Source organism: Allobaileyella intestinalis (assembly GCF_009695865.1).
GTDB lineage: Bacteria > Bacillota > Clostridia > Peptostreptococcales > Anaerovoracaceae > Allobaileyella > Allobaileyella intestinalis.
In genome coordinates this window covers 288,358-329,965 of the sequence record NZ_VUNB01000004.1, presented here as the reverse complement: position 1 = coordinate 329,965, position 41,608 = coordinate 288,358, and the positions used below count along the sequence as shown (strand labels likewise).

Sequence of the window (41,608 nt, the reverse complement as noted above, 5' to 3'; positions counted from 1 at the left end):
GGGAGACTACCACGTTGATAGGTCAGAAGTGTAAGTGAAGCGATTCATTCAGCTGACTGATACTAATAGGTCGAGAACTTGACCAGATGGTTTTCAAGAACTTGGAAGTGTTATTCAATTTTGAGGGAGCTGCTCTCTAATTTAATATGAAGGAAAATCTGGTGACAATAGCGAGGAGGGTACACCTGTTCCCATCCCGAACACAGAAGTTAAGCTCCTCAGCGCTGATGATACTTGGCGGGAAGCTGCCCGGGAAATTAGGACGTCGCCAGTTTTTTCTTAATTCTTTGTTAGTGGCCCCATGGTCAAGTGGTTAAGACATCGCCCTTTCACGGCGGTAACCCGGGTTCGAGTCCCGGTGGGGTCACCACTTTTTTTTTACAATTTAATAGGTTTGCGTGAATGGCGGAATTGGCAGACGCACTAGATTTAGGTTCTAGCGGGAGACCGTGTGGGTTCGAGTCCCACTTCGCGCACCATTATTTGTTGTCCGGATCAGAGGTTAAAACTTTTGTTCCGGAATTTTTTATTTTTGCTGAATTTTTTGTTGCTATAGCCACGCTTTGTTTTAGAATATGGATTATACTGTACTTGAAAGGAAGGCATGAATCTTCCGGAAAAAAGTATAAACTGATAGTAAATTTAGCAGATTTCAATTACTATTTTTATAACTTAATATCTATGTAATTAGAATTTCGTGAGGTGAGGAAATGAGCAAGGTACTTGATTTAAATAAAACTGTTGCTGAGTTGGTAAAGGATTATCCTGAAGTAAAGGATATAATGGCTGATCTTGGTTTCAAGGATATTACCAAGCCAGCTGCACTGGTTACTGTTGGAAAAATAATGACAATTCCTAAGGGAGCATCAATAAAGGATATAGAGCTGTCTAAAGTAATAGAGCGTTTTGAAGCAGAGGGATTTGAAGTTGTGAAGGGCGGCTCCCAGAGCAAGGCTGCACCTGTGGCAGCACATGATTCTGTAGAAACTCCTTCTGACAATCAGGGGGCTTCCAGCACAGCTGATAATAAGTCAAAAGAGGGAAGAGCAGAGCTTCTCCAGTCTTACGTAAGAAGATTAAGCGACGGAGAAGATCTTGAATCTGTCAGAAAAGACTTCGTTGCAAATTTCAAGGACGTTGATGCACTTGAAATCGCCAATGCAGAGCAGGCACTGATCAAGGGTGGAGTTCCTGTAGCCGAAGTTCAGAAACTCTGCGATGTCCATTCAGCTCTCTTCCACGGGGCTACAAAAGAAGAGAGAATTGCAGCTGCTGAAAGACAGGTAAACAAGGAAGCTGCTGCTATGCTTGAGAGACATAAGAACATGAAGAAGAATGGCGGCGTTGCTGACAGAAATGCTGCTAAGTCCAAGATGGCTGATATGGCAAAGGTAACGGGAAATCCTATAAGAACTTTTTTCCTGGAGAATGAGGCTATTGAAAAACACATTCAGCTCATTAGAGAAGCAGTTGGCTCTGGAGATAATGACAAGATTTCTGAAGAGTTCAGAAAGATGAGAGGCATATCAGCTCACTACAGCAAAAAGGGCGATCTGATTTATCCTATTTTGAAGACCAAGTATGACGTAACTGGTCCTTCTGATGTAATGTGGGGCGTCGATGATGAAATACGAGATGAAATCAGGACTGTGGCAGGAATGGGCAGTCTTAACGATGAGCTTATCGGAAGAATCAGCGATGTAATTACAAGAGCGGAAGAGATGATTTACAAGGAGAATAATATTCTTTTCCCAATCTGCGTTCAGTTCTTCAGCCATGAAGACTGGCTCAATGTTTACAGGGAAATACCGAACTACGATCCTTGCTTTATTTCAGAATATGACAAATGGGAAGATGGGGATAAGGCCCTTGAAGCAACTGAAGAGGCTGAGAGAGCTCAGGTATCTCACGACGAAGTGGTTCTTCCAGGGGGAAGCATGACTCTTGCTCAGCTGGAGGCTGTTCTGGATACTATTCCAATGGAGCTTACTTTTGTGGATGAAAACAACATCAACAGATTCTTCAATGATGGAGAAAAGCTTTTCAAGAGACCTAAGGCTGCCATCGGAAGAGAAGTGTTCAGCTGCCATCCGCCTAAGGTTGAAGCTATTGTTAGACAGATCCTTGATGATTTCAGAAATGGCCTCCGAGACTCTGTAGAGGTTTGGCATAATATGAAGGGCGAGCCGGTTCTCGTGCGCTACATTGCAGTCAGAGATAAAAAAGGCAATTACGTGGGCACTCTTGAGTGCGTACAGAAAATGGGATTTGCCAAAGAGCATTTTGAAGAGGAGTAGTTTCACATCTCCCGTATGAAACAATTTGATAGTCACTTTAAAACAGCAGTCCGTCGGATTTTTTCCGAAGGGCTACTGTTAATTTAAGGACATATTTCAATATGGCGCAAATACATTTTGAAAAAAATAGTTTTATTTATCGTCTTTATACGGCTCAGTTGTAAAATCTACAGACTGGGCTTCGTTTTTGCGCTTATTTGCGTCTGTTACCATAAATCCATTGGAAACACTTGTAATTGCGGCTACCAGAAGGGCGATTCCAATAAAGCGCATAAGCACTACCTGGGTTGCAAAATTGTATTTTAGAATTATCAGTCCCAGCACGATGTTAAGAATTCCTATTGCTATGGAAATCAGTCCTCTGCGGGGAAGAAAGGCGTTCCAGAATACACCGCAGACAATGAGAATAACTCCCTCTGCTATTACTGTTATTCCAATGATTAAAGGGATAATTGCAGAAATCGTTCCCGGCTTCATAAACAGGTATACGGAAATGGCAGCTGTTGCTATGGCACCGAGAAGATTTGCAGCAGATGAAAATTTTCCTTCATCGGATTTTTTCAGAGCTATAAATGTTACAAGCCGTGTAAAAGCAAAAACCATGAAGCCTGCTGCGATAAGTGTGCTGATTATGTTTAAAGACAGCTTCGGTTCAATAACAAATACCAGACCCAGGGTCAGGAGTATTATTGTTGTTAAAATCGAGCTGTTTCGCATGATTCTGTTCATTGAATGCCTCCAGATCAGTAATATGTGATTCATCATTTATGTATAGATTTTAACATAATATTTTGTTATTGACATCAAAATATAAATATAGTATTATTTTGACGTTCACAAAATTTTGAATATAAGAAGGCTGTGACGGAGACAGTAGCCGGAAGTAATACCCTTACAGAGAGTTCTGCATTTGCTGAGAGCAGAATGGTGAGATCCCAAGTGAAGATCACTCCTGAGCCTGACACTTAAGAGAGGCGCCTTGCTGGAGGTTGCAATCGGGGTGGTACCGCGGTTATGTTAATGATCGTCCCTGCTTTATATAGGCAGGGATTTTTTATTATTCTTATATCAGAAAGAGGAAGGTAGTATGTTTCAGAATCTATCAGAAAAATCAGTAGCTGAAACACAGAATGAACAGGTTCAGAAATGGAATCAGATGGACCTGCTGAATCTCTGTGTAAAGGCAAGAGAAGGAAGCCCGAGCTTTGTATTCTTTGAAGGACCTCCAACGGCTAACGGCAAGCCTGGTATCCACCATGTTATGGCCAGAACACTGAAGGACTCTATTAACAGATATAAAACAATGCAAGGCTACCAGGTAAAGCGTAAAGCAGGATGGGACACTCACGGACTTCCTGTTGAAATCGAGGTAGAGAAACAGCTTGGAATGAATGGTAAGCAGGATATCGAGAAATACGGCATCAAAGAGTTTAACGAAAAGTGCCGTGAATCGGTATTCAAATACACAAGTCTCTGGACTGAAATGTCTGAGAAGATGGCTTACCTGGCTGATATGGAAGATCCATATGTAACATTTAAGAATGATTACATCGAGTCAGGCTGGTGGGTTCTGAAAAAATTCTTCGATGCTGGTCTGATCTATGAAGGACATAAGGTTCAGCCTTACTGCCCGAGATGTGGAACAGGTCTGGCATCTCACGAGGTTGCACAGGGATATAAAGAGATCTCCGTTCAGACCCTTACATGCAAGTTTAAGAGAAAGGGATACGATAACGAGTATTTCCTGGCATGGACAACCACTGCTTGGACACTTCCATCAAACCTGGTTCTCACAGTTGGTCCTGACATTGACTATGTAAGAGCTAGAATGCTTGAGGGCGACGAGAAAGGCAATATTTTCTGGGTGGCAAAGGTTCTTGCAGACAAGGTTCTGGGAGAAGGCAAGTACGAGGTTATAGAGGAAAAGAAGGGCAAGGAGCTGGAGTACGAGGAATACGAAAGGTTCCTGCCATTCGTGGAAGTTCCGGAAAATGCAAAATTATTTTTCGTAACATGTGCAGATTACGTTACTGTAGAAGATGGTACCGGAATTGTACACACTGCACCTGCCTTTGGTGAAGACGACTATAATACCTGCCGCAGGTATAACGTTCCGCTGGTAGAACCTGTTGATGAAAAGGGCAGATTCACAGAGACTCCGTGGAAGGGCCGCTTCGTAATGGAAGACGAGCTGGCTGTGGATATCATCAAGTACCTTGCAAAGGAAAATAAACTTTTTGCAAAACAGAAGATGGTACACGACTATCCTCACTGCTGGAGATGCGGAACTCCTCTGGTTTACTATGCTAAGCCCGGCTGGTACATCGAGATGAGCAAGCTGAGAGATCAGCTGGTTGCCAATAACAAGACTGTAAACTGGTATCCTCCTTATATTGGAGAGGGCCGTTTCGGAAACTGGTTAGCCGATGTAAAAGACTGGAATATTTCAAGAAACAGATACTGGGGTACACCTATTCCAATCTGGAAGTGCGAGTGCGGTCATCTTGAGTGCGTAGGAAGCAGAGCAGAGCTGGCTGAAAAGGCTGTTGAAAAAGTAGATCCTGAGACCATTGAGCTTCACAGGCCATATGTGGATGATATTCACCTCACTTGTCCGGAGTGCGGAAAGCCTATGACAAGGATCCTTGAGGTTATGGACTGCTGGTTCGACTCAGGTGCAATGCCTTTTGCTCAGTGGCACTATCCATTTGAAAATAAAGATCATTTCGATGAGCTGTTCCCTGCAGACTTCATCTGTGAGGGCGTTGACCAGACAAGAGGATGGTTCTATTCTCTGATGGCCATTTCCACATTCATTACTGGAAAGGCTCCATATAAGAATGTTCTTGTAAACGACCTGATTCTTGATAAGAACGGCAAGAAAATGTCCAAGTCAAAGGGCAATACTGTTGATCCTTTCAAGATGATGGAGAAGTATGGTGCAGATGCTCTGAGATGGTACCTGGTTTCTGTTTCACCTGCATGGACACCGACAAAATTCGACGAAGAAGGTGTTAAGGACGTAGTAAGCAAGTTCTTCGGCACATTGAAGAATACCTATAATTTCTTCGTACTGTACAGCAATCTGGATGATATTGATGTGGCATCTCTTGATGTTCCGTATGCAGACAGACCGGAGCTTGACAGATGGATTATTTCCAAATACAACAAGCTGGTCAAGGAAGTTACTGAGAGCATGGATTCTTACGACCACATGAGGACCGTAAGAGCTATTACAAACTTTGTGGTAGAGGATTTGTCAAACTGGTATATTCGCAGGGCTAGACGCCGTTTCTATGCCGAGGGTATGAGTGATGACAAGAAGGCTGTTTTCGCCACTACATATGAGGTTCTTCTTGGCGTAACAAAGCTGATTGCTCCAATCGCTCCATTTATCTCAGATGAGATGTATACAAAGCTCACAGGAGAGGTAACTGTTCATATTGCCCGTTTCCCTGTAGCTGATATGAGCCTCATCGACGAAAACGTAGAGAAGAGAATGGATCTTGTAAAGACGCTTGTAAACCTGGGAAGAGGTACGAGAGAGCAGGAGAAGCTGAAGGTTCGTCAGCCTCTGGCAGAAGTAGTTGTAGACGGAAAATATGAAGAGATAATCGGAGATCTTGTTCCACTGATTACTGAGGAGCTGAATGTTAAGAAGGTTGTTTTCGAGAATGACTTGGATAAGTACATGAACTTCGCAGTAAAACCTGATTTCAGAGCTGCAGGTCCAGTTCTTGGAAAGAACGTGAAGGCCTTCGGAAAGAAGCTGGCAGAAACTGATGCCAAGGAACTGCTGTCTCAGGTGTCTGACGGAAAGACTGTTCAGATGGAGCTGAACGGTGAGACTTACGAGATCGGAAGAGAGCTTCTGGACGTAAGAATTTCAGCAAAGGAAGGATTTGTTGTAGGAATGGAGAACAATGTGTTTACCGTTCTTGAAACAACTCTTACACCTGAGCTCATCCAGGAGGGATATGTCAGAGAAGTTATTTCCAAGATTCAGCAGCTTAGAAAACAGGCAGATCTGGAAATGATGGACAGAATCACAGTTTATATGGACTGGGACGAGGAAATCAAAGCTGCTGTTGAAGGTGAGGCAGAGCACATCAAGGAAGAGACTCTGGCTGACAGTATCCAGGAAGGGAAGGATCTTCCGGAGTTCGATATTAACGGACACAAGACAGGAATGTCTATTGAGAAAAACTAGTTTCTGAATGCTGTTACCCGTGGTAGACTATCACAGAGGTAATTTACAGCAGAAAAGGAAATGAACTGAGAATATGGATAAAAGAAATATTCTGGACTGCGACCTCGAAAGTTTAATCGAGGTCGTTTGTTCTTATGGAGAGAAAAAATTCAGAGCAGGACAAATCTTCGGCTGGCTGGCCAAAGGAACAGAGTCCTTTGACAAGATGGGAAACGTTCCAAAGGCACTGAGAGAAAAGCTTGAGGAAAACTGGTACATAGGCCTTCCGGAGGTGGTCGTTGCACAGAAGTCCGCTGAAGACGGAACACAGAAGGTGCTTTTCCAGTTCCGGGACGGCGCCAGGGTGGAATCAGTTTTCATGAAGTATCACTACGGCAATTCTATCTGTATTTCTTCTCAGGTTGGGTGCCGCATGGGGTGCGCATTTTGTGCTTCCACTAAAAAGGGACTGGACAGGAGCCTTACGGGCGGAGAAATGCTGGCCCAGGTTCTTGCCATGGAGAAATTCACAGGGGAGAAGATAGGTCACGTAGTGGTCATGGGAATAGGGGAACCATTTGACAATTATGAAAATCTTTCTGCCTTCATACGACTTATAAACAATCCGAAAGGATTCGGCCTGGGCATGAGGAACATCACTGTGTCCACTTGTGGACTGGTTCCGTACATAACTCGTTTTGGAAAAGATTTTTCCCAGGTGAACCTGGCGGTGTCTCTTCACGCTCCCAACGGAGAGATACGGCAGCGCACCATGCCGGTGGCCAGGAGATATGGATATGAGGAACTGATGGATGCCTGCAGAAGGTATACTGAAGATACGGGCCGCAGAATCACTTTCGAGTATGCAATGATCAGAGGCGTTAATGATAGCATGGAAAACGGGCTGGAGCTGGCCGGGCACCTGGAGGGGTGGCTGACTCACGTGAATCTTATTCCCCTTAACCCTGTGGAAGGTACGGGAATGAACGCTTCCTACAGGGATAGCATATTGAGATTCAAGGAGATCCTTGAGAAAAAGGGGATTACCGTAACTATCAGGAGGACTCTGGGATCTGACATCGACGGAGCCTGCGGACAGCTGAGACTGAGATAAGCTTGCCTTATTAATAAACGCTGCTGGGTTTGAATAATTTAATAATAAGAAACTAAAAAATGGTCCGGGCTTTTGCCCGGGCCATTTTGAATAGACGTGCATTTTAAATTCAGATTAATAATTCTCTGCGCGTACTTCGAAGTATGCCTGCGGATGCTTGCAAACAGGGCAAACCTCAGGAGCTTCTGTGCCTACTACGATATGGCCGCAGTTTCTGCACTCCCAGATAGTAACGCCGCTCTTCTTGAATACTTCCATATTGTCAACGTTCTCCAGAAGTTTTCTGTATCTCTCTTCATGAGTCTTCTCAATAGCAGCTACGCCGCGGAACTGCTCTGCCAGTTCATGGAATCCTTCTTCATCAGCATCGTCAGCCATTCTTGCGTACATATCAGTCCACTCGTAGTTCTCACCCTCTGCAGCAGACTTCAGGTTTTCAGATGTATCACCCAGAAGCCCAAGATGCTTGAACCACAGTTTTGCGTGTTCCTTCTCGTTATCAGCTGTCTTCAGGAAGAGGGCTGCGATCTGCTCATAACCAGCCTTCTTAGCTGCAGAAGCAAAATATGTATATTTGTTTCTTGCCTGAGACTCGCCTGCAAATGCCTCGAGAAGGTTCTTCTCTGTCTTTGTTCCGGCATATGGATTATCCTTTACTTCTGTGAAAACATCAGTCTGTCCGCATACAGGGCATTTCTCAGGTGCTTTATCTCCTTCATGTACATAACCGCATACTTTACATACAAATTTCATATCAGACTCCTTTCTATACTTATAAGATACTGTTTGAGCAAATGTTACATCAATATCTGCTCATTTTCAATAAATATTTCTGTATTTCTTGAATATTTATTATGCAGATATTATATTGCCCGAATCTAACAATATCAATCAGAAATGTATGTATTTTTATTGCTTTGACATAGCCGCTGCTGGCTGTTATTGTAGGCCTTTCTATGGTACAATATTGTGATTTTCTATGCGAGTCGTTACCGGTAATGCAGGAATCGGTCAGCACCGGTGAATGGCGGCGATTGGAGGAAAAATGAATATATTGATTGATGGTATGGGTGGAGATAACGCTCCCCTGGAAATAGTAAAAGGAGCTGTAAAGGCTGCGGATAAGATCGATGGCAAGATCACCATTATCGGAAGAGAAGAAGAGATCATAAAGGCCTTTGAAAAGATTGGATACACAAAAGGAAAAATAGAAATTGTAAATGCCACAGAGGTGGTAACAAATAATGAAGCCCCTGCAATGGCTGTGAGAAAGAAAAAGGATTCCAGCATTACCCGGGGGATGTCGATGGTAAAGAGCGGAGAGGCAGATGCCTTCCTTTCAGCAGGAAGCACAGGTGCACTTCTTTCGGCAGGCCTGTTTAACCTGGGGAGAATCAAGGGAATTCAGAGACCGGCAATTGCGGCATTTTTCCCTAAGATTGGAAAGAATGACACTACACTCCTGCTTGACTGTGGAGCAAATGTAGAGTCCAAACCGGAATACCTTCTCCAGAACGGTATAATGGGAAGCATTTTTGTTGAAAAGGTAAAGGGAATCAAGAATCCGGAAGTCAGACTTCTCAATGTGGGAGCTGAGGAGGAGAAGGGAGACTCCCTTCACAAAGAAGCCTTTGAGCTTCTGTCCCAGGCAGACATCAACTTCCAGGGCAACTGTGAAGGCAGAGATGTTCCTTTCGGATGCTGTGACGTTTGCGTTACAGACGGTTTTTCCGGAAATGTCTTTCTGAAAAGTTCTGAGGGAGTGGCCATGGCCATAATGGGAAGAATAAAGAGCAAGCTGAAAGAAAGTCCTGTAAGCATGCTGGGTGCTGCCATCGCCGGAAGCAAATTCAAGGAACTGAAGAAGGAATTCGATTATTCTGAAGAAGGGGGAGCTCCTATTCTGGGCCTGAAGGGACCGGTTCTTAAGATGCACGGAAGCTCCAATGCAGATGCGGTTTATAATGCCATACTCAAGGCAGTTCCTTATGTTGAAAACGATGTAACGGGCACAATAGAGAAGGCAGTGGCAGAGTTTAAGGCAAGGGAGCAGGATGAGCAGTAGCATAATGGAAACAGTGAATAATAACGGAAGGCCGCAGACTGAGGACAGAGAAAAGGATTTTTTTCCAGAAACAAATGATTATCCAGAACTGGAAGAAAAACTGGAATATACTTTCCAGAACAAGGCCCTTCTGCTGAACGCTCTGACCCACAGCTCATTTGCTTCTGAGAAGGGAAAGAGCTACAGGTTCAACAATGAACGGCTGGAGTTTATAGGAGATGCTTTTCTGGACGCCATTGTGGGAAGCAAAATATACGATATTGCTCCCGACCAGCATGAGGGATTTCTTTCCAAGACCAGGGCTGCTGTGGTTTGTGAAAGGTCTCTGGCGGAGGTTGCCAGGGAAATCGGACTGGGCAGTTTTATAAGGCTGGGACACGGGGAAGAAACAGGCGGAGGAAGAGAAAAAGATTCTATTCTGGCAGATGCCATGGAAGCTGTCATAGGTGCGGTGTTCAAAGACGGCGGATATGAAAAGGCCCAGAGGCTGGTGCTCATGCTTTTCAGAGATCACATAAGGCTTGCAGTGCAGGGGAAGCTGTACAAGGATTATAAGACAACTCTCCAGGAGAAGCTGCAGAATAAATACAGAAATCCGGAGATTGAATATATAATCCTTGATGAATCGGGGCCGGATCACGATAAGAGTTTTACTGCCCAGATCAGGATTAACGGAAAACCCATGGGCCAGGGACTGGGAAAGAGCAAGAAAGAGGCTCAGCAGGCGGCAGCCCGCCAGGTTATTCTGAAGGGAGAATTTTAGTTGCATTTTAAAAGATTGGAAATACAGGGATTCAAGTCATTCGCAGATCCGGTTGTCATAGATCTGAATGAAGGAGTGACCTGCATCGTGGGGCCTAACGGCAGCGGCAAATCGAATATCTCTGACGCTTTAAGGTGGGTAGTCGGAGAAACCAGTGCCCGTCAGCTGAGAGGCGGCAAGATGGAGGACGTTATCTTCGCAGGGACAGCTTCGAGAAAACCAAAGGGAATGGCTGAAGTTACTCTGGTTATTGACAATGTAGACGGCTCCCTTCCTGTTGAGTACAAAGAGGTGGCTGTTACCCGTCGGATGTACAGATCGGGAGAGACCGAGTATCTGATTAATGGAAATCCTTCAAGACTCCGGGATATAAAAGAGCTGTTCATGGATACGGGAATCGGTGTAGACGGATATTCAATAATCGGTCAGGGAAAGATAGCAGACATAGTTTCCACCAGACCGGAGAACAGAAGAGAAATCTTTGAAGAGGCAGCCGGAGTAGTACTTTACAAGACAAGAAAGGCCGATGCAGAGAGAAAGCTCAATGCAGCTTCCGATAACCTGGAGAGGGTTCAGGACATCATCACCGAACTGGAAGACCGCATAGGGGGACTGAAGACAGAATCTGAGAAAGCCAAAGAATTCCTGAAAATCAGGGAGAGGTACAAATACCTGTCTGTAAACATCACCCTTCACAGCATTGAAGGACTGGTTAAATCAGTAGAGAATGGCCGTGAAGAGCTTGAATCCATTAAGGAAGAATATGAGCAGGCCCTTTCTCTCAGAGATCAGCTGGAGGAAAAAACAGATAATCTCAGGGCGGAGGAAAGCGACCTGAATGAGGAAAATCAAATAACCAACGAAAGGCTCCTCCAGAAGATCCAGGAGCTGAACACAATCAGCAACAAAGGTCAGATCAACAAAGAGAAACTGACATCAATTGCAAAAGATATAGAGAGGCTCACTCTCTCCATTGAAGAAAACAGCAGAAAGCTTCAGGAAGAACAGAAGAATCTTGAAGAGCTGAAACTTCAGGAAAAAGACCTGAACGAAAGTAGAGCAGCTGCCGATCAGGCTTACAAAGAAGCTGCAGCCAGAGTTGAATCTCACTATAATAAAATCAGCATACTGGAAAAACAAATTGATACAGGAAAAGACCGGCTTATCGAGCTGGGCAAAATGAGAGCTTCAAGAAAGGCTGAGATTCAAACCCTTTCTAACTATAAAGAAACCCTTGTTCAGCGAAAGAACAGGATTTTGGAAGAGCACAAAAACAGCGACGGAAACAGAGAAGAAACCAGGAAGAGAGTTGAAGAAGCTGAAAGAAAACTTGCCCAGAAAGAAGCAGAGTCAGGTGAACTGGCAAGATCTTTTTCGGAAATGGACTCCAGGCTTGCTGACCTGAGAAACCAGGTTAATACCCTGGCCTCCAGGGCAGAAGATCTTACGGTGTCCATAGGCAGGAGCATTTCCCGCAAGAACACCATCGAAGAGATGGAAAACAATTATCAGGGTTACAACAATGGTGTAAGGGCCCTGATGCAGGCAGGAACCAGAGGAATAATCGGAACAGTTTCCGATTTGATCACCGTTCCTGATGGCTACGAGCTGGCCATAGAAACGGCCCTGGGTTCACAGCTTCAGAACATCGTATGCTCAGACGATTCTGCTGCAAAGGAAGGCGTTAACTGGCTGAAGAGACATCAGGCCGGAAGAGCTACCTTTCTGCCGGTGACTTCCATAAAGGGCGGATACAGAAATCTGGGCCAGAATGTTCAGAGCGCCAGAGGATTCCTTGGCATAGCCGCAGATATGGTGGAGGCTGAAAAGAAATTTTCCAATATAATAGACTTCCTTCTGGGAAGGGTTATTATTGCCGACACCATGGACAACGCTGTTTCCATGTCAAAGCTGGACGTTCGGGGAATGAGAATCGTAACCCTTGACGGAGAGGTTATTTCTGCCAGCGGTTCCATTACCGGTGGAAAATACAAGAACAAGACAGCAAACATCCTGGGAAGAAAGAAGGAAATCGAAGATCTTGAGAAAAAGATTGCTTCCATGAAGGAAGATCTGAACAGGCTTAAGGTAAACAAAGAAAAGATGACTGATGAGGCCCGCAGTCTCAACGAAGGCAGAAAGGCGCTGAGAGAGAAAATCCAGCAGCATGAGATCCTGATTCAGTCACTTAAGTCTGATGCTGCCCACGCAAAAGAACTGCAGAGAGAAGCCGACAACGCTGAAGGGAAGTTTTCACAGGAAGCCGGTCTCATCGATGGTGATATCAAAAGCACCATGGACAGAATCAGCCAGTACGAAAATGATGTGGAATCCTATAACAAGGAATCTTCCGAAACAGAGAGAATGGTGGAGGAGCTGGAAGAACAGTCAGCTTCATATCAGGATACTGTCAATTCAGATAATGACCAGAAAAACAGGTGCCGCATAGATCTTAAGGAGCAGGAAACAAGAATCCTGGGCCTGAATGAGCTTATCGAAAGAGTAAGAGACTCCATAATCGACCTGGAAGACCAGCTTAGCGACGATCAGGAACAGAAGGCGGGGCTGGAGGAAGAACAGATACTTCTTTCGGACAACAGTCAGGAGGCAGTGGAAAAAAGAGAGACTCTCAGGGCGGAGAAAGCGGCACTTGAGGAAAAACTCAAATCCATCAGTGAAGCCAGAGAGCAGAACGGAAAGAAAAGGGAAGAAACCGCATCCTTACAGAAAGAGAACAACGGCAAAATCAACGACCTTTCAGACCGGAAATACAAGCTGGAAGTCCGTAACACCAGGAATGAAACGTTGTTTCAGGCCCAGAAGGACAAACTCTGGAACGAGTTTGAAATGTCATATGCAGAGGCCCTGGATATGAAGGATGAGGGTTTTGCTGTTACATCTGGAAATAAGGAAGCTAAGGAAATAAAGGTAAGGCTTGCAGAACTGGGAGACGTTAATATTTCTTCTATTGAAGAATACGAGAAGGTAAGCAAGAGATACGGCTTTATGACTGAACAGGCTGCAGATATAGAAGAGGCCATGAAGGAGCTGAGCCGGATCATTACCAATATGGATACGACTATAAAAAAGAATTTCAAGGAGACTTTCGACAAGGTAGCTGTAAACTTCAACGAAACCTTCAAGGAGCTTTTTGGAGGCGGTGCGGCTGAACTCCGTCTGGAGAATGAGTCAGATCCTCTTCAGTCAGGAATTGAAATTTCTGCCCAGCCTCCTGGCAAAAAGCTGAAAAATATAAACCTGATGTCCGGAGGAGAGAAAACCCTTACTGCAGTGGCACTTATGTTTGCAGTTCTTAAAGCCAAGCCGGCTCCCTTCTGTATCCTTGACGAGGTGGAGGCTGCTCTGGACGAGGCAAATATAGAAAGGTTCAGCAATTATCTGAAAGAATTCAAAGAGATTCAGTTTGCATTGATCACACACCAGAAAGCCACCATGGAGCATGCAGATGTTCTGTACGGAATTACCATGCCGGAACAGGGCGTTTCAAGAGTTCTGTCACTGAAACTGGGTGATGACTTCGATCCTGTGGCATGATTGAAGAAAATTTTGCAAGGAGAAACAACATATGGGGTTATTTAGTCAGAAAGGCACATTTAAGAAGCTGACAGAGCATATCACCAATGTTATCGTAGGAAATCCAAACATAGATGAGAATTTCTACGATGAGCTGGAGGAGTCTCTGATAATTTCCGATATTGGCGTAGAAACCACAGAGCACATTATGGAGAGGCTCAGGGAAGAGGTTAATGCCAGGTATATCACCAAGACGGATGATATTAAAAAAACTCTCGAGAGTATTATTGCAGAATTAGTGGACAAGGGAGAGAGAAACAGGTTTTCCAGAGAAAATCCCCTTGTGGTGCTGATGATCGGTATTAACGGAGGGGGCAAAACAACTTCCATAGGTAAGATTGCTGCAATGTGCAAAAAAGAAGGACGGTCTGTCCTCCTTGCGGCTGCAGACACCTTCAGGGCTGCCGCTGCTGAACAGCTGGAAATCTGGGGTCAGCGTACAGGTGTTCGTGTAATCCGGCACCAGGAAGGTACGGACCCTAGTGCAGTAATATACGACGGCATTCAGTCGGCCAAGGCAAACGGTATAGACGTGCTGATCTGTGACACGGCCGGCCGTCTCCAGAATAAGGGAAATCTGATGAAGGAGCTGGAGAAGATGAACCGGGTAATAGACAAGGAATATCCGGAAGCCGCAAGGGAGACCCTTCTGGTTCTGGATGCAACTACGGGAAAAAACGCTGTAAGCCAGGCCAAGGAATTTTCCCAGATAACTGATATTACAGGAATAGTACTTACGAAAATGGATGGAACGGCCAGAGGAGGCATTTCTATTACGGTTGCTGACGAGTTTGACTTGCCAATTAAGTTCATTGGAGTAGGAGAGGGTATAGAGGATCTGAAGGAATTCGATCCTAAGGAATTTGCAGGAGGAATTTTCGATGAGTAAACCTATACTTGCCATTGTTGGCCGGCCAAATGTTGGAAAATCAACATTTTTCAACAGGCTGGTAGGTGAAAGAAGAGCTATTGTAGAAGACGTTCCAGGTGTTACCAGAGACAGAATATACGGAGAAGCTGAATGGAACGGAAAGGAATTCGGCATCATAGATACAGGCGGAATTGAGGCAAGAACTGATGACCCTATTCTGTCTCAGATGAGGGACCAGGCTGTAATGGCCATGGAAATGGCTGACGAGATTATCTTCATGACAGACGGAAAGGACGGCCTCACATCTGCGGATACTGAAGTTGCAGCAATTCTCAGGAGAACAGGAAAGCCAGTAATTCTGGTAGTTAACAAGATTGACAAAATGTCTCAGGCACAGGAGACCCTGTATGATTTTTACGAACTGGGACTGGGGGAACCTGTTCCAATCAGCTCTGTAAACATGCTGAACATCGGTGATCTGCTGGACGACATAGTCAAAGGTTTCCCTGATGATATTTATGACGGATATGATGATGCTACTAAGATTGCAGTCATCGGAAAGCCAAACGTAGGAAAATCCTCTCTTGTCAACGCACTTACAGGAGAAAACAGAGTTATCGTTTCACCTGTGGCAGGTACAACCAGGGATTCTATAGATACTCCATTTGAATATAAGGGAAAAGAGTATATACTTATCGATACTGCCGGTCTCAGGAGAAACAGCAGGATTAAGGAAAATATTGAAAAGTACTCTGTTGTCCGTGCAGTTGCTGCTGTAGAGAGATGTGATGTGTGCGTCCTCATGATCGACGGAGGAGAGGGCCTTACAGAACAGGATAAAAAAATTGCCGGCATTGCTCATGAAGCAGGCAAAGGCCTTATGATTGTAGTGAACAAATGGGATATCGTTCCGAAAGAAACGAACACCATGAGAGACTATGAGAAGAAGATTAAGAGCGAGCTCTTGTTTGCTTCATATGCACCAGTGCTCTTTATCTCTGTTCTTCAGAAGAGGAAAGTCTTCGATGTAATCGATCTTGCAGGTCAGATTGCTGAGAACAGGAAGATGAGGATTCCTACAAGCAAGCTGAACAGCATTATTGAAGATGCAGTAATGATGAGACAACCTCCATCAGATAAGGGCAAAAGGCTTAAGATTTTCTATGGAACTCAGGCAGGTGTTGAACCGCCGCTGTTTTCCTTTACAATTAACTCTCGGGAGCTTATGCATTTTTCCTATTCCAGATATCTGGAAAACAGGATCAGAGATGCATACGGCTTCATGGGAACATCGCTTAAATTCGTCTGGAATGAAAGAAGAGGAGCTGAGAATTAATGAATTCTGTTATCAAGCTTTTGCTTTGCGTTGCCGGATCATACCTGGTAGGAAATATTTCTCCTGCCACACTGATCGGTAAAGCCTACGGTGTAGATATCAAAAAAGTTGGAAGCGGTAATGCGGGAACCACCAACGTCCTCAGAACACTGGGATATGGACCGGCAGCCCTGACGCTGGTAATTGATATCTTAAAGGGATTTCTGTCTGTGAGAATCGGTCTGAATGCAGGAAATCTCCTTTGCGGAGAACTGTGCTTCCTGGCTGTAGTTCTGGGTCACGTTTATCCTGTGTTCTTCCATTTTAAGGGCGGAAAAGGTGTTGCAACATCCTTTGGAGCTGCCTGGGCAATTAACTGGCCAAGTGCTTTTGCCGTGCTTCTGGTTGCGGCAATAGGAGCAGGAACTTCTAAGAAGATGTCAATCGGATCTGTAGCAGCCTGCCTGGCATACCCGCTGCTGGTGCTGTTTTACTATCCAACATTTTTTCCTGTATCAATCATTGTGGCTCTTTTCGTTCTTTACAACCACAGAACCAATATAGTCAGGTTGTACAAGGGAGAGGAAAAGTCCATGTCAGTAGGAAATGTCACTACCTCTGACGATGAACCACAGGAAGATTCAGAGGCCCCAGTTGAGCCAGATAAATCAGGTGAGGCTCATGAGACTGATGAGCAGCTGGCAGAGGAAATCGCTTCTGCAGTTGAAGAAGCTGATGAGCCGGAGACTTCTGCTGAAGGCATTTCAGAGACGGATGAGCCTTCAGATACGTCAGATAATTCTGGTGAAGTAGTATCTGAAAATAATGAATCTGATGAGGTTGTGGAACCTGAAACTGAAACCCTGGAAGAGACAGTATCAGATAATGAACCTGAGGAAGTAGAAGAGAAAGAGCCGGATACAGAAAAGGAAGAAGATCTGAAACCAGTAAGTGAAGATCTTGCTGTATCGGATTCCGAGAATTCCGAGGATTCTGAGGATTCTGAGGAGGAAGACTTATCAGACATCGTGCTGGATGAGCCGGGAGCCGAAACAGGAAACTCAGATGAGGAATTTGCTGAGGCTATTGAAGAAAGTGAGAATAATCAGGAGAAAACAGATGTAAATCCTGTTTATAGTTCTGGCAAAGAAGAGCATCACAAATCAGGGGGATTCATTAACGGCTTGCTGCGTAAGTTCAAGGGTGAGGACAGCAGTGATGAAACTACTGTAATGGAAGAACCTGTTAAGGCTATGGATCTTCAGCCAGATGAGGAAGCAGCCGATATTGAATCAGACAGTGACCTGCAGTGGATATTCAGGGAAGCCATGTCCGGTGATGACGACGGAAAAAGACAGTCCGGGGCTGACACTGAAAGAAACTCTGGATACAAGCCTTCTAAGGGTACTGTGGCCATGATTGCAAGAGGCGGAGAAGCCGGAGTTCCGGGGCAGACTGCAGTTTATTATGGAATGCCAATGCATCCGGAGTATATACCTAAGGATACGGTAGTGGTTAACAGCCCTGTTACAAGAGCAGATGAGATTATTCTTCCTTCAGAGGACAGTTCAGAGACTGCGTCTTCAGACGATGACATTATCCTGGATGACGGGAACAACTCAGGTGAAAATAAAGACGATGAGATCAGCCAGATCCTGAAGGATTCAGAGTTTGCAGAATTTGATCAGCTGGTTGAAGAATCTAAGAGAGAAGAGGCAGCAAAGAAGGCAGAAGCAGCCAGAATTATTCCGAAAGACTATTATAAAGGTCAGAGAAAACACAGGAAGAAGCCAGAAGAAAGAAAGAAGATCGCTTTCATCGGAAACGGAAGCTTTGGTACTGCTCTGGCAAACATGCTGGCTCACAGCGGTCACACAGTAACTGTATGGGGCCGGAACAAAGAGTATGTTTCTCAGATGAGGGAAACAAAGGTTAACAGCAAGTATCTTCCTGAAGTTCTCCTGGCCAGCAGCCTGAGATTTACCCATAATCTGAAGACCGCCGTTCACGGCAAGGACATAGTTGTTTTCTCCGTTCCAGCTCAGAACTTCAGGCAGGTGGCAGAGAGAACTGCAAAGTATCTTCCTGAAGGTGCTATAGTCGTAAACCTGGCAAAAGGAATCGAGACTTTTACAAATAAAACTATGTCTCAGATTGCGGAAGAAATTCTGCCGAATAATAAGTACGTTGTTCTCAGCGGCCCTTCTCATGCGGAAGAGATTGCCAAGAATAAGCCGGCCACCGTTGTGGTTGCTTCTAAAGATCAGAAGGCAGCAGAACTTGTTCAGGATGTTTTCATGTCTGACAAGTTCAGGGTTTACACCAGCGATGACGTTCTCGGTGTGGAACTTGGAGGAGCCCTGAAGAACGTCATTGCCATCGGCACAGGTATTTCTGACGGAATGGGTTTCGGTGACAATGCAAGATCAGCCATCATGACCAGAGGAATCCATGAAATCACCAGACTGGGCGTGACACTGGGAGCTAGAAGCGATACTTTCTCAGGACTTTCGGGAATAGGTGACCTTATGGTTACCTGTGATTCTGACCTGTCAAGGAACAGACGCTGCGGCATCATGATTGGAGAAGGTATCAAGCCTGATGAGGCGGTAAAACAGATAGGAACTGTAGAGGGATTCTATACTGTGGAAGCGGCCTGCAAGCTGGCCGAGAAGTCAGGTGTGGAGATGCCTATCACCCAGGCTGTTAACAAGGTTATCAGCGGAAAGATTACGCCGGCTGAAGCCCTTGACATGCTCATGGGGAGAGACAAGAAAGATGAAAGAAAATAACCGGATGCCAGCTGGATGTCCGGGTTGCGGAAGATTTAATGAATAATATTTACGAGAATTACAAAACATATAAAATAATCACTTTCGGATGCCAGATGAATGAACACGATTCCGAGAATATAAGCGGAATGCTGGAGTCCATGGGAATAAAGGAGGCGGAGACGCCGGAAGAAGCAAACATCGTTGTCATGAACACTTGCAGCGTGAGAGAACATGCTGACAAGCGCTTTTTCGGAATGCTGGGACAATTCAAGAAGAAGAAGGAAGAAGATCCATATTTCATAATGTGTGTCTGCGGATGTATGCCTCAGCAGCCAAGGATCGTTAAAGAGATAAAAGAAAGCTTCGGCTGGACTGATATTGTTTTCGGAACCCAGACAATCAGCCGGTTTCCTCAGCTTCTGCGAAAGAGAATCGAAACAGGGGAAAAGCAGCTTTCGATTATTGAGAACAGCTCCGAGATACCAGAAGAGGACAATGCCAAGCGTCTTCACAAACACAAGGCCCTGGTGAACATCACTTACGGCTGCAATAATTTCTGCACTTACTGCATCGTTCCTTACACCAGAGGCAGGGAAAAGAGCAGGACTATTGCAGAAGTAACTGAAGAGGTCCGCAGGCTGGCAGATGACGGAGTTATTGAGGTCATGCTCCTGGGTCAGAACGTAAATTCCTTCAGGGATCCTTCGGGTGGTGACTTTGCCGATCTGATCAGAGAGATAAACGGCATTCCGGGAATCAGAAGAATCCGGTTCATGACATCTCATCCTAAGGACATTTCTCCGAAGCTTATAGACTGCTACAGGGATTGTGGGAAGCTTTGTCATCAGATCCATCTTCCTGTCCAGTCGGGAAGCGACAGGATTTTGAAGAGAATGAACCGTCATTATGACCGGGAAAAATATCTTTCAATAGTCGCCAGCCTGCGTGAAGCTTGCCCGGATATTGCTATAAGCACGGATATCATCGTAGGTTTTCCGGGAGAAACTGAGGAGGACTTCAAGGATACTCTGAGCCTTGTGGATCAGGTTCAGTATGATTCAGCATTTACATTCATTTATTCCAGGAGAGAAGGAACACCGGCAGCTGTTTTCAAAGACCAGGTTCCTGAAGATGTTAAACACAGAAGACTGATCGAGCTTAATGAGCACATAAACCAGAGTGCTCTCAGAAAAAATCAGAAATATATAGGAAGAACGGAAGAAGTTCTGTGTGAAGGAAGAAGTTCAAGAAACGATATGGCGTGGACCGGAAGAACTGATGACTTCAAACTAGTTAATTTTACAGGGGGCAGAGATACTACAGGGCAGATTGTAAAGGTGAAGATCACTGACGCCAAGACTTTCAGCCTTGACGGAACCCTGGCATGAGGTTAAGAGGTGTACATCTGTGATGTGCACCGATTTTTTCAGAGAACAAACACTGACAGGAGGAAGAATCATTTGAAAAGATTTATGAATTCAGGAACGGCCATTCTTTTGCTAATTCTGCTCATAAGCAATTTTGTGAACGGAGGGCTCCGGGATCCAAGGACGTACTTTTTTAATATGCTCCTCTCTCTGCCGGGAATTGTAATAGGCCTTTCATTTCACGAGTTTGCTCATGCCTGGACTTCATGGAAGCTGGGAGATCCTACTCCTAAGAATCAGGGAAGAGTTACCCTGAATCCTGCTGCTCACTTCGACCCCTTCGGCTTTCTTGCTTTGATGTTCTGCGGCTTTGGATGGGGAATTCCGGTAGAGATAGACAACAGATATTACAAGCATCCAAGGAGAGATGAGCTTCTGGTGTCTGTTGCAGGGGTGGCAATGAACCTGCTGATCGCAGTAGTCCTTTCCTTTGTGACTCATTTTTACATGGGTTCCACAGGTTACTATCAGATGGACCTTAACACTGTACCGGGACTTATCATGACCATCTTGATTCAGGCAATAATCATCAACATCACACTGCTGGTATTCAATATCATTCCACTGCCGCCTCTGGACGGTTTCGGAATCATTACAGAGATTTTTAATCTCAGGAAGAAAAGCTGGTATTATGATTTCTATTCAAAGGGAAACATTATTCTGATTCTGCTCCTCATCGTTGGGGCGGTGAACGGGATTATTTCTCCTCTCATCTCAATTATTTACAAGGCGCTGCTGTACGGAGTGATACTGTAGCCGCTATCGTTTATAAATACTAAAGCAAAAAGGCAGAGCAGGCATGTTCCTGTTCTGCCTTTTTTGAATATGCGCTTATTAAAACAGTTTATTCAAAGACAATATCATTGAATTTGATATTTACTTTTCCTTTCAGAGTGTTGCCAATAGGACAGCCTGCTTCAATGCCCTGTACCAGATTCTTTACATTTTCTTCAGGGGAGCTGCTCTTTACGTGGAAGGTAACGCGGATTTCCTGAAAACCGTTATATTCGCTTCCTTCGTCCAGATCCAGATCTCCCTCAAGCTCTGCAAAGCATTCCTCCAGCTCAACCTGATATCCAGGTGCCATCATAGCAGCCAGGATCGTCAGGCATCCACCATATGAACTGAGAAGGAGCTCAACAGGGTTCATTCCCTTGTCTGTACCTCCGCCTTCTACAGGCTCGTCCATGAGGACCTTGAAACCTCTGGACTGAGCTTCTACCTGAAGACCATCAGAAAGACGTGAAACTTTTGCATTAAATGTACTGATCATTTCTTCAACCTCATCTTTCAAAATTACATGAATAAGATCTGACTGGACCTGTGAATAAGACAGCTCATCTGTTATAAACGCAGATGATAAGTCAAACGCAGCCGTCCCTCAAAAATTATTGCATGATTCATCTTTCTTTTCCAAAAGATAAAATCGATAGCAACAGGCGTACGTTATTGACCTTCACAGAATCGTCACACAAACTGTTAGCACTCTACACAAGAGAGTGCTAAATTAGCATTGTCAAATCAGAGAGGCCAATAAGACGAGACAAATAAAATCCCATTACAAGGAGGGAGATCATGAATATAGAAAAGTATACACAGAAGATGCAGACTGCGGTGATGGATGCCCAGAATCTGGCTGTGGAAAACGGACAGCAGACACTGGAGGTAAGCCATCTGCACCTGGCTATCCTGAACGACAGGGATGGCCTTATTCCAAAGCTTCTGTACGCCATGAACGTGGATGTTGATTCCATGAGGAGGGATGTGCAGGCATCTGTAGACGGGCTGCCGAAAGTAAGTGGCGGAGACGGTCAGGTCTACATGTCAGCAAAACTCAACAAGGTTTTCATTGATGCGGAAAAGACTGCGGCAGATTTCAAGGATGATTATGTCAGCGTAGAACACGCCTATATGGCAATAATCAAAGCCGGTGACCCAGAGACTGACAAAATCCTGAGAAAATACGGGGTAAACAGAGATGAATTTCTGAAAGCCCTGACCATGGTAAGAGGAAACCAGAGGGTAACTAATCAGAATCCTGAGGACAGTTACGACGCACTGAATAAATACGGTACTGACCTGGTTGAAGCAGCAAGAGCTGGGAAACTGGATCCGGTTATTGGCAGAGACCAGGAAATCCGCCGGACAATAGAGATCCTGTCAAGACGTACAAAGAACAACCCGGTTTTGATAGGCGAGCCTGGTGTAGGTAAAACAGCAGTAGTTGAAGGCCTTGCCCAGAGAATCGTAAACGGAGATGTTCCGGAATCCCTGAAAGATAAAACTATTTTTTCACTGGATATGGGTGCTCTGATTGCAGGAGCAAAGTACAGAGGTGAATTCGAGGAGAGGCTTAAGGCTGTACTCAACGAAATCGACAAGTCTGACGGAAACATCATTCTTTTCATCGATGAGATTCACAACATAGTCGGAGCAGGCCGTACTGAGGGCTCCATGGACGCCGGCAACCTGCTTAAACCAAAGCTGGCCAGAGGAGAGCTTCACTGCATTGGCGCCACTACCCTTGATGAATACAGAAAGTACATCGAGAAAGACGCAGCTCTGGAACGCCGTTTCCAGAAGGTTATGGTTGATGAGCCAAGTGTGGAGGATACCATCTCAATTCTGAGAGGCCTTAAGGAAAAGTTTGAAATTCACCACGGCGTAAGGATTACGGACAATGCTTTGATAGCCTGTGCTACATTGTCTAACAGATACATCAGCGACAGGTTCCTGCCGGATAAGGCCATAGATCTGATGGACGAAGCTGCAGCCCGCATAAGGACAGAAATCGACAGCATGCCTTCAGAACTTGACACAATAGAACGTAAGATCATGCAGCTGGAAATAGAACGACAGGCACTTACGAAGGAAACAGATAAGGCAAGCAGAGAAAGGCTGGATGCCATCAACAGCGAGCTGGCAGAACTGAGAGATCAGGATTCTGCTATGAAGGCAAAGTGGGAGAACGAGAAAAAGGATATTGTATCTCTTAAGAGCAAGAAGCAGGAGATAGAAGATATTCGTCACAAGATTGAAGAGGCTGAGAGAGCCTATGATCTGGAAAAGCTGGCAAAGCTTAAATACGGCGATCTTCCTGCTGCAGAGAAAGAGCTGGAAGATGCAAAAAAGAGGCTTAATGCTGAAGACGGAGGCGAGAGAATCCTGAAGGAAGAGGTTGATCAGGACGAGATTCAGGCAGTTATTGCAGAGTGGACTGGAATTCCAGTAGAAAAGCTGGCTGAAACTGAGAGGGATAAACTTCTCCATCTGCCTGAAATACTTCACAAGAGAGTAGTAGGACAGGATGAGGGCATTAATGCTGTTACTCAGGCTATACTCAGGGCAAGAGCCGGCCTGAAAAACGAGAACAGGCCTATTGGTTCATTTATCTTCCTTGGACCTACAGGTGTAGGAAAAACCGAGCTGGCAAAGGCTCTCTGCGAGACTTTGTTCGATACTGAAAAGAACCTTGTCAGAATAGATATGTCTGAATACATGGAAAAGCACTCAGTTTCCAGGCTTGTAGGAGCGCCTCCAGGGTATGTAGGATATGAAGAAGGCGGTCAGCTTACGGAAGCCGTCCGCAGGAAACCATACAGCGTCATCCTTCTGGACGAGATAGAAAAGGCACATCCGGATGTGTTCAATCTCCTCCTTCAGCTGCTGGACGACGGACGTCTCACAGACAACAAAGGCAGGGTAGTTGATTTCAAGAACACAATTGTGATCATGACATCCAACCTCCAGAAAGAGCAGCTCAGCTCCTTCTTCAGACCAGAGTTCCTGAACAGGGTAGATGATATAGTGGTATTCAAGAGCCTTGAAAAGAATCAGATAAAAGAGATTGTAAGAATGACAGTTAACGACCTGGCCGGAAGGCTTAAGGAAAGGAACATAGATCTTGTTCTTACAGACAGTGCCGCTTCCATTATGGCAGATGAATCTTACGATCCTGTATATGGCGCCCGCCCTGTAAAGAGGTACGTTCAGAATCATGTGGAAAACGAAATTGCCAGAATGATAATTGCCGGAGAGGCAGGAGATGGTGACAGAATAAGAATCGGCGAAGAAGGCGGTCAATTGAAATTCTATGTGGAATAGGATATAATCTGTCACAATAATATGGTTTTGTGGAAATAGGTGAAAACGTTGTTTTCACCTATTTCAGTGTAAAGGAGCAAATTCCTTCATGGGCAGGTTAAGGTATTATTTCGCACTTTGGGCAGCAAAGCTGTCGGTTGTGGCATTGAAGATCACCAGACATAATGGAACGAATTTTCCCGGAGTAGTTGCACTCAGGCTCTGCCCGGATTTTCTTGAATATATTAAGAAACCTGACAGGATAATCGGCGTTACTGGAACCAACGGTAAGACCACGGCAACTAATATGACAAGGGATATTCTCCAGCAGATGGGGGAGAAAGTCCTTTGCAACAGCACTGGATCCAATATAGCTACAGGTATTGCCACGGCCTTTATCAGCGGTGTGGGTTTTACTGGGAAATGCCACTACAAGACAGCTGTTCTTGAAATAGATGAGCGCTCGGCCAAGGTGGTTTTCCCTTGTTTTACTCCTGATTACCTTGTTGTTCTCAATCTTTCCAGAGATTCAATAATGAGAAACGGCCATCCGGAATACATCAGGGATTTTCTCACCAGATACATTCCGGAGGATACAAAGGTTGTTCTTAACGCAGACGACCTCATAGCTTCTTCGGTATCCCCGGCAAACGAAAGATTTTTTTACGGGATATCTCCAATGGAAGGTGACAGAACGGAGACAGACAACCTGATCAGCGACCTTCAGATATGCCCGGAATGCAGCGCAAAGCTTAAATACAAGTATATCAGGTACTCCAACATCGGGAGAGCCTTCTGCCCGGAATGCGGTTTTACTGCTCCTCAGTATGATGGCGGAGCCTCATCGGTAAATGAAGAGGACATGAAGTTCACTTACACCCTGTATGAAGGACGCCACCAGCAAAAGGCCGGTGCTGAACTGGGAGAGGGAGCTGGAAATCCTGTTGAGTCCCTTGAGTTTAATATTATGAATTCAAGTACCTTTAACATCTACAATCAGGTAGCTGTTATTTCTCTTTTCCACGTTATGGGCTACAGCCTGGATGAGATCCGGAAGGCTATGGACGGTGTTAACATTACAAAGTCCAGGCTTGGATTCCAGAAGATCGGAGATAAGACAGTAATAAATTTCCTCTGTAAGGAGAAGAATGCCTATGCGGCGTCCAGGGTTTTCGAGAGAATTCACCAGATGGATGGAACTAAGGAAATCCTGATGTTCAATAATTGTATCGGCGATACCCATCACTGGTCTGAGAACATATGCTGGATGTATGATGCAGACTTTGAATTTCTCAATGATCCCTCTGTCAAACAGATTATTGTTTATGGAGACAGAGGCCGGGATCTCAGGCTCAGAATGCTTCTTGCGGGAATCAGTGAGGATGTGATTACTTACGTGGAAAAACCGGAGGACGGCGTTTCGAAACTTAAACTGCCTGAGGGGGACAATATCTACGTGCTCTACGGTACGGATTCCTTTGATCTGGGAATGAAGACCAGGGAGCAGGTAATAGACTATGTCAGCAAGATGGACAGAGAGGAGGCAGGACTTAAATGATTGTTGAATCATTGTATCCTGAGGTTGCCAACCTTTATGGTGAACAGGCAAATGTAAGATATCTGAAGCAGTCCTGTAACTGTACTGTTATTGAGACTTCTCTTAATGAGAAGCCGGCCTTCCTTTCAGGGAGAAAAGTGGACCTGGTCTATCTTGGAACTTTGACGGAAAGAGGGCAGGAGCTGGTTGTTGAAAGGCTTAAACCCTTCAGGGATGACCTGGTTAATGCAATTGAGAAGGGGCAGAGATTCCTGGTTACGGGAAATGCTCTTGAGGTTTTTGGTTCAGGAATAACTGACCTTGACACAGAGCTTATGGAAGATGGAGCAAGTACTTTTACAGAATGCCTGGATATTTTCCACTTCCATACGGAGAGGAGGATGCTTCACCGCTTTAACTCTCTGTATCACGGTAGGTTTGTCTGCTCAGGGGAAGGAGAGAAGTCAGGCATTGAAACTGATATTGTAGGTTTCAAGAGTCAGTTTACCCAGTCATATTGGGATGAGAAGCCGGAGCCTCTGTTCAGCAATGTGAGAGGAGAAGGCTTCGGCACAGAAAACTCTGGAGAAGGAATCTGGTACAGGAATTTTATGGCAACATATATAATCGGTCCACTGCTGGTGGTAAATCCCCCTTTCACTAAATGGCTTATGGGGGAGTGCGGTGTTTGGGCGCCCCGGTTGGCAATGGAAGATGCGTCCATGGATGCGTACAGACAGAGACTCAGAGAGTATTCTGAACCTGACAGAGGATTTGTTTATTAATCTATTAAGGAGAGTTCTCCTTAATAGATTCCCTGCAGTTGTTTCGGTATTTATTGATCAGGAATTGGTGACTTGTTATGGTGAAAAAAGAATTCTACAGGAGAGCTTGCAACGGTGAAGGTCAGGTATATACAACAGCCTTTGAAAGTGATAATCCAAAGGGAATAGTTCAGATTGTACATGGAATGAGCGAGCATTCCGGCAGATATGATGACCTGGCAGAAAGGCTGCAGAAAGAAGGATATTCTGTTTATGCCATGGATCTTACCGGGCATGGAATAAGCCAGCAGGGCCATAAAGGAGCTTTCGCTATGGAGGCCGGTGGATTTAACTGCCTTGTTGACGATATAGAATCTTTGTTCAGATTTGCAAAAAAAAGATCAGGAAACTGCCCGAATATCATTATTGGAATGGGAATGGGCGCTACCCTGGCGCTGCTTCACTGTGCTGAATACGGATCTGAGGAGCTTCTTATAGGCATCGGCCAGATTTCCAATCCTGCAATGGCAGGACCTATTCATACTGCTGCTGCCAACCATGTGCGTATGTACGGATATAACAGCGTATCCATGGCGGTTCACAACATGTTCATGGATCACGTTAAGATGCCAGGCACCAGTCCTGTAAATCAGTATTACTGGCTCAGTTCCGATGAAGGGGAAATAAAAGCCTATGTAGATGATCCGGACTGCGGTTTTCCTCTGACTTCTTCTGCCTACAAAGAGTTCATAGAGGGAAACAAGGCTCTGATAAAGGATATTAAGAAGGGCAGACTTAAGGATATTCCAATATACCTGATGTGCGGAAGCATGGACGATCTCGGAGGTTATTCAAAGGCATCAAGGGACATTGCCAAACTTATGAGTAACAACGGGTCAAGCCAGGTGGCAGTCAAGGTATACAGAAACGGAAAACATGATATTCTCCACGACTTCTGCAGAGATGAGGTTATGGATGATATATGTTCGTGGATAGGTCACAACATCCACGTTATGTAGTCAATAGTCATATAATATCTATCACGCAGGCACCCGGAGATCAGAGAATCTCCGGGTGCCTGCAGTGTTCCAGTATGGGGCAGCGGTTGCACTGAGGCTTGCGGGCGCTGCAGCACCTTCTGCCGTGGAATATAAGGAGATGATGGGCTTCGGTCCATCTTTTTTCAGGAAGAACAGCCATAAGCTGTGTCTCTGTTTCCAGAACACTTTCAGAGTTTGACAGACCGATGCGGTTTGAGACCCGGAAGACATGAGTGTCCACGGCTATCCGCTGTTCTCCGAATCCCTCTGCCAGAACGACGTTGGCAGTTTTTCTACCAACGCCCGGAAGTTCTGTGAGCTTCTTGAAATCCCCTGGAACAACGCCATCATATTTTTCCATAAGCACCTGGGACATGGAGATTATATTCTTTGACTTATTCTTGTACAGTCCGATTGACCTGATGATGTCTATTACTTCACCCTGGCTGGCAGCTGCAAGGTCTTCCGGTTCCGGAAAACGCCGGAACAGTTCCGGGGTTATTTTGTTAACGCTGACGTCGGTGGTCTGTGCTGACAGCATCACGGCCAGCAGGAGATGGTAAGGTGAATCGTAGTGGAGAGCACATCCTGCTTCAGGATACTCTTCTTTCAGGAGGTCCAGTATTTCTGCGGCCTCTTTTTTTGTTATTTTACTTCTGTTTGTTTTAGACATAATGGTTATCCTCAGCATAACTGAATAGCTTCATATATTAGTTGCTTCTTATTTATACCACGGTATTGACAAAAGAACATATGATTTTATAATTGTATACAACAAACTGAAGCTTGATTTTGAATACAAAATCGAAACAGGAGGGGATATGATGCCGACAAAAACAGTTGACGACAGACCGCTGTCAGGCAGCCTGTTTATTCAGATACAGAAGGACATTCTTTCGGGAAAGGTTAAACCCGGAGAAAAGCTTACAGAGCAGACTATCTGTAAGCAATATAATGTAAGCCGCACACCGGTGAGGGAAGCGTTCAGACAGCTGGAATCAGACGGACTCATTGAAAATGTACCTAACAGAGGTGCATTTGTAATCGGTCTCAGCCGAAGAGATATTTCGGATCTCTTTGATCTTAGAAAAATATTTGAGGTTCAGGCTGTACAGTGGGCTATTGAGCGCATGGATGAAAAAGAAGTTGATAAGCTGAAGGAAAAAATTGAGATGATGGAGTTTTACACCACTAAGAAGAATGATGTAAAACAGGTGCTCAATTTAAACTCTGAATTCCATAATCTGATATATAAAGGAACTAAGGACAGAATGCTTTATAAGACATTGTCCACTTACCAGACATATTTGAAGCATTCAGCTCCTCCAAAGACCTTCTCAGATGATTATCTTAAGACAATTTTGAACGAGCACATGGCAATCTTTGATGCTTTTGAGACTCATAACGTAGCTGCCGGAAGGGAAGCCATGGAGTATCACATGGAGCAGTCAAAGCTGAGAAGAATGAGCAAGTATTTCTAATATGGAAAAACCACAGGCCCGGGGATTAATTCCCCGGGTTATTTTCTTTTCTGAGAAAATGTGCGTGAGACCCGCCCAATGGCAGAAACTTTGCACTATTGAAAAAACAAGGCGTTGCTGTTATCATTTTATTATATGTTCCGGCTTCCCCAAATTGCCGGAGCAGATAAATGTAATGTTTGTTTTCCAATTTATCAGGAGGAAATAGGAAATGGCAAGAATCGGCATAAGCGGTTTCGGAAGGATCTCAAGAGTTGTAATGAGAGCTGCACTGGATTTCGATGACATTGAGATCGCAGGAATCAATTATCGTAACTCAAGTCTTGATTATATCAGGTACATGCTGAAGTACGATTCCACTTTCGGACGCTTTCCACGGGAGATCGATACATATTCTGACGGAATAATTATCGATGGCAAGAAGATCCCTGTATTCATGGAGAATGATCCGCGAAACATCCCATGGGGAGAAGTTGGAGCAGATTATATCGTTGAGGGAACCGGTGCTTACAACACAAAGGAGAAGGCACAGGCTCATCTCGATGCAGGAGCAAAGAAAGTAATTATTTCAGCACCTGCCAAAGATGATTCTCCTACATTCGTATACGGTGTAAATCACCAGGAATACAAGCCAGAGTACAACGTAGTTTCCAACGCATCATGTACTACAAACTGTCTGGCACCTATATGTAAAGTTCTGTATGACAAGTGGGGCATTTCAGAAGGACTTATGTCAACCATTCACGCAGCTACTTCCAAGCAGAAAGTTATCGACGGCAGATCAAACGGTGACTGGAGAAGGGGAAGATGTGCATTTAACAGCATTATCCCTACAACAACAGGAGCTGCAAAGGCCGTAGCTCTGGTAATTCCTGAACTGAAGGGCAAGATGACAGGAATTTCATACAGAGTTCCTACCGCAGACGTATCTCTGATCGATCTTAATGTTTTCCTTCAGAATCCTACAACATACGAAGAAATCTGCAAGGAGATCAAGAGAGCTTCCCAGGAGGAGATGAAAGGTATCATCGAATATACAGATGAGGAAGTTGTTTCCATCGACTTCGTAGGAGACCCTCACGCTTCCATATTCGATGCTGTACAGGGCATTCAGCTTAACGACAAGGTATTCAAGATAGTAGCATTCTACGACAACGAGTTTGGATACAGCACACAGCTTCTTAAGCTGATCAGGCACATGGATTCTGTAGACAACAAGTAGTTCATATCCAGATATTGATTTCCATGGCTGCAGTCCATTAATGGACCGCAGCCTGTTGGTTTGATACGAGAAATTCATTTCAGGAGAAAATCATGAAAAAGACGGTAAGAGATATTGAATGGGCAGGAAAGACTGCCGTATGCAGATGCGATTTCAATGTACCTCTTGAAGACGGCAGAATCACAGATGACACAAGAATCAGAGCATCTCTCCCTACAATCAGTTATCTGGTAGAGAATGGAGCCTGCGTGGTTCTCATGTCCCATCTGGGAAGACCTAAGGGAGAACCAAAGGCTGAATTAAGCCTGGCACCAGTTGCGGCAAGGCTTTCCGAACTTCTGGGGCAGAAGGTTGAATTCATCAGCAGCGACGAAGTTGTAAACCAGGAAGTTGCAGAAAAGGTAAAAGCTCTTGAACCTGGTCAGGTGGCCCTGCTTCAGAATGTAAGGTTCCGCAAAGAGGAGGAGAAGAACGATCCTGAATTTGCAAAATCACTGGCTGGTCTGGGAGATGTTTTCGTACAAGATGCTTTTGGAACTTCTCACAGAGCTCACGCATCCACAACGGGCATTGCAGATTACATTCCTGCTGTTTCAGGATTTCTGATTGAAAAAGAGCTGAAGTTCCTGGGTGATGCTGTGGAATCACCGGAAAGACCTTTTGCAGCCATTATGGGCGGTGCTAAGGTTAAGGATAAGCTGCCTGTTATCATCAATCTGCTGGATAAGGTGGACATGCTCTTTATTGGTGGCGGAATGTCTTACACATTCTCGAAAGCCCAGGGTTACGAGATAGGTAAATCACTCTTTGATGAGGAAGGATTCGGAATGATTCCTGAAATCATGGAGAAAGCCGCTGAAAAGGGGGTAAAAATCTTTACGCCTGTTGATGCTGTAATGGCTGATCAGTTCAGTGCCGATTCACCGGCTGCAGTTTTCCCTGTGGACAAAATGGACCCGGAGAAAATGGGAATGGATATTGGACCGGAGACAGTTAAGTTGTATACTGAAGAGCTGTCAAAGTCAAAAACTGTTGTCTGGAACGGACCTATGGGAGTCTTTGAGATGGACAGGTTTGCTGAGGGCACAAAGGCAATAGCCAACTGTCTGGCCAGCCTGGATGCCGTTACCATCGTCGGCGGCGGTGATTCAGCAGCTGCTGCCGCAAAGTTCGGAGTAGCTGACAAGATGACTCATATTTCCACAGGCGGAGGTGCAAGCCTGGAGTTCCTGGAAGGCAAAGTACTGCCGGGAATTGCCTGTCTTGACGAAAAATAACTGATTGAATACTGGAGGATATCAATGGGAGACAAGAATTTCCTTATTGCAGGAAACTGGAAGATGAACAAAACCATCGCCGAAGCGAAGGAGTTTGCAGATAAGTTCAAGGGTATTATGCCTGATAATGGTGAGGGCATCGCAATTATTGCTCCGTTTACACAGCTTCAGGCTCTTAAAGAATCGTTTAAAGATACTGAAGTCATGATTGGAGCCCAAAATGTTCATTATGAACAGTCTGGAGCTTATACAGGAGAAATCTCAGTTAAGATGCTGAAGGAAATCGGAGTCGACTGCTGCGTTATCGGCCATTCCGAAAGAAGGCAGTATTTCAATGAGACCGACGAGGCGCTGAACAAGAAGCTGAAGGTGCTTCTTGAAAATGATATTACTCCTATCCTCTGCGTAGGCGAGCCTCTCGAAGTCAGAGAAAAAAACGAGCACATGGGATACGTAGGAGGTCAGCTTTTCGAAGATCTGAAGGATATTGACCCACTGCAGGTGAGAAAGATCGTAATCGCCTATGAGCCTATCTGGGCCATTGGAACTGGAAAGACTGCAACACCAGAACAAGCAGACGACATGTGCGGATTTATCCACTCTATTGTCGCCGGGTACTGCGGAGATGAAGCAGCCGCAGGTCTTAAAGTTCTCTATGGTGGAAGCATGAAACCGGGGAACGCAGAGGCTCTACTGAAGCAGAAAGGAATCTGCGGAGGCCTTATAGGTGGAGCAAGTCTGAGCCCTGAAAGCTTTGTGGACATTTGCAACATTGCGTCAGAAATGAAAAATAAATAGTTTCATCCTGCTGACATTTACAGGAATTGGAAGGCACCTTCATATGAGGGTGTCTTTTTCTGTATGATGCGATGTTATTCTTTGAAGATATCCGGGAGGCAAAAATAAGAAACAGTTGGAACATGGTGTGAGATATGATATAATTCTGATGAAAAAACGAACAGATGTTCTTAAAATTGCGGCATCTGATTCAGAAAGGAGGAGCCGGATTGGCAGAATTACCGGAGAACCGGGTGTATATAGCTATAGATCTTAAATCCTTTTACGCATCTGTGGAATGTGCAGAGCGGGAGCTGGATCCACTGTCCACCAACCTGGTGGTTGCTGATGAAACGAGAACCAGCAAGACTATTTGCCTTGCGGTTTCACCTTCACTGAAGGCCTATGGAGTTCCTGGCAGACCAAGGTTGTTTGAAGTGGAACAGAAGGTGGAGCAGATAAACAGAGAACTGGCATCGAGGGCAAAGGGAAGAAAACTTACAGGATACTCCTGGGATGACTGCAAAGTGCGGAGAGATCCGTCCATAGGGGTTTCATATATTACCGCCACTCCAAGAATGGGGCTCTATATGGAGTACAGCACCAGAATTTATGACATTTATCTTAAGTATGTGGCACCTGAGGATGTGCACATATATTCAGTAGATGAGGTTTTTATTGATGCCACCCATTATTTAAAGGCCAGAGGGCAGAATGCCCGGGAGTTTGCCATGACAATGATAAGGGATGTGCTGAGAGAAACAGGAATAACGGCTACGGCTGGCATAGGTACTAATATGTACCTTTGCAAGATAGCCATGGACATTGTGGCGAAGCACATTCCGGCTGACGAGAATGGAGTGCGTATAGCCAGCCTTGATGAACTTACATACAGGAGGCTTCTCTGGAATCACAGACCACTTACGGATTTCTGGCGTGTAGGCCCGGGATATGCCAGGAAACTTGAGGCCAATGGCCTTTATACGATGGGAGATGTGGCAAGATGTTCAATAGGCCGTAAGGGGGATTTCCATAACGAAGACCTTCTGTATAAGCTGTTTGGAGTGAACGCGGAACTCCTTATAGACCATGCATGGGGATGGGAGCCTTGTACAATCAAGGATATTCATGAATACAGCCCGGAAGTCAGGAGTATCAGCCAGGGACAGGTCCTCAGCATGCCATATACATATGAAAAGGCTGGAATAATAGTCAGGGAGATGACAGATCTCCTGACCCTGGACCTGGCGGAAAAGGGACTGGCGGCAGACCAGTTGGTGCTTACTGTTGGATACGACAGTGAGTCGCTGACAAGACCAGAGATAAGAAAAAAATACAAGGGCAAAGTGAAGAAGGATCATTACGGAAAGCTGGTGCCCGTTCATGGTCACGGTTCTGCGAATCTGGGAGAACACACATCATCACCAGGAGCCATAATGAAAGCTGTCATGGCTTTATATAAGAAGGTGGTGAATCCGGATTTACTAGTTAGACGAATTTATGTAGTAGCTAACAACGTAATTCCTGAGAGCAGAGTAAATAACGAAGAGAAATACAAGCAGATCAGTATATTTGATTCACCCGGTATGGCAGATGATAGCAGTGAGAGTCAGAAGCAGGAAGAATTGAAGAAAGAAAAGAGCATGCAGAAGGCTATCCTCGCCGTCAAGGAAAGGTATGGGAAGAACGCAATGTTTAAAGGTGTGGATCTTGAAGAGGGAGCCACTACACTGGAAAGAAACAGACAAATCGGCGGCCATAAGGCCTAGACCAACTGAAATTTAAGAGGATGAACGAGGTGAACACGTAATGGGATTTGACTATAAAGAAGTAGATAATTATGAAAGCATAATGAAATATGCAGATATAATTAATCTTCCTCATCACAGATCTTCGAAGCATCCGCATATGTCCAGAAGAGACAGAGCAGCACAGTTTTCTCCATTTAAGGCACTTACCGGATTCGAGGAAGCAACCAGGGAAACGGCCAGGACTACGGACGAGAAACCGGAATTGCAGGAAGATGATATGGCAAGGCTTGACAGACAGCTGAGCTGCATTCAGGAACACATAGAAGAAAGACCGTTTATGGAGATTACTTTTTTCCAGCCTGACAGTCTCAAAGAGGGAGGTGCTGTAAAGCGGATAACAGGAAGGCTCAGGAGAGTCGATCTGTATAACCGGGCACTTATAATGGTTGACGGAACAACACTTAACATGGATTACATTCTGTCAATGGAATCAGAACTTTTCAGCAAGCTGGACCAGTTTTGAATAGTGGAGGAAGTCCTGATACCAAACATCTCGCTCTGTAATGATAAATTTGATAACAGAGCCTTCAAGGTGTTATTATTATGCTTGTGTTCTGCAGGGGAGGGGGTCTGTACCTTCTGTAATGGCAGGACAGAAAGATGCAGAAATTATTTCAATAACTGGAGATCAAGGAAATGAACGATATGAGAGTAATGGAAGACCTGGGATTCAGGGCCCTTCATCATAAGCTGGTGTATATTCACTGCCCGGAAGACATAGAGGATCTGAAGAACAGTTTCCAGGTAATGGATGGAGCAGAAGGGGTTCTGACCTATTGCTACGTAGAAGATGGTCTGGGGCTTAGTTTCTATATACTCAATTCTGCAAGAGTGGAAGATGGAAAGATAGTAAAAGGACCAGATGTCCACGAAGAGTGCTGCAGACTGAGATTCGGTGAACTTGAACAATATTCCGTTGTTCCTGAAAACGATATGAATGTATCCATAAATGATTACAGTGACGTAATAAATGATATCCACAGTAAGTTTGAGCCTGAAGATGAGAATATCCGCAGGCTTCACATGAATAAAATTCTGGATGGAAGCAGGAATATTGAATTTCCGGATTTCATTTCAGTAATATTTAAAGGCACGGGAACTTATCCGGAGCTGGCCTGGGTAAAGTGTACAGGAGAGGGCAAGGACTATTTCGAAGGTGAGGTAGTCCAGCCACCAAGGCAGAAGCTTGGCGTTCATTTTGGTGACCATGTTACGTTCCGCCCATATGAGGGCAGTGATAAAAAGATATATTTTATTGCCGACAGAACAGGAGAATCTGCAGAAAAGTAGACATAAGCAGACGTAAGAAGAAACAAACTGTATAACAGAATCGACGTTTGGCAAACATCCGGAACCTTGGATAATGAAGTTTATCCAAGGTCCCGGTTTTAAATTGCAAAAAAAGATATGAGTCTCTGATTAAATAAAGAAACTCTATATTAAAGCGAAAACAAGGAAAACAGATGATTTCTGTATAATTTCAACAAGACGATACGAAAAAGTATTCATAAACAATACAAAAAAGTGCGGGCGGACAAAAAATTCAGAAATTACTTTTATAATCAGTTTGAGATAGATTTTTTCTATCATTGTTACAGTAAAAAATGATGTATACTCTCCATTGTGTTGCGTGTGTGAAAAAATCATCACACATAATTTAGTTATAAGTGAGCTATAGTTTGGAGGAAGTTTTTATGGAAGAAAAGGAAAATCTTCTTAAAGAGAGGGATGCCAGCGGAATTGCGCTGCTGCCACTTCTTCTCTTTATCGTTATTTACCTTGGCGCTGGAATAATCCTGCAGTCAAAGGGAGTAGACATGGCGTTTTATCAGTTCCCATCTGTTGTTGCCATGACCATCGCTGTAGTAGTTGCCTTTATTATGTATCACAAGACAGGCATCAATGAAAACTTTTCGCTGTTTGCAAGAGGCGCCGGAGAGGAAAACATCATGACCATGCTCATGATATTCCTGCTGGCAGGTGCATTTTCTTCAGTTGCCGGAGCAATGGGTGGTGTCCAGTCTACAGCAAACCTGGGACTGACAATTATTCCTGCAAGGTTCATCGTACCGGGAATATTCGTTATCGCAGCATTCCTTTCAACAGCCACTGGTACATCTATGGGAACAGTAGGTGCCATCGTTCCAATCGCATACCAGATGGGAAAGACAGCTGACCTTAACATGGCCTTCGTAATGGCTGCAGTAATGACAGGAGCAATGTTCGGAGACAATCTGTCCATGATTTCAGATACAACAATTGCTGCCACGAGAACACAGGGTGTACAGCTTAAGGACAAGTTCAGAACCAATGCATGGCTGTCCCTTCCATCAGCAGTTATTGCAATCGTATTGATGATTCTGTTCGGCGATGCAGGAAGCGCTGTGGGAACTCTTGATTACAGCGTAGTAAAGATAATTCCGTATATCCTTGTACTGGTTCTTGCTCTGATTGGAATGAACGTGTTCGCAGTACTTATTATTGGAATCGTCAGCGCCGCACTCGTAGGTGTAGGCACAGGAGCAATCACATTCATGGATGTGGCTGGAAAAATCTGGGCAGGATATCAGGGAATGATCGAGGTATTCCTGCTTTCCATGTTCGTAGGTGGTCTGGCAGAGATGACTAAGCACTATGGCGGTCTTAAGTGGCTTATCCAGAAGGCAAATAAGTTCTTCAAAGGTCCTAAGTCAGCTTCCGTCGGAATAGCCGTTCTTACTGCAATCACAGATGCAGCTACAGCTAACAATACTGTATCCATCATCGTAAATGGTGAGATTGCCAAGGAAATCTCCAGAAAATACAAGATCGATCCGAGAAGAACAGCTTCTTTCCTGGACATTTTCTCCTGCATCATGCAGGGATTCATTCCTTATGGTGCACAGTTCCTGATGGTTGCCAGCCTGACAAAGAACACGGTAAACCCTACTGACATGATTCCGTATAACTGGTATCTGATGATACTGGCAGTGGTCTCCATAATTTCTGTAATGATTCCTTCATATAATAAGATTGTATGCAAGGGCCAATGGGATTGGGAGCATATGATGCCGGATTATGAAGTAGCAAAACTGAACAAATAATGTAAGCATAATCAGAATAATACTGAAGATTACTGGAATCAGGAAGACAGACGGCTTCCTGATTCCGTTGTAGTTTTGTTTTTAAGTACATAATCAGAAGGAGAAGTAGATAGATGATAAGCAGAGAAGAACTGCTCTCTCTTAAAGACGAAATGACACCGAGAGAACGTAGCGAAGCTCTTGCAAGAGGTGAAGCAGTAGACAGAATCCCTCTTTGTCCCATTCTGGGAGAGACCATGGGACCCCTGTTTGGCATATGGCCCAGGGAGCATAACCACAATGCTGAGCTCATGACTCAGGTGGAAGTTGGAATGTACAGAGAGTTCGGTGTTGACGGTGCCGGTATCGGCACAGGACTTCGGGGCGTGGCAGAGGCCATGGGAGTTGAACTGGTATACCCGGAGAAGGCGGTTTCATATGTTAAAGAGCCTTTGGTAAAAACCGAAGCCGACGTTGCAAAGCTTAAACCCTGCGACCCGGAGAAGGACGGCAGGCTTCCGATAATTCTTAAAGCCCTGGACATGATCAACGCAGAGGTTGGGGCAGAGGTAGGTGTATCCACAGATATGGCCGGCCCTCTTACGGTGGTTGCCCAGATCATGGAACCTTCACTTATGCTGCGGTGGATGGTAAAAAAGCCTGACCTGGTTCACGAAATACTTCATGTTGTAACGGAGAGCAACAAGAGATTCATAGATTCTGCATGTAAAAGAGGCTACGCAGTAGGATTCTCAGATCCCCTGGCTTCACAAAGCCTCTTGAGCGTAAAGATGTTCAGGGAGTTTGTAAAACCTTACCTGGCAGAGTGTATTGAAGAGATCAAGAAGTGGAGAGGAAACGAAGGCATCAATCTTCACATATGCGGTAAATCCTCCGGAATCTGGAACGACATGGCAGATCTGGGTATTAACACCCTGAGCATCGATAACGTGGACAGCCTGGCAGAATGCAGAGAAAAAGTGGGAGACAGGGCATGCCTGGTTGGCAATGTTCCGCCGGTGGATGCTCTTAGAATGGGTGATCCTGAAATGATCATAAATTATTGTATACATGATATGGCACAGGCCTGGGATAATCCTGGCGGTTACGTGCTCAGCACAGGCTGTCAGATTCCTATTGGTACACCTAGGATTAACGTTGAAGCCTTCATGTACGCTGGTCGTAAGTACGGTGCCGGATACAAGTATCCGAAGTTCCGGAAAGATGAAAACGACCATACTTGGGCATCAAAACACATTGAAGACCCGCTGGAAGGACAGAAATAGAAGCAAATGATTATCTGACATCCTTTGGTGACATAGCGCCTGCAGACCATGCAGGCGTTTTTTTGCGCAAAAAAAGGCAGCCCTATGAGGCTGCCCGTGTTGTATTCAGGTGTAGGTTCCGGCCATGGGAAACTAGTTCTCTTTTGCCACTTTCTGTTCGTATTCCTCAATGAGCATATCAAGCTTTCCTTTTTTCACCGGATAGCCCAGCTGAACACAAACATCCAGCATGGCATCTATGTTATCAAAAGGAGTTTCTACAGGAAGAGAGCAGCCTGACATAGGCATAAATCCCTTAGGTGAGTCGTAACCCTCTTCTATGCACTTTAGTGTAGCCAGCTTAACTTCATCAGGGGTTCCAAGGAACATTGTTGTAGCAGGATTTACGTTTCCAAGAATCTTGCACCGGTCGTCTATGGTTTTCTTGCACTCTGAAATGCTTGCAACGTTGTCGATGCTGAAGGCTTCACATCCCATATCTGCAATATCGTTCCAGATTCCTGCTGTCTGACCGCAGATATGCATGGTAACAGACTTGCCTCTGGAATGGATGTGATCAACAAGTTTCTTAAGATATGGTGCAGAAAATTCACGGAATACCTTTGGGCTTACCACTGTGCAGGATGACATTGGCTCAGAAATCGTAGGTCCCAGGCCGATATCTATGGCAGCATCCACATACTTAATGAGAGATTCCAGTGAGACCTGGCACAGGTAGTGAACAACTTCAGGTCTTTTCACAGTCATCCGGAGAATAGTTCCAATGTCCATCAGGAAGCAGGCGTTAGTAAAAGGTCCCACAATGGCAGCAGACACACCTACTTCATTTCCCACATCTTCATAGAGATATTTCATGGCCTCCAGATGTACAGGCATGCGGCCGTCTTTGTATGGATCGAATCCGTGGATAAGCTTGTAGGCATCAGGATCCTTTGAAGTAATTGCGGGAACCAGGAGATCGGCTGTATCGTCTTCAGGAAATCTGATTTCTGAGCCCATGGCTTCACACCATGGAAAAAGATCTGTGAAAACACGGACGCTGTCGTAACCGAACCTTCTGTAAGATGCAATCTGGGCATCTGCCAGAGTGCGTGCCGATGTGTTGAATTCCCCGATTTTACAGCCGTAAACTCTGGCAACTCCGTTGGCTACATTAGGATTGCAGGGCATTCTGTCAACTTCCTGTCCTGCCTTGATTGCTTTAGCCCTTTCCGCGGGAGTCAGGGAATCTTTAAACTGTCTGCTCATATGGTGAATACCTCCATGACAAATAACGTTTATGAGTAAATATGCGTAAAGCAGATAATATTATGATTTGGAGAACCTTTCATTTACAAGAAAAAGGAAGATAGAGCGGAGTCCACCTTCCTTTCGCCGGCTGCCCTGCTAAAAGCAGCCTGAACTGTTTACGGTTATAAAAGGACAGAATGTTTATGCTTTGGATGGAAGCTCATTCCATGCGCGGGCAGGTAACCTGACTGACGGCCGAAGGCCGATCACAGTGACCCCATCGCTCGTGAATCCCACACGATTCCCCTGACAGGCACATTCCTAATATACGAGACTAATTATAATACCAACCGGTAATACTAAAAATAAATGGACTCTATACTTTACTTAAAGCAATATTGATAAATCAAATACTGGAACACTCCAGTATGGTGATAAACTTAACAAATATGGGAAATAACAGCAATGCAGCAAGGCAGGAGAAAATAAATAGTCTGGCAGAAGAAGCCCTAAGAATTTCAAAGGGGAGAATTCTGGCCAACATGAGGTATCTGGACTCGGTCATATATGGTCTGGCTCCGGTGCGTTCTTCCTATGGTCCGGCAGCTGATGGAAGATACATATATTATGAGCCTGTGGATATTCTTAAGCGGTGGAAAACAGGAATCACCACCTTATCCCGGGACTATATGCATTTGATACTTCACTGCCTTTTCCGCCACAGTTTTGTAAGAGAACCTGTTAATCACAAACACTGGGACATGGCAGCTGATATGGCAGTGGAAGCCCTTATTGATTCCCTGAACATGGACTGCTTCCATTCTCCAAGAGGCAGGAAGGTCAGAGACTATCTAAGCGACCATAAAGACATAGTAAGTGATTTCACTGCAGAGAAGCTTTACTCATGGCTGGAGGATGGAGTGGTATCTGCCTCTGAGATGAGCAGGTTGCAAAATATTTTTTTTGTAGATGATCACACTCTGTGGTACAGCTATGCTGCATCAAAATCCTATTCAAGAGACGTTGAACTGAAGGGCACAGAACATGGCAAAGGAGAGGGCGAAGGGAGAAATGACAGTGATTCAGGGATGTTTGACCTGGATGAGGAGGAATTGAATAAAATTCAGGAACAACTTGACAGTGAAGACCTGCTTCCCCAAATTCTCTATGGCGATCTTCGGAAACAGATGGAAGAAAAGTGGAAGGACATCAGCCAATACCTTCAGGCAGATCTGGCCCATGCAGACAGGGACATGGGAATGGGCGCAGGCATTATGAAAGATGCCCTTGAAGAACTGAACCGTGAACACTACAACTATGAGAGCTTCCTGCGGAAATTTTCCGTGAGAGGAGAAAATATCAGGATAGATCCCGACTCCTTCGACTACATCTTCTACACCTACGGACTGAAACTTTACGGAAATGTACCTCTCATAGAGCCTCTGGAGTACGGAGAAGATAAGAAAATCCGTGATTTTGTCATAGCTGTGGACACTTCAGGATCCACGAAGGGACCGGTAGTACAGGCCTTTCTTAAGAAGACTTTCAATATCCTGAAGACTGAAGAAAGCTTTCACAAGAAGGTGAACATCCACATCATACAGTGCGATGGGAAGATTCAGCAGGACA

At 44.9% G+C, this 41,608-nt stretch carries 30 protein-coding genes, 2 tRNA genes and 2 rRNA genes (1 of these 34 cut by a window edge); 29 read left to right on the top strand and 5 right to left on the bottom strand.

Annotation, left to right across the window (positions count from 1 at the left end; all coding sequences use genetic code 11):
* From FYJ66_RS06440 to FYJ66_RS06420, 5 genes are all read left to right on the top strand, one after another.
* A 23S ribosomal RNA gene (locus FYJ66_RS06440) occupies positions 1 to 86 on the top strand; the annotation flags it as partial.
* Between the two features lie 71 nt (positions 87 to 157).
* A 5S ribosomal RNA gene (gene rrf / locus FYJ66_RS06435) occupies positions 158 to 274 on the top strand.
* Between the two features lie 21 nt (positions 275 to 295).
* Positions 296 to 370 (top strand) — tRNA-Glu (locus FYJ66_RS06430).
* A 26-nt stretch (positions 371 to 396) separates the two neighbouring features.
* A tRNA-Leu gene (locus FYJ66_RS06425) sits at positions 397 to 479 on the top strand.
* A gap of 231 nt (positions 480 to 710) precedes the next feature.
* Entirely contained in the window at positions 711 to 2,297 is a 1,587-nt protein-coding gene (locus FYJ66_RS06420) for a DUF438 domain-containing protein (protein WP_154572683.1), read from the top strand.
* Positions 2,298 to 2,429: 132 nt separating this feature from the next.
* On the opposite strand, the gene FYJ66_RS06415 is transcribed toward FYJ66_RS06420, so the two are convergent.
* Positions 2,430 to 3,026 (bottom strand): HdeD family acid-resistance protein, encoded by a 597-nt coding sequence (locus FYJ66_RS06415; RefSeq protein WP_206157014.1) that lies wholly within the window; start codon positions 3,024 to 3,026, stop codon positions 2,430 to 2,432.
* 358 nt (positions 3,027 to 3,384) lie between these two features.
* On the opposite strand from FYJ66_RS06415, the gene ileS reads away from it, so the two are divergent.
* Positions 3,385 to 6,507, top strand: coding sequence for an isoleucine--tRNA ligase (gene ileS / locus FYJ66_RS06410; RefSeq protein ID WP_154572681.1), 3,123 nt, complete (start codon positions 3,385 to 3,387; stop codon positions 6,505 to 6,507).
* A gap of 73 nt (positions 6,508 to 6,580) precedes the next feature.
* The gene (rlmN, locus tag FYJ66_RS06405; protein WP_154572680.1) at positions 6,581 to 7,600 is read left to right on the top strand and encodes a dual-specificity RNA methyltransferase RlmN; all 1,020 of its coding nucleotides are present in this window, start codon (positions 6,581 to 6,583) and stop codon (positions 7,598 to 7,600) included.
* A gap of 114 nt (positions 7,601 to 7,714) precedes the next feature.
* Here rlmN and rbr read toward each other — a convergent pair whose 3' ends face one another.
* Entirely contained in the window at positions 7,715 to 8,353 is a 639-nt protein-coding gene (gene rbr / locus FYJ66_RS06400; RefSeq protein WP_154572679.1) for a rubrerythrin, read from the bottom strand.
* Between the two features lie 292 nt (positions 8,354 to 8,645).
* Between rbr and plsX the strand changes: the two genes are divergently transcribed.
* The 8 genes from plsX to FYJ66_RS06360 all read left to right on the top strand — a co-directional run bounded on the left by plsX (position 8,646) and on the right by FYJ66_RS06360 (position 21,165).
* On the top strand, positions 8,646 to 9,665 hold the full coding sequence (gene plsX / locus FYJ66_RS06395) for a phosphate acyltransferase PlsX (RefSeq protein ID WP_154572678.1): 1,020 nt from the start codon (positions 8,646 to 8,648) through the stop codon (positions 9,663 to 9,665).
* Positions 9,655 to 10,428: a ribonuclease III gene (gene rnc, locus FYJ66_RS06390; RefSeq protein ID WP_235897374.1), complete on the top strand. Its 774-nt coding sequence runs from the start codon at positions 9,655 to 9,657 to the stop codon at positions 10,426 to 10,428. The genes plsX and rnc overlap by 11 nt, the downstream gene beginning before the upstream one ends.
* Positions 10,429 to 13,983 carry a chromosome segregation protein SMC gene (gene smc / locus FYJ66_RS06385; RefSeq protein ID WP_154572677.1) on the top strand — a complete coding sequence of 1,185 codons (3,555 nt, stop codon included), beginning with the start codon at positions 10,429 to 10,431 and terminating at the stop codon, positions 13,981 to 13,983. It abuts the gene before it with no gap.
* Positions 13,984 to 14,014: 31 nt separating this feature from the next.
* Entirely contained in the window at positions 14,015 to 14,911 is an 897-nt protein-coding gene (gene ftsY, locus FYJ66_RS06380) for a signal recognition particle-docking protein FtsY (protein ID WP_154572676.1), read from the top strand.
* On the top strand, positions 14,904 to 16,229 hold the full coding sequence (gene der / locus FYJ66_RS06375) for a ribosome biogenesis GTPase Der (RefSeq protein ID WP_154572675.1): 1,326 nt from the start codon (positions 14,904 to 14,906) through the stop codon (positions 16,227 to 16,229). The genes ftsY and der overlap by 8 nt, the downstream gene beginning before the upstream one ends.
* Positions 16,229 to 19,000: a glycerol-3-phosphate 1-O-acyltransferase PlsY gene (gene plsY / locus FYJ66_RS06370; RefSeq protein ID WP_154572674.1), complete on the top strand. Its 2,772-nt coding sequence runs from the start codon at positions 16,229 to 16,231 to the stop codon at positions 18,998 to 19,000. Before der ends, plsY begins: the two co-directional genes overlap by 1 nt.
* A gap of 38 nt (positions 19,001 to 19,038) precedes the next feature.
* Entirely contained in the window at positions 19,039 to 20,370 is a 1,332-nt protein-coding gene (miaB, locus tag FYJ66_RS06365; RefSeq protein WP_154572673.1) for a tRNA (N6-isopentenyl adenosine(37)-C2)-methylthiotransferase MiaB, read from the top strand.
* Positions 20,371 to 20,442: 72 nt separating this feature from the next.
* Complete coding sequence (locus FYJ66_RS06360; protein ID WP_154572672.1) at positions 20,443 to 21,165, top strand: site-2 protease family protein; 723 nt, start codon at positions 20,443 to 20,445, stop codon at positions 21,163 to 21,165.
* 88 nt (positions 21,166 to 21,253) lie between these two features.
* Here the strand turns inward: FYJ66_RS06360 and FYJ66_RS06355 are convergent, their stop codons facing one another.
* Positions 21,254 to 21,682, bottom strand: a complete 429-nt coding sequence (locus FYJ66_RS06355; protein WP_154572671.1) for an OsmC family protein — start codon at positions 21,680 to 21,682, stop codon at positions 21,254 to 21,256.
* Positions 21,683 to 21,984: 302 nt separating this feature from the next.
* Between FYJ66_RS06355 and clpB the strand changes: the two genes are divergently transcribed.
* From clpB to FYJ66_RS06335, 4 genes are all read left to right on the top strand, one after another.
* Positions 21,985 to 24,513, top strand: coding sequence for an ATP-dependent chaperone ClpB (clpB, locus tag FYJ66_RS06350; protein WP_154572670.1), 2,529 nt, complete (start codon positions 21,985 to 21,987; stop codon positions 24,511 to 24,513).
* An 88-nt stretch (positions 24,514 to 24,601) separates the two neighbouring features.
* Positions 24,602 to 26,050, top strand: coding sequence for a Mur ligase family protein (locus FYJ66_RS06345; RefSeq protein ID WP_154572669.1), 1,449 nt, complete (start codon positions 24,602 to 24,604; stop codon positions 26,048 to 26,050).
* Positions 26,047 to 26,814: a hypothetical protein gene (locus FYJ66_RS06340; RefSeq protein ID WP_154572668.1), complete on the top strand. Its 768-nt coding sequence runs from the start codon at positions 26,047 to 26,049 to the stop codon at positions 26,812 to 26,814. The genes FYJ66_RS06345 and FYJ66_RS06340 overlap by 4 nt, the downstream gene beginning before the upstream one ends.
* 77 nt (positions 26,815 to 26,891) lie before the next feature.
* Positions 26,892 to 27,812 carry an alpha/beta fold hydrolase gene (locus FYJ66_RS06335; RefSeq protein WP_154572667.1) on the top strand — a complete coding sequence of 307 codons (921 nt, stop codon included), beginning with the start codon at positions 26,892 to 26,894 and terminating at the stop codon, positions 27,810 to 27,812.
* Positions 27,813 to 27,852: 40 nt separating this feature from the next.
* Here FYJ66_RS06335 and nth read toward each other — a convergent pair whose 3' ends face one another.
* Positions 27,853 to 28,506, bottom strand: coding sequence for an endonuclease III (gene nth / locus FYJ66_RS06330; RefSeq protein WP_154572666.1), 654 nt, complete (start codon positions 28,504 to 28,506; stop codon positions 27,853 to 27,855).
* A 148-nt stretch (positions 28,507 to 28,654) separates the two neighbouring features.
* Here nth and FYJ66_RS06325 point away from each other — a divergent pair, with 148 nt between their 5' ends.
* The 9 genes from FYJ66_RS06325 (at position 28,655) to FYJ66_RS06285 (ending at position 38,749) form a co-directional block, all read left to right on the top strand.
* Positions 28,655 to 29,314: a GntR family transcriptional regulator gene (locus FYJ66_RS06325; RefSeq protein WP_154572665.1), complete on the top strand. Its 660-nt coding sequence runs from the start codon at positions 28,655 to 28,657 to the stop codon at positions 29,312 to 29,314.
* 211 nt (positions 29,315 to 29,525) lie between these two features.
* Entirely contained in the window at positions 29,526 to 30,536 is a 1,011-nt protein-coding gene (gene gap / locus FYJ66_RS06320) for a type I glyceraldehyde-3-phosphate dehydrogenase (RefSeq protein WP_154572664.1), read from the top strand.
* Between the two features lie 92 nt (positions 30,537 to 30,628).
* Positions 30,629 to 31,813: a phosphoglycerate kinase gene (locus tag FYJ66_RS06315; RefSeq protein ID WP_154572663.1), complete on the top strand. Its 1,185-nt coding sequence runs from the start codon at positions 30,629 to 30,631 to the stop codon at positions 31,811 to 31,813.
* 24 nt (positions 31,814 to 31,837) lie between these two features.
* On the top strand, positions 31,838 to 32,611 hold the full coding sequence (tpiA, locus tag FYJ66_RS06310; RefSeq protein WP_154572662.1) for a triose-phosphate isomerase: 774 nt from the start codon (positions 31,838 to 31,840) through the stop codon (positions 32,609 to 32,611).
* A gap of 209 nt (positions 32,612 to 32,820) precedes the next feature.
* Positions 32,821 to 34,359, top strand: a complete 1,539-nt coding sequence (locus FYJ66_RS06305; protein WP_338070496.1) for a Y-family DNA polymerase — start codon at positions 32,821 to 32,823, stop codon at positions 34,357 to 34,359.
* A 40-nt stretch (positions 34,360 to 34,399) separates the two neighbouring features.
* Positions 34,400 to 34,864 (top strand): YolD-like family protein, encoded by a 465-nt coding sequence (locus tag FYJ66_RS06300; RefSeq protein WP_235897373.1) that lies wholly within the window; start codon positions 34,400 to 34,402, stop codon positions 34,862 to 34,864.
* 173 nt (positions 34,865 to 35,037) lie between these two features.
* Entirely contained in the window at positions 35,038 to 35,691 is a 654-nt protein-coding gene (locus FYJ66_RS06295; protein ID WP_154572660.1) for a hypothetical protein, read from the top strand.
* 404 nt (positions 35,692 to 36,095) lie between these two features.
* A complete protein-coding gene (locus tag FYJ66_RS06290) occupies positions 36,096 to 37,484 on the top strand; it encodes a Na+/H+ antiporter NhaC family protein (RefSeq protein WP_154572659.1) in 1,389 nt (462 codons plus the stop codon).
* A 113-nt stretch (positions 37,485 to 37,597) separates the two neighbouring features.
* Positions 37,598 to 38,749, top strand: coding sequence for a uroporphyrinogen decarboxylase family protein (locus tag FYJ66_RS06285; protein WP_154572658.1), 1,152 nt, complete (start codon positions 37,598 to 37,600; stop codon positions 38,747 to 38,749).
* A gap of 132 nt (positions 38,750 to 38,881) precedes the next feature.
* On the opposite strand, the gene FYJ66_RS06280 is transcribed toward FYJ66_RS06285, so the two are convergent.
* Positions 38,882 to 39,997 carry a uroporphyrinogen decarboxylase family protein gene (locus tag FYJ66_RS06280; protein ID WP_154572657.1) on the bottom strand — a complete coding sequence of 372 codons (1,116 nt, stop codon included), beginning with the start codon at positions 39,995 to 39,997 and terminating at the stop codon, positions 38,882 to 38,884.
* A 431-nt stretch (positions 39,998 to 40,428) separates the two neighbouring features.
* On the opposite strand from FYJ66_RS06280, the gene FYJ66_RS06275 reads away from it, so the two are divergent.
* Positions 40,429 to 41,608, top strand: partial view of a vWA domain-containing protein gene (locus FYJ66_RS06275; protein WP_206157013.1) — the 5' portion only. Its footprint extends 287 nt past the window's final position; the window shows 1,180 of its 1,467 coding nt (coding positions 1–1,180); the start codon lies at positions 40,429 to 40,431; its stop codon lies off the right edge, out of view.

Coding starts and splice junctions, on each gene's coding strand:
- FYJ66_RS06420 (WP_154572683.1), top strand. CDS start 711: ATGAGCAAGGTACTTGATTTAAATAAAACTGTTGCTGAGTTGGTAAAG.
- FYJ66_RS06415 (WP_206157014.1), bottom strand. CDS start 3,026: ATGAACAGAATCATGCGAAACAGCTCGATTTTAACAACAATAATACTC.
- ileS (WP_154572681.1), top strand. CDS start 3,385: ATGTTTCAGAATCTATCAGAAAAATCAGTAGCTGAAACACAGAATGAA.
- rlmN (WP_154572680.1), top strand. CDS start 6,581: ATGGATAAAAGAAATATTCTGGACTGCGACCTCGAAAGTTTAATCGAG.
- rbr (WP_154572679.1), bottom strand. CDS start 8,353: ATGAAATTTGTATGTAAAGTATGCGGTTATGTACATGAAGGAGATAAA.
- plsX (WP_154572678.1), top strand. CDS start 8,646: ATGAATATATTGATTGATGGTATGGGTGGAGATAACGCTCCCCTGGAA.
- rnc (WP_235897374.1), top strand. CDS start 9,655: ATGAGCAGTAGCATAATGGAAACAGTGAATAATAACGGAAGGCCGCAG.
- ftsY (WP_154572676.1), top strand. CDS start 14,015: ATGGGGTTATTTAGTCAGAAAGGCACATTTAAGAAGCTGACAGAGCAT.
- der (WP_154572675.1), top strand. CDS start 14,904: ATGAGTAAACCTATACTTGCCATTGTTGGCCGGCCAAATGTTGGAAAA.
- plsY (WP_154572674.1), top strand. CDS start 16,229: ATGAATTCTGTTATCAAGCTTTTGCTTTGCGTTGCCGGATCATACCTG.
- miaB (WP_154572673.1), top strand. CDS start 19,039: ATGAATAATATTTACGAGAATTACAAAACATATAAAATAATCACTTTC.
- FYJ66_RS06355 (WP_154572671.1), bottom strand. CDS start 21,682: ATGATCAGTACATTTAATGCAAAAGTTTCACGTCTTTCTGATGGTCTT.
- clpB (WP_154572670.1), top strand. CDS start 21,985: ATGAATATAGAAAAGTATACACAGAAGATGCAGACTGCGGTGATGGAT.
- FYJ66_RS06345 (WP_154572669.1), top strand. CDS start 24,602: ATGGGCAGGTTAAGGTATTATTTCGCACTTTGGGCAGCAAAGCTGTCG.
- FYJ66_RS06340 (WP_154572668.1), top strand. CDS start 26,047: ATGATTGTTGAATCATTGTATCCTGAGGTTGCCAACCTTTATGGTGAA.
- FYJ66_RS06335 (WP_154572667.1), top strand. CDS start 26,892: ATGGTGAAAAAAGAATTCTACAGGAGAGCTTGCAACGGTGAAGGTCAG.
- nth (WP_154572666.1), bottom strand. CDS start 28,506: ATGTCTAAAACAAACAGAAGTAAAATAACAAAAAAAGAGGCCGCAGAA.
- FYJ66_RS06325 (WP_154572665.1), top strand. CDS start 28,655: ATGATGCCGACAAAAACAGTTGACGACAGACCGCTGTCAGGCAGCCTG.
- gap (WP_154572664.1), top strand. CDS start 29,526: ATGGCAAGAATCGGCATAAGCGGTTTCGGAAGGATCTCAAGAGTTGTA.
- FYJ66_RS06315 (WP_154572663.1), top strand. CDS start 30,629: ATGAAAAAGACGGTAAGAGATATTGAATGGGCAGGAAAGACTGCCGTA.
- tpiA (WP_154572662.1), top strand. CDS start 31,838: ATGGGAGACAAGAATTTCCTTATTGCAGGAAACTGGAAGATGAACAAA.
- FYJ66_RS06300 (WP_235897373.1), top strand. CDS start 34,400: ATGGGATTTGACTATAAAGAAGTAGATAATTATGAAAGCATAATGAAA.
- FYJ66_RS06295 (WP_154572660.1), top strand. CDS start 35,038: ATGAACGATATGAGAGTAATGGAAGACCTGGGATTCAGGGCCCTTCAT.
- FYJ66_RS06290 (WP_154572659.1), top strand. CDS start 36,096: ATGGAAGAAAAGGAAAATCTTCTTAAAGAGAGGGATGCCAGCGGAATT.
- FYJ66_RS06285 (WP_154572658.1), top strand. CDS start 37,598: ATGATAAGCAGAGAAGAACTGCTCTCTCTTAAAGACGAAATGACACCG.
- FYJ66_RS06280 (WP_154572657.1), bottom strand. CDS start 39,997: ATGAGCAGACAGTTTAAAGATTCCCTGACTCCCGCGGAAAGGGCTAAA.